Genomic DNA, 57,671 nt, shown 5'->3' on the forward strand with positions numbered 1-57,671 from the left:
ATAATAATAGCAGTAACGCTGATTCTACGTGGGGGCGGCAAGCCTTTGGCTACATGCCTCTGACGCTTTTGGGTTTGTTCAAAATCAGTCACTACAGCACGTTTTTAACGTGCCAAGGCCTAAGCCCTGTATAAGTAAAGAGTGATTACCCTGTTTTCTTTTACTACATAAAGCAATCCATTGATATACCGCTTTTCCACACCATCTATAGCATAGAGAAGGATACTGTTCTTTAAGTCCTCCAAAATAAAGCTGTAAATGAAATCAACAGGCGCCTCTGTCACTCGCTCACGAAAACGCTCAATGCAATGTTTTGTAATGGTCACCGTGCATCTCCTCCAGATATAAAAGATTTTTGATTCTCAGAAATTCCGACGGAGTCGGGTGCGGGACTCTTTTACGAGTCCCAGTCAAACATGCAGTCCGTGCAGATATCATTCGCTACAATCCCGCCGCAGATCTGGCACCGGTAAGAAGTACTGTATAAAGGATCTACAGCATAACCGATCCCGGACATGCCAACAGCCATGTGAAAGTCATCCATGGAAATGTGCAGATCCTCGTCTGTCTCCTCGTCTATCCCCACCTCTGCTCCATCGAGCTCTTCTATATCCAAAATCAGATAACCTTTAAAGACAGTGGCCCAGTTCATTTCAAGATTTGCCACTCTCCAGGCTTTTTTATGGGGAAGCACATTAAGGTGCCATACGTATTGAATGTGATTGGAATCTTCGACAAGCACTGTATATCGGTGATACGGACGAATTAGCATAAAATCTCTCCTTATTATTTATAGTTAAAAAGAAGGCGCTAGACGCCCCGGTGCGACCAGGGATCGCCCGAACATAAAAATAAGACCACTCCGCATATGCAGAGTGGTCTTATTTTTACTGAGCCATCATGAATCCAATATGGAGACAGCAGTATGAATTTCTACAAAAAACTCCTGATGTTCATACCGCAGAAACACTTCTGAGCATACTTTCGAAAGCGCGAGGTACGAGACGTTGTAAGTACCTCAAGTGGCATACTGCAAACGTGGTAGCATTAAAAAGAAGGATTAACACTTTTAATTCTGACCTCACAGATAAAAATTTCAGTTATTCGGAAAAACTTTATTTCCTTTTAATCTACTAATAAACTATAATTTACCTAATATAGAGGACGATGACAACGGAGGCTGCACATGGAGCATAGATCCGCCAGTACAGAAACGCTCCGGAAACGGATTGAAGCACAGCGCCAGATCATGATCCGGGCAGGCCAGCTGCACGGACTAACGGCCCACATCACAATCATGCACAGTGAAACGCTGGATCAGCTGATCATTGAATACCAGTACGCAAAGAGAATGAATTCTGCCGGCAGCGCTGCAGGATGATCGGATCGCAAAACCGGCTCTCCGTCACCCTGCACGCGCCGCTCCGGTACTAAACCGCCCGATAACAACGGACTGCACGGCTGCCGCCTGCATTCCGTAAGTTCCTGGCCGGTTTGCGCTATGCGCCGCACCGGACGGGCCGGAAAACCTTAAGATCAAAATGGGAAAGGCTCAGCCGTTCTGCCGAACCGCTGAGCCTTTTATTTGTATTTACATGCACAAGCGCAGAAGCCCTTCTGGGGGTAGCGTCAGGAAAATGAGAATTTACAACGTTAAGCAATTTGATACAAGTCTTATGAGACATTGTAAATCCTAATTTAGAGGTATTTTGGATATGTCTCAATAGTCTTTACTCTATTGAGATTGTGAAGGTTTCTACTTAAACTAACGAAGCAGTTTAGTTACTATTGCTGTATAATCAATATTTAGATACGCTATTTAAATCGGAAGGGGAGGAAACTTATGGAAAAGTATATTTGTAATGAGTGTGGAGGAGAATTCTCCAAAAATCAACTCGATTCAGAATTACTGATAGATGGTGAGTCTTTTTGTAAAGACTGTGCTAGCAGCTTAATGGAAGCTGGAAGAGACTCTGTAGATCCAAATCATAATTTTGATTCGTACGAAGACTGGGATGAAAATGGACGTTAACTAACATAATAGAAGTATTAAGAGTAGACCCCAATATAGTTGGTTAAGACTTTTTATTATTTCTTTGCTTACTATATGGGTGCTTTAGTTCAACAGTCGATTCCTTGAAATCGGCTTTTTTTATGGGTAAAAGTTTCCTTATCGTTGTAAATCTGCATTTTCCTGACGCTACCCCTTCTGGAAGAACAGTCAGTTGCCATCCGATGTATCGCACTAAACATTTCCTTTGTACCCCAGTAAGACATTACCGCAGCGACTCCTTCCATTGCCCGACTTCATCATGCATTCCGGCTAAAACTCCACAACCAACCACTCAAATATCAGCAAATTGGCAGTCCGATCACTTATAGTCTTTTAATACAATGTGCAAAATTCAAATATATTTTTAATGCCTCCAATGATCATAACTATTGACACTGCAACCTTGTTTTAATAATACCACAGTTGTATAATAGTCCTTATAACATATGGGTAGTATTAAAAAGAGGAAGTGAAAAGAAGATATGTACACGGTAGATGAAGCCTTTGAAATTCTAGCTGAGAAGAAAATCACGAGCAGCAAGGAAATCGTCCGCAGATGGCTGCGCAATGGAACGCTTGAAGGGATCAAGCCTAGTTCGCGAAAAGAAGGCTGGCGCATCCCTGAAGAAGCGCTCGAGGTCTTTATTGAAGAGCGGCTTGCCTCTTTTGCTACTACGGTAGTAAGTGAAGAAGAAAAAGAACGGCTGCGGGAAGAAGGCCGTACGCAAATGTGGTACAAAATTGCGGCCAGTGGGATTCGTGAAGGTTATATAGAAGTGACCAAAGGGAAATTTAATCGCTGCATTGAACACCGGCGCTTCGAAAAAGAATTTGCAGATTATGCGTGGAGCCGGATCCAGGGGTATTACCCTTACAATAAAACAAAACCGCGCCTTTACTATTTAGGCGATGCAGCCGAGTTTCATGGGGACCGCGTATTGTTCGATGAAAACTTTGAAGACCTGGAGGAAAAAATTTTGTTTGCAGTCATTGAGCACATTCGGCTTGAAAAAAGAAAAGCCAACAACAATTAATACTGCTGCAATTTCAATAAAATCAAGAACCTTTCTTCGAATAAACGTTTATTCGAAGAAAGGTTCTTTTAAAAAAAGACCCTTCTAACCGTGCTGCTTTCAAAAAGGCAAGGTCCGGGTCGTATTTTTTGAGAAAACCGCTCAAAAAATCTCCACCCTTTCCTCCTTGCCTTTCTGAATTTTTGGCGGGACTGGTAATCCGCCAGGCCGAGCATACCCAAAACGGGGAGCTGCAGGCTGCCCTGTCTTCTCTATTGTACCGCCAAAAACCGCTATTTTTCCGCAGAACGTCTCCTTTCTAACTCCCATTAATGACGCTAAAAAGCCGGCCTCACACTCCAAAACAAGGGTTTTAAACCCATAAAAGAAAAAAAGTTTAAAATATTGTAAATATTTCAATTAAATTGTGAATTTAGGTCGAATTATGCGGTAATATAGATTTGAATTAAAGCGATCTATTCCTATCGCATGATTCTAAAGACCTTTATTAGGATGTCATTACAAAGAATCATCATCCGCACAATTATTCTGCTTTCAGTCGGATGCGTCATATCTTTGATTACGGGGGGACTATGGAGAATTTACTGCGATCGGCCGGCCAGAGGCAGAACCACGTGCTTTTTCATCACGAAAAAGCGGATGGGTGGATCACACTGGCGAAGAAAGAGAAATCGGGTGCCTGGCGCCAGTACCATTACGAACCGGACCAGCTAGCGGAAGAACTGCCGAAATGGACCGGAGAGGATGTGTATTTCAGCCAGAACACGTTTTACAAGCCGCAGCGCCGCATTGAGAACATCCGGCAGCTGCGTGCGCTGTACGTGGACGCCGACTGTTACACGCTTGGGTATGATCCTGAGTGGGTGGCTGGCAAAACAGACCTCGAAATCTTTCAAGGCGTGCTCCCCGAGCCGAATATCATCATTTATTCGGGCAGAGGGCTGGTGTACGTCTGGCTGATCGAGCCGGTTCCTTATAAGGCTCTTCCACTCTGGCAGGCGGTGCAGAATTACTTTTGTGAAAAGCTGAAATACATAGGCGCGGACTCAAAAGCAACTGATGCGACACGAATTTTCCGCATTGATGAAACGGTGAACTCGAAGAACGGAAAAACGGTGCGGACCGACTGCCGGCACCAGCACCGTTATATACTACGCGAGTTGCAAGAAGAATATTTGCCGGACTTGACCCCCAAGAAGGAGAAGAAACGCGGACGGAAGCCAAAAATTATTCATATACATAACCTGCGGACCCTGCATTATGCCCGGCTGATGGACATTGTAAAACTCATTAAGCTGCGGAACGGAGAAGTGGAAGGACACCGGGAGACGCTGTGCTTCCTGTACAGGTACTGGAGCTGCTGCCTGACGGATGATGCGGCCGATTCCATCAAACAGATGCTGGAGTTCAACGGTGACTTTGCAGTGCCGCTCCAGAAGCGCGAGGTGGTGCGAGCGACAAAAAGCGCAGAAAAGGCCTGGCTTGCAAAGGGGTGCCCAAAGGCAAACGAGGAAGCAGTGAAAAAAGGCTACCCGGCCGCCGGCTATAATTTAAAAAATACCACGATTATTAAGCTGCTCGATATTACAACTCAAGAGCAGGAGCACATGAGTACTCTTATTGACAGCGGAGAGAAACGCAGGAGAAGAGGTGAGAGAGATAAAAGACGCTACCAGAGAAGAAAGGAAGGAAAGCCTTGCCGGAATGAGTACATCAAAGAAGAGAAAAAGAAAACGGCGGATATTATACTGCTGCTGAAGACGACAATGGAGCGGCACCCGCATATGTCCAACCGGAAAATGGCGGCACAGCTAGGGATCAGCGAGTCCTATGTGCGAAAATTAAAGGCTGTTTTGACGCCAAAACAGGTGCGCACTGGTTGTTCACCCTTATATTAAGGGCGATAGCCTGCTTGCCCGATCTGTGGATAACTTGATCACTTGATTGAGAGCTGGTAGACATGGTTAGGAGCTCGGGTTGAATTAAAGGTTTAGTATTTGAATTTAACACATAAAACAAATAATAATAGATGCCGCTTATTCTAAGGTTTTAAGAGGGCTAAGTCCCGCAGCGGGCAGCGGTGGCAAGCGGGAGCGCGCAAATGAGAAACAGAAACTGGCTCTAGCTTTTCATCTGTCACCTCCCTGCCTTTGCCTTTCGCATGATTCGTCCTATAAAGGACTATTTTGCCCCTCCGCGCGACCAGCGCAATACGAGCATGACCAGTGTGTCAAGGGATGATCTGCGCCCTTGACACGCTGGTCCGCCGTCTTGCCTTCAAGCCGGAAAGGTTCGGGTGTCCTAACGGCTTGAAGGCTAGACGGCTTGCGCTGTATTACAATCGCGGTGCGGAAGGCAAAATAAGATTTGGAGCTGTGCGCAGCAAGCGACACGATTTCCGGCACAGCCGGAAATTCTCCATCAAAGCGGATCGCAGCGGCTAGTTCCGGAGTTCGAGCCGGAATCCGTGATGCAGGCCGGCAACGAAGGAAACAGCCGCGGTACTGCAGTGTGGGGTTCACGGATGAGAATGTGTGTTATTAACAATACTGGACTGGTGCGATGCAGATGCTGAGCTGTGCTTGCAGAACGGGCTTCTGCGCTTGAACCCTCAAATATGAATAAGAAGGCGCAGCGGTTCGTCAGAACGGCTGCGCGTTTCCTTTAAAACACAAAGCTGAGCGGCTGGTCCGGGAGCACGTGCCGGAATCTGCGATGCAGGCCGAATGCGGACGGTACAGCCGCGGAGTATACAATTTGTGTACGGTTCGTTTGCTGGGTTATTAATGTAAGGCTGGTGCGAATGTCAAACAGCTGATGAACAAGGGTTAGAAAGGTTTTGCATCAGCGCGAGACTTGCGGCTTGAAATAAAAAGAAACAGCGGTTCAAGTGAACGGCTGTTTCTTTCATTGATTAATTTCATTTCTTTAGGAATACAAAAAAAGCAACTACCCTAAAAACATACGGGCGGTTGCTTTGCCTTTAAACAGCGGTTATACGAATTCGAGATTTTCCACATCAGCTATGGTACATGGATTAGCTGTTTTGTATACAATCTTTTTCCCCTTTAAATCACTCTCTTTTTCTTCGATTTCAAAGGCGACACGATTCTCATCAATTTGATCTTTTCCATAACTCAGCACTTTGTATACTTCTAAAATTTCACCTTTGTAAACAGCCATCAACTCATCTTGGTTATATAAGCGGTCTTGGCTTATTCTCCATGCTCTTCTCACGCGATCCCTTAATCCTTCCTTAGAGTTAGGTACTACATTTACTTTGATAATAATCATCTTATCCCCTTCTTTCTTTGTTTATTCTTTTATTATTCTTATAATATTCTTTTATCATTCTTTTTTCAAGAATAAATTTACAATTCCGAATTAAAATTGGAAAATCCTTTCTATATTCTTGCATTTTTTCTAAGTGCATCAAATTATTATTCATAAGAAAAAGAGGCGTCCCTGTTCAACCGAACAGGGACGCCTCTCTCAATATAGTTCTTCAATATGATACAAACTTGTTTATGATTTTTTCAGATTCATATGCATTTTAACTAGCTTAATAATTTTTTCTTCGGGCATATTAACAGCTAATGATGTTGTTGTTATGGCTTGATTTAGCGACTTACCTGCTTGAATAAGCTCAAGTATCTTTTTAACAACCTCAAGTACAAATGTAATTTTATCAATTTTAGTCATGTTTCCTCTTCCTTTCTTTTGTTATGATTATTTGTACTTAGTATAATGCGTAGCTAACTTTTTTTAGGTAGACAAAAAGTACACATTTTGAGGTGAATGAATTGGTTGATAAAAGAACAGCAATACTGGCTTCCATTCTCAATACTGCAGGAATCACTTCTTACGGAACTCTCAAGTACGAATCATTTATGAAAATCATATTGAATTCTAAAGAAAAAAAGGTGAAAGACATTCTAAGAGAGTACGAAAATGAATTTATTGATCGAAAAGCAAGCCACTTACTTCATGATTTTATTCAGGAAAAAAAGCTGAAAAATGTTGAGGTAATAGAAAGATCTAATGTTACGAAAGATTATTTCTATGCAATATATTCCGGCAAACGGATGCCTGGAAGAGATAAGACACTCCAGTTGGCTTTCGGAATGAGCCTATCTTTAAAAGAAACAAACCTTTTCTTGAAAACAGCCGGTCATAATGAACTTTATGCACGAAACAAGCGTGACTTGATCATTATGGTCTGCCTTAAGGACTGCAAAACTCTTTCTGAAACAGACTATATTTTATATGAGATAGGCTTTGATCCTTTAACACCGGAATAAACTATTTTTCCTCTTCGTCTCGAAGCTTTTTCTCATATGATAAATTCACTACTTAACGATTATTTGTGATATTATTTACTCGTAAAAATGTAAGAAAGTTGGATGTAAATGAATTTAAATCCTTACTATGAGAAGTTTTCCAGTAATCGTTGTAATGAGTGCGGGGACCCTGCAGAAGGTATTCTTTGTGAAGACTGTAAAAGAGATTCGCAGCAACCTGAAGATGTGGATCTCTTTGATGATAGAGGACTTGATGAGTACTGACTCCCTAAAAAGAGAAAAGCTTAAACTTATTTACCACAACTGCTATTCTAAATGAGCCAAATCTGTCAAAATTAAACCTTTCTTCGTTGGAAGAAAGGTTTATTCGAAGAAATATTCTTTTCATCTTTCAAAGCTCCAACCGCATCACCACATCATCCATCTGCTCCTGCGTAATTCCGATATACCGCAGCGTCTCCGCCTGGCTGGAATGGTTCAGCAGCTTCTGGATCATGGCGAGATCGGTGCCCTGCTGGTAGGCGAAGTAGCCGAATGTTTTGCGGAGCGAGTGGGTGCCGATGCGATCAGTGATGCCGATCAGACGGGCCGCCGTGTTTAAGATATCATACGCGTGCTGGCGGCTGATGGGGCCGCCTTTCTGGCTTAGGAAAAGCGGTTCGTCCGGTGCCGGCTGATGGCGTTCTTTTTCTATGTATTGCCGGATGAGCAGACGGGACTTGCTGTTGAGGGCAACGTGGCGCACCTTGCTGGTTTTCTTTTCCTTCAGCTCGATCCGTTCGGCCGGCTCATTTTTTGATGTCCAGACGTCCTGTATGCGGAGTCCCAGCAGATCGCTAATGCGAAGACCTGTGTTGATGCCGAGGACGAACAGGAGCTCATTTCGAAGCGCTGAGGCACGCAGCACTTTTTTCATCGCTTCAATCTTCTGCTTTTCTTTAATCGGCTGGACAATTTCCACTGATTCTCCCCCTTTCAAGGGGATCATTGTGTCAGATTTCCGCCCCTTTTCCGTATTGATAAAAGGAGCTGTCCAGCCCTCGAACAGCCCCGCTTTCTGCTCTTCTTGAAAATCTGACATAACAGGCTTTTGTCCGGTTTTTCCTTATCCCTCTTCCTTCACATAAATCGTCCATCCATATGCTTTTCGCAGCATCTCCGCCTGATTGTCCGCTTCCGCTTGTCCCGTAAACGTGCCGGTGTGAAGGCGGAACAGCCGATTGTCTGCCGCTTGCGCTTTTCTTTCTTTCGCCCCGGCCGCCCGTGCCAGCCCTTCTCCGTACGCCGCTGCCATGCTGTTTAAAAAGGCGTCGGACTTCAGCAGGCGTGCGTCTTCTTTATTTGAAATGAACAGCGTTTCCGTCAAAACCGCCGGCATGGCCGTTTCCCGCAGCACCGCGAAATTTTCGTCCTTCATGCCCCTGTCCAGCACCTCATGCCTGTCCGTTACTTTGACAGCCGCTCCATGCACAAGGATTTGCAGCATCGCCGTTTTGCCTGCCGCACCGTTAAATTTGAACGTTTCAAACCCGCGCGCAGCCGGATTCGCCGCACTGTTAATGTGGAACGAGCAGAACAGGTCCGCTCCCGCCTCATTCGCCAAATCGGCCCGCTCCGACGGGGACAGGTACACGTCCTTTGTCCGTGTATAGATCACGTCGCAGTCATAGCGGCTCGTTAAGTAGGCGCCTGCTTTTACGGCCAGGTGAAGCGTCAGGTCTTTCTCCTGCAGCCCGTGCGCCACCGCTCCTGGATCTTTCCCGCCGTGCCCGGCATCAAGCATCATTTTCACCATTTGAATTCCTCCTTTTTTCATCAAAAAAGAGCACACCCCGGTGCGCTCTACTTAAACGACATGGCCAGGTCGTTAATGGACTGCGTCAGCTGATCCACTTTGGTCTCAATCCGGTTCAGCAGGTAAAAGGTTACGATGATCGGAAATCCGACGTCGCTGATCATACTCATCCAATCCATGCGCGCTCCCTCCTTTCGATTCATAAAAAAGGGAGGCTTCATGCCCCCCCCCCTTTTCTGGTTACAGGACGATATCCTGTGTATTACGCTCAACAATGCGTGCATCAATCACGCCTGTTAAGTAGCCTTTTGTGGAAAAAAACACATCAGCTGCAATGATCTGTTCCATTGCGGCCTTTACCTGAACCGGATCAACCGGCTCTTTCGGATTGCGAATCATCAGTTTCGTTTCGCCGCCCGTCGCTGTGAAATTCAACTCAAGCACCTTTGCCATCTGAACTCCTCCTTTCAAACCGTATTTTTATTGATTAGTTAATGTCGTTTACTGCGGTTGTCTGCACTTCAACCATATCGATTTCCGCGTACAAGCTGGCAAGTGCCGCTGCGGCTGCGTAAATCGAATCCGCATCTGCATTCAAGTCCACGTTTGCATACGTGTAATTCTTGAAAATCTGCTTTCCGTCCGTGTTGATGCCGCCGTCAAGCTTCATCACCAGGCTTTTTTTCTGTAAATATTCCTGCATCTTTACCCCTCCTTTCTTCTACAAGGCTCACTTTACCGGCTGCAGGGGCTTCGATCAAAAGGGGTTTTAGCTTAAAAAACAGCATTTAGCCGCGGTCTTTCATTTATTTGAAGGGAATGTGTAGGAAACAGACGAGCAGAAAATTCGGAGATGGTTTTTTGTTCATGAAAAAAGACCTCATCCTTGTTTCGAGAAGGAGTGAAGTCTTTTTCAATCAGATATTCATTAGGGGAACACAAAGGATGATTTATCGTACGAATCTTTTTCACAGTGTTTTACGTATTTGTTAGTATAAGGAACGGAAAAATACATATCACATCTGTGATCGCTGCTTAAAATCCAATAAAAAATGAAGAGGTGTTGTGATGTCGGCCGTACTATTTATGTTCATTCATCTTGTAATCGGCTTGTGGTTACTATTTAAGTTCAGAGAATTGCCCAAGCCTCTTTTTACGTTTATAAGCGTTTTTTCTGTCCTGAGCTTCATTTACTGGTCAACGGTCGCGATACGGACGTTTCTTGCGTAAGTTTTATATAATAGTTTCAACGTACTGTTGATTAATATAGGAGTGCCTTTTTATTTGGAGCAGTCCTTTTTGATGTATTCAAAAAAATGATAAAAGGGCTTGAACCTTACGCAACGTAATGATTTATATTGAAGTTACCGGTAATAAAGCTAGCATAACAAAAGGAGCTGGTTATGAAAAAGCAATGGAAAGTAGGCGAGCTTGCAAAGTTAACAGGATTAACCGTAAGAACATTGCGCTATTATGATCAGATTGGTTTATTTTCTCCTTCTGATCACTCTAATTCTGGTCACCGGCTTTATAACAAGTCGGATATTTTAAAGCTTCAGAACATCCAGTCACTAAAGCAAATTGGCTTGTCATTGGAAGATGTGCAGTCTGTTGTAGATGACAGTAACAGTGAAAGCACATCCCATATCCTGGCCATCCAGATGGCTCGTTTAAAGGAAGACATACGAATTCAGCAAAAACTGTTAAAGGAACTGGAGAATGTGTTAGCGTTGTCGCGAAATAAGCAGCCTTTACAGGTGGAGAATTTAACTAAATTATTGGGAGCGATGAAAATGAATCAGGAAAAATATTTTACGAAAGAGCAACTAGACCAAATGAAAAGTAATTATGAAAAAGCGGATGCAGAAACATTGAGAAGAAGTGAAAAAGAATTCACCTTGATCCTAGAAAAGCTTCGTGGTCATATGCGGAATAGGACCTCTGCGACAGATAAAGAAGTGCAGGAGTTAGCCCGGAAATGGAGTGAAATCGCTAATTCTTTTACTGCGCATGACCCTGAACTGCAAAAAGCAGCCGAAAAGTTTCATGCTGAAAACCCAGGAAATGATTTGCAAAATGGTATGGATGCGGAAATTTATCATTACATCATGAGCGCTTTAAAAGGTAATTGATGAATTTTAATTATACTCTCCCAAAAAAGACGATAATCCTTGAGTTTATTCCTTGGTCAACAGTTTTGGTTGACTGTTCACTCTTCATGAAATAACTTGGGTGTACAGATGATCAGATATACCTGATCATCTGTGCACCCGTGCTTACTTATCGTCTTTTGAAAAATCGCTCATAAAGTGAAACTGCTTCTGCTGCCGCTCCGTCAGCGTATTCTCTACATAATAATCCACCAGTTCGTCGAGGATCGCATACGCTTTCGATTCGTCCATAAACTTGCCCAGGATGTTGATTTTTGTGTGCAGGAGAGCCGGCACTTTGATCGTTTTGGTGGCGTCGTTTTTTCCGACGACCGAGGCACGCTTCTTCACTTCTTGCGGCAGTTCTGATGGAACAGTCATCCGGCCCGATGATTTTGGCTTTGGTACAGCTGCCGGTTTTGTCTTCTCCGGAGCCAGAGCATTCTCCTTTTGATACTTGAACGGGTCTTTATCGTTGAATTTGACCGGCTGGGCGCGCAGACTGTCTTTTCGTTTCACATTCAGCAGCTGCCCTTTTACATTTTTCTCAGTCACTGGCCGGCTCACCGCCTTCAAAGTGCTCTATTTTCTCGAGCATTTCCGCGACAACATCCTGAAACAGCTGGTGGGCCTTTTTGTCATGGTGGTCTTTATATGTGATACCGGTAATATCCCACGCTTTCAGCCGCTCCAGATGCTTCACGTAATTTTCAAAGACATTGTCATCTCCGAACAATTCTTTTGCCCGCTCGACCGTCGCATGGTCCACGCGGCCGCCCGGACGGAGCAGAACCGGCAGTACTCCTGCCACTTGAATATACGCGTCGTATTCATCGATCATGAACTGCAGATAAGAAATGTACGTTTCCGCTCCTTCAAGCGACAGCTCCTGCGCCTGCAGAATAATCAGAACGTAATCCGCTGCCATCATCGCATTATCCGAGTAGTCACTGATCGTCGGCGGCACGTCGATAAAGATATAGTCGTACTTGTCTTTGAGCGGCTCCAGCAGTTTATTCAAGTAAGACACCTGATCGAGGTCTTCCTTGAATCGGCCGTACAGAAATTTCGGCAGGTTTTTAAATGAGACAGCTGCCGGGATTAAGTCCAGGTTGTCGTTAACGCTCATAACAATGTCAGACAGATCCCCTTTTTCAAACCCTTCAAATATAGAAGAAGGGATTTCAGTTATACCGGACGAACGGGCGATCAGCGTTGTCGCATTCGCCTGCGGGTCCATATCGATCAGAAGCACCTTTTTGTTCATCTCGTGCGACAGTTCCCAGGATGCCATGACGGCCACCTTTGTTTTTCCGACGCCGCCTTTAAAATTTCCTACTACGATTGTTTTTGCTGACACATTGATTCCCTCCTCGATCTATTCTCGCACAAGTGTACCTCGCACATTTCTACTTTTGTATATATTAACACAGGTGTACCTTTGCGAGAAGCACTTATGCAAAATGAGAACTTATGTACTTTATCGTTGGTTCGAAATTTGTAACATAATTGTAATATTCGGCACTTCTTCCTCGCATAAGTAGAAATTTCTACTTTTCTACTTATGCGAGAATGACGTCCAATCTCGCATAAGTAGAAATTTCCACCTGTGCTGACCATCAAAACGGCTGGAACCCCTGCTGCATCAATGTTTTGAAAATAAAAAAACGTATGCTTCCTCGCATAAGTAGAAATTTCTACTTTTCCACCTTTGCGAGAATGACGTCCAACCTCACAAAAGTAGAAATTTCCACCTGTGCGAGATTAAATGACGAAAAAGCCGGAACGAGCGGGATTTACAAGAAAGAAGCGGTGCTGTATGGTAAATGGAAATAGAAGAAAAACCCTTACAATTACACAATCTACTAAATTTGGACAAAATAAAAAGGCAAAAGCGCGTTAAGGGGTGTTGGAGCACCCGCTTAACCGTCTATCGTGATACAGCCACGATAAACACCTGCTTTCACCTTAAAGAATCGTTCTGTTTTCATTATACGAAAAACGGAGCCGTTCTTCAACGGTGCGGCATCTCTTTCCGACTGGGCCGGAGAAGGGCGTGTTTATCGTACAACGATAAACACGCCTTTTTTCTATGGAGGAGAGAAACGAATGGGCAAACACATCAAGCTTTCAACAAAACAATTCCAGTTCCTATACAGCTACCCGGCGTACGCCGAAAACCGCAAACAGCAGCAGGAACAGAAACTCCCCCTGCTGGCCAGAGCATCCGCCGCTTACGGTGACGCCTTCTACAACTTAAAAGAAAGCACTCGCAAGGCCGTGGAGATGATCTGCTGGTTCGCAGCGGAAAAAGGCTACTGCTTCGCAAAAGAAGACTATCTGTGCGACCGGTTTGGCATTTCGCCGCGCACTGTCCGTGATATTTTCAAAGTATTGCGCAAAGCCGGTGTAATCTTCACCGTCTACCGCCATTCCACCAGACAGAACGGTCTCGGTGCGCCGGTCCACTTTTTTGCCGATCATCCGCTCTATGAAAAATGGAAAACCAGCTTCTCACTCCCTGACTGCCATGCCGGCTGCCAGGCTGAAAAGGCTGAAATCCCTTGTGAGAGTAAGAACGAACAGCCCAAAAAAGTTTCTACCAAGTATTTATCTTTATCTAAAAAGCTTTTAAAGATCTTACGTAAGAAAACCTGTCTGGATGAATCATTTACACCGAAGAATGTTCCAGAAGACTTTATAAAAGCGGTAAAACCCTTTTTCGGTGAAGCAAAAGAGATCCATACGCTCTGGCAGAAAGCCGAAATCGCCAGCCGGCCGTTTACATTGCTGCGTGATTTAAAGGACTATACAGACCTTGTCACTGATGCCTTTAAACAGTCTGTCTATGCGCTCAAGCACCGGAAGATTAAAAAAGACTTTCATGCGTATTTTTACGGAACGCTCATGAATATGTTCACCTATCAGAAGCGGCGGGAGACCTTTGCGACTCATCCGGTCATCTACAATTGGGTGGATGATGAAGACCTGCCTTATTGACAGAGAGGGATAGATCTGCAGAGAGAAAGAGGTAGAACCAGTCTGGATAAATTTGACCTGTTTTTCAAAGTGGTGATCGGGGCTTATGCTGAATAACACATATGCGCTATTCAGCATAAGCAATAGCCTTCAAGATGTGGCTCAGATGCTTGCGGTGCTGGTGAAACCGTTAGGAAGCTAAAAGCTGAGCTTTGGAGGGGTAATGTAAATAAAATCTTTAGCTAGACGCAGAAAGCCGTAATCAACTAAGTGGTCAAACAAAAAAAGCCCCCACATTTGAGGGCTTTTCTATGTGTGCCAGGCATGGCAACTATCTAGGTGGTGAAAGTCCACTGTGTGGTACACATCGACCAACCACTAAGGAAGCGCAAAATGCTTATCGTTAGGTAAGGGCTGGAGGAAGCGTGGAATAAAATCTTGGCTCGACGAACAGAAACCTGATACGAAAGCTCTTCAAAGGGATAAGGCTCCATAACAAGTCAAAGTCCAAAAGGTGTGCGTAACTTTGTTGGGTAAATCAGGCGAGTAAAAGAGGAAAGATAGTTGTCTTACCCTGGGAGGTCTTGCGAATGCAAAAAATGTAGTCGAAAAAGGTTAATCGCAAGAAGTCAGCAAAAGCCATAGTAGTGAAGAAATTCACGAAGGGCTGAACAATTTAAAGTGTTTCAAAGCCGCGAGTGCGTAAGTGATGAACTCCGAATGTGTTGCGGGTGAAAGTATGAGCGTATCCCAGAGGACAACCCAAAATGGAGCTATCGCTTACTACGCGAGAGGAAGGGATAAGGGAGAAACGAGTGTGAACCTTTTAGAGCAGATTCTAAGTAACCAGAACATGGAATGAGGCCTACTTGCGTGTTTACAGAAATAAAGGGGCAAGTGGGGTCGACGGAATAACGGTCGATGAACTAAAGAATATTCAAGACAAAATCCCAGTGACACGCGTAGTCTGTTCAAAAACGCCCATGAACCCTTGTTACTACTGGGTTCACGGGCATTTCATTTGCCTATTTACTGTCGGGATCGGGTTAAAAACGCCACTAAAAAAACATCATAGTTGTCAGTGACACATTATAGTTCAGAGTGGATAGATAAGAAACCAACTGGGAATTAGTGAATAGTTTTTTTGAAAAAACGTTTCTTAAAATAAACAAAGTGGCGGATTTTTTCTTTCAATTTTTCAAAAAAATAAGGGAAACTTTCTTCAAAAAATGTTTTTATTTTGTTCGTTTGTTTTATAATTATAAGATAAAGGGAGGTAATATATATGGAACTTAATGTTAATTCGAATCCTGGATTCTTCACTAGATTAAACGCAATGAAACATAAACTTCGGGATTCTGAGAAGAAAATTGCGGATTTTATTCAAAGCAATAGAGAAGAAATTATTCATCTATCTATCACAGAGGTAGCTGAAAGAAGTGGAACAAGTGAATCATCAGTAGTTCGTTTATGTAAACGGCTAGGCTATAAGGGATTTCAAGACTTGAAAATTTATTTAGCTAAAGAAGTAATTCAACCGGAAGAGCAAACCTATGAAAATATTGAAGAAGGGGATGATATGAGCACTATCAAAAAGAAAGTATTCCAATCAAATATACAAGCTTTATACGATTCATTAGAAGTTTGTGATGAAATGTCTTTAAAACAAGCTGTAGACATTATAAAAGAAGCAAAATTAATCGAATTTTATGGAACAGGAGGATCTGGAACAGTTGCTTTAGATGCTCAACATAAATTCTTAAAGATTGGTATTAAAGCATCAGCGTACACAGATTCAACATTGCAAGCCATGTCTGCGAGTGTTCTTACAAAACAAGCTGTAGTTATTGGTATATCACATACTGGATCCAGCACGGATATACTAAACTCAATGAGAATAGCGAAGGCTTCAGGGGCTATGTTAGTTTGTATTACTAATTCTTCAAAATCTCCATTGACCAAGATCTCTGATATTGTTTTGCAGACAGCATCGAGTGAAACTTTATTTCATACGGACGCTATTTCTTCAAGAATTGCTCAATTAACAGTGATTGATATTTTGGTAGCAGCTATTGCTAATGAAAAGTACCATTATTACTATGAAAATCTTCAAAAGACTAGAAAAGCTACTATCGATAAGAAGCTGTAAAAAGTTTTTCGTGAAAAAAAATTGCTAATTTTTAATTTTTTTCTTGAAGGAAATTACCACCGTGTGTTATTCTTATTTTAAGAAAAGAACAAATAATCAAAAAACAATAACGAGAAAGTAGGTGAAAGCGGTAACAAATTCATTCTTTTTAGAAAGCGCTAACATTAACAAATATGAATTAATATGGTACTGAAACTAGGAGGAATTCTATGAAAAAGTTACTTAGCTTTCTTACTCTTATCGTTCTAGCAATGAGTTTGGCTGCGTGCGGAAGCTCCAATGAAGAAGGTTCAGGAGAAGGGGCAGAAGCTCCAGATAAGGTTCAGTTGAAGCTCTCAACTCCAGATCCAGATAACGCTTCTGTAACAGTCGCAGCTAAAGAGTTAGCAAAAGTTATTAGTGAAAAAACTAACGGAGAAGTTGAGGTGTCAGTTCATCCGAATGGGACACTGTATGGTGGAGATCCAGGAGCAGGTATTAAGCAATTAGGAGCGGGCGGCCTGGATATGTTAATGTTATCCACTTCTCTGTATGCTAACTATGATCAAAGATTTAATGCAATTAGCGTTCCTTATCTTTTTGACGACAAAGAGCAATTTACATCTTTTTTAAACGATGATTTAGGACAAAGTCTTCTTGAATCAACAAGCGAATTGGGCATTAAAGGACTTGGTTACTGGGCCCGTGATTTTCGTCAAATTACAAACTCTGTAAGACCTATTACTGAACCTAAAGATCTTGAAGGTGTTAAGCTCCGTGTTCCAAATAATCCTTTATGGATAGAGTTTTTCCAAGGTGCCGGAACTGTTACTACTCCTATGGATTTCAGTGAAGTATACAACGCTTTGCAGATGAAAACGATAGATGGCCAAGAAAATCCTATCGGTGTAATTGTAGCCTCGAAAATGTATGAAGTACAAGATTATTTGACTGTTTCAAATCATATGGCTGACGGTTGGCTTGTTGGAATGAATGAAGAAAAACTTAACGGTTTAAGCGAAGAACATCAAACAGCTATTCAAGAAGCTGTAGAGGAAATGCAAGGCTGGTTAGCAGATTATGATGCTGAAGAATCAGAGAAAGCAATTCAACTGATGGAAGATGAAGGCATGAAAGTAAATGAGCTTACGAGTGAACAACAACAAAAATTTGTAGAAGTTTCAAAACAAGCATATCCAACGTTCAAACAACTAATTCAAGATGATGAGTATTTTGCTGATGTTCTAGAATTTGTCGGTAAAAGCGAATAGTAACATAACTTAATTAATGATGAGAGGGATAGATTATGTCTGAAGAAAAAAAACCAAATATATTTTTCTCTATCCTCAATAAAATAACAGATGTAGCAGCAGCCACATTGGCTGCTGCGATCTGCCTAGTAGTTGTTCTACAAATAATTGGACGAGAAATTGGAACACCAGCTCCTTGGACGGAAGAAGTTACTCGCTTTCTATTTTTGTGGTTAGTATTTTTAGGAATAGGGATTGGCTTTCGACAAGCTGAATCAGCTAGAGTAACAATTTTGCTTAAATACGCTCCTGTCACTGTAAAAAAGATAGGGGTAGTCATATATGCAGTAGCTTCTATAGCTTTTTTTGCATATATGATGATATACGGAATTGAAATGATTAGCCAACAGATTTCTATGGGAGAAACAAGTGCTGTCTTATTGTTACCAATGTGGATCATAGGAATGTGTCTTCCATTATCGGCATTGATTGGGATCATTAATGTTGTACAATCCTTGCTTTATCACCGTGAGCTCATAGAAAAGGGGTGAAAACATGTCGCTATTCTTACTCGGGTTATTCTTTGTTTTACTGTTTCTTGGAATACCTATAGCATCTGCACTGGGTATTGCCGTTGTAACATCGGTTATTTTGTTTATTGATGTTCCTCTAAGTGTGATCACACAATCAATGTTTAGTTCTATGAACAGCTTTATTATGGTAGCGGTTCCTTTGTTTATCTTAGCAGGGATTATTATGGATGAAGGTGGAGTAGCAGATAAAATTTTCGGGTTTGCCCAAAGTATGGTTGGCTGGATGATCGGCGGATTGGGTCACGTTAATGTAATCGCCAGTTTAATCTTTGCTGGTATGGCCGGTTCATCAGTAGCAGACGTAGCAAGCACAGGAAGAATGCAGATTAATGCAATGACGAAAAACGGCTACCCCTTGCATTACGCAGCTGCTTTAACATTAATCACTTCCATGCTGGCATCCATCATTCCCCCAAGTATTCTCATGATTATTGCTGCTTCTACCGCAGGGGTATCAATCGGAGCAGCATTAATAGGAGGTTTAATTCCGGGATTAGTTATTGCAACTATTTTTATGATTCTTAACCGCCACTATTCTAAGAAAAATGGTTACGGATTACAGCAGAAATTTAATTTCAAAGAATTTTTAAGTGAAACTATAAAGGCGTTTCCTGCATTATTAGCACCGGTAATTTTATTAGTTGGGATTATAAGTGGCTTCTTTACTCCAACAGAAGCAGCAGCGGTTTGTGTTGTATATACGTTATTTGTTGCGATCTTTGTTTATAAAAAACTTTCTATTAAGCGCTTACCTGATATCTTATTTAGGACTGTTAACACTACTGGTACCATCTTATTCATTGCAGTAACTGCGAAAGCAGCAAGTTGGGTGTTTGAATATGATGGTCTTCCTTCTAGAATGGCAGCATTGATTAGCGGTATTAGTGATAATTCTTTAGTGATTATGCTTGTGCTGTTCTTTTTCTTATTAATAGTAGGAATGTTCATGGATGCAACAGCAGCAATTTTTATACTGGTACCAATTCTTATGCCGGCTGTTTTAGCTGTGGGTATAGACCCAGTGTTCTTTGTAGTCTTTCTAGTCGTGGCACTCTCGTTCGGATTGGTTACTCCCCCTATTGGAGTGTGTTTATACGCAACCAGCAATATAACAGGACTTAGTTTGGAGAGTCTTAGCAAAGCTGCAATGCCTTGGTTCGGAATTTCAATTGCTACTTTACTGCTGTTTATTTTTATCCCTGGAATAATTACTTGGCCACTAGCATGGTTTGATCTATAGTTTGAAAGTTTTTTTCATAAAATTAAATTTTTTTATGGAGGAAATAACCACCGTGATGTATTATAAAATTAAACGCCAGAGGAGTGGGTGGGTTATATGAAAGCAGCAGTTTTTTACGGTCCTAATAACATCAAGCTGGAGGAAATTGAAACGCCGACGATCAACGAGGATGAAATTCTGTTGAAAGTTAACACTAGTGCGGTTTGTGGAACCGATGTACGAATCTTTGAAGGAAAGAAAACAAAAGGTATCCGTACTCCTTCCGTGATTGGGCATGAACTTGTGGGAACAATTGAAAAAATTGGACATGAAATTAAAGATTTTAAAACAGGAGATCGCGTAGGCGTTATGCCTGTCATTCCTTGCAGAAAGTGTCATTACTGTATGAATGATATGGAAAATGTTTGTCAAAATCGAACTGCTATCGGATATGAATTTGATGGAGGGTTTGCTGAATACGTTCGAATTCCTAAAGCAGCTATCGAGTCAGGAAATCTAGTGAAAATCCCAGATCATGTTTCCTTTGAAGAAGCGGTTGTAACTGAACCTCTAGCCTGCTGCCTAAATGGGCAAAGAAAAGCCAGTGTAAAACTGGGTGATGTAGTTGTTATTGTGGGAGGTGGTCCAATTGGTTTAATGCATGTGCAATTATCGAAAATAGCCGGAGCTAGAAAGGTAATCTTAAGTGAACCGATTGATCATAGAAGAGAGAGAGCTATTGAAGCCGGAGCTACTATGACTGTAGATCCAGTTAATGAAGATTTACAAGAAATTGTACTGCAAGAAACGGATGGACTTGGAGCAGATGTCGTTATTTTGGCCATTGGCGTTCCAAATATAGTAAATTCTTCGGCAAAATTGTTGAAGAAAGGTGGCACACTGAATTTATTTGCCGGTTTCACAAATGGAGTTACTTCTGAGATCGATCCTAATATTATTCACTACAATGAAATTAACGTTAATGGAACCTCTGCTTTAACTCGATCTGATTATCACACATCTTTAAAGTTAATTGCATCCGGTCAGATCAATACAAGAGTTTTAACAACTATTGGATATTCGTTGGAGAATATTGAGCAAGCTATTGATGATGTTCGAACTGGAAAAGGAATGAAATCTGTTATTACTTTATAAAATCATAAGAGGAGTGTATATTCATGACAATACTAGGAAAAGAGATTCGTCTTAATCGTTTAATTAATCAATCATCTGGAAAACTTTTAGCAGTGGCGGTAGATCAAGCAGTAGCACGAGGGATTTTTGAAGAATTGATGCCGATCGGGCGGAAAATTGATGAAATTATTGCTGGTGAGCCAGATGCTATTACAATGCATAAGGGAATTGCAACTAGTTGTTTCGAGCAGCATGCAGGTAAAGCTGGACTTATTTTGAAATTATCTTCATTCTCTCCATGGCAGCCTAATTATGACGCATGGGTAACTGAAGTAGAGGAAGCGCTTCCTATCGGTGCAGATGCAGTTTCTATGGGTTGTATTGTAGGAGGCGATGACCAGCCAGAACAATTGCGTAATCTAGGTATTGTAGCTGGTAAAGCAGCACAGTATGGTTTGCCAATGATTGCACACATCTACCCTCGCGGCAACCAAATTCCAGATGATGAAAAAAACGACTGGAAACATGTAGCATATGCCGTTCGTGCTGGTGCAGAACTAGGAGTAGATATTGTGAAAACAAAATACACTGGAGATCCAGAAACTTTCCATAAAGTAGTTTCCTCAACTCCAGCGAAAGTTGTGGTAGCGGGTGGAGACAATGGAAATGATATTAAAGATTATTTCCAAATGGTGCATGATGTATTAGATGCAGGTGGAACTGGTATTACTTTTGGTAGAATTGTATGGAACAATCCTAATCCGACAGCAGTAGTAAAATCATTTAAGCACATTATTCATGATCAAGGGACGGTAAAAGAAGCCATTGAATTGTATGAAGAATTATCAAATGTAACAATAAAAAATTAATTTAAATAGGTGATCCTATGTCTCATGTTATTGGAATCGATGTTGGTACAAGTGGTATCAAAGTAGCTTCAATGGATAGAACCGGGATATGTGTAGATAGGGAGTACAAATCGTACTCCCTTCTTTTTCCTAAAAAAGGATATGTGGAAATTGACCCTAATCATATTTGGGAGATAATTAATTCTTTATTAGAAATTGTATGGAATAAAGTTTCTGGAAAAGGCGAAGTAGATGCTGTATCTCTTTCTTGTTTTTGTAATTCATCCATCTTCATGGATGAGCACGGCCGAGCATTAACAAATGGAATCATGTATCTCGATCAGCGAAGTAAAGAAGAAGCTTCTTCAATAAAAGAAAAAATTGGTGAAGAAAAAATCTTTCATATTACCGGTAATCGTGTGGAACCTGGTATGCATACGGTTACTACAAAGCTTTGGACAAAAAAACATCATCCTCAAATATATAGCAGTTCATATAAATGGGGATCGCTGTCTACATTCATTTTGCACAAATTAACAGGGAAGTTTGTAATGGATTGGACACATGCTTCGTTTACAGGACTTTTTGATATTCATAGTTATCAATGGTCTAAGAGAATTTGTGATGAATTAGAACTGGATGAGAAGAAATTACCAGAGATTCACGACCCTAAATCCATAATTGGAGATTTAACATTACCGAATTTGTTCTCTGCAAAGCATGTTCCGGTTATTGCTGGAGCAGCAGATACAGCTTGTTCAGCTTACTCTCTTGGTATAGAAAAAAATGAATTATTTGAATCTATCGGAACTTCTAATGTTTTAACTGTATGTACTGAAGATGCATCTTTATTGGATAAAAGGTTTCTGAATCGTTGCCACGTAGAGCGTGGCCAGTGGTTGTCACATGGCGCAATGTCTTTTCCTGGCGCAGCTATAGACTGGTTTTATAAAAACTTCCTTGCAGGCGAAGGACACGATAAAAGTGTACTTAACACATTAGCTGAAGAATCAATTCCCGGTTCTAATGGCGTATTTTTTCTTCCCTACATGCATGGTGAACGATCGCCAATATGGGATACTGAGGCCAGAGGAAGCTTCGTAGGCATGAGTCTTACCACGACGAAGCCCGATTTATATAGAGCTGTTCTGGAAGGTTGCTCATTTGGACTCAAACAAATCTTTGAAATTATAAACCAGCAATATAATGTGAATCCTTCTAGTATTCCTTCAATTGGAGGAGGATCAAAAAACAAAAGTTGGTGTTCAATAAAATCTACAGTTTTTAACAAGGAATTTGAAATCAAAAGTTTGTCAGAAACCGCTGTACTGGGAGCTTGTTTACTTGCTGGAAAAGCTGTTGGATATTTTGAAAACTTCAGGGTCCCATCAGAGGTTCTTGATAACCAGACAATTGAAAAAATTTTTCCAAATAAAGAACATCTATCAGTATATGAGGAACTTTACAGTATTCATTCCAACCTCTACCCATCGTTAAAAGATTTTTTTCAGCAAAGCGCTCGTTCTAATAATTTGTTAGAAGAAAGGGTGAGGTGTTAATTTGAAAATTTACGTTACCCGCAAAATACCAGATGAATTGCTGATTCCACTTCAAGATAAAGGCTTTGAAGTTACAATGTGGAATGAAGAAGAAATAGTGGTACCGAGGGAAGAACTTCTGAAAAATGTATCTGAAGCTGATGGATTACTGTGCATGTTAACAGACACTATAGACAAAGAAATATTAGAAGCGGGAAAGAATTTAAAAGTCATTGGAAACATAGCAGTAGGATTTAATAATATTGATGTAGAAGAGGCTCGGAAAAGAGGAATTATCGTTACAAACACGCCAGATGTATTAACGGAAGCTACAGCTGATACTACTTTCCTATTACTGCTTTCTGCCGCGAGAAATTACACTGAAAGCACCCAGATATTAAGGCAAGGGAACTGGGGGCCTTGGTCACTTTTACAAATGACAGGACAAGATTTAAATAAGTCTACATTGGGCATTATTGGATTAGGGCGGATCGGTGAAGCTGTGGTACGCCGGGCGCAAGGATTTGGAATGAACATTCTTTACTACAATCGATCTAGGAAAGAACACATTGAAAAAGAACTCAATATTAATTATGATAGCTTTGAGAATGTATTGAAAAAGTCAGACTTTGTTTGTCTGTTAGTACCCTACTCACCGCAACTGCATCACATGATAGGTTCTAGAGAATTGAAAATGATGAAGGAAACAGCTGTTCTAATTAATACTGCACGTGGTGGATTAGTAGACGAAGAAGCTCTTTATAATGCTTTGAAAAACAAAGAAATTTATGCAGCAGGACTTGATGTTTTTGAAAGAGAACCTGTCTCTAAAGACCATCCTTTATTAAACCTCAGTAATTTTGAAGCGTTACCTCATATTGGGAGTGCAACAGTAAATACTCGAATGACTATGGGGAAATTAGCAGTGAAAAATGTGTTGAATGTGTTGGTAGGAGAGAAACCGGCCACACCTGTGTGGAAGGATTGAACGGTTAGTTAGTTGAAAAGAAGGGAAGGGTTTTTATCAATAAAATGAACATTAGTGACAAAGTTAAAATTTTTACTTTAAATTCTAATAAAAGCTTAGCAAAAGAAATAGTAGATGTTTTAGGATGTGAACTTGGTAAAAGTTCTGTTTCAAAATTTAGCGATGGTGAAATACAAATTAATATTGAAGAAAGTGTTAGAGGGTGTGAAGTTTACTTAGTGCAATCTACTTCTCAGCCTGGAAATGAGCACATATTAGAGCTGCTAATAATGATAGATGCTTTGAAAAGAGCGTCAGCAAAGAGTATCAATGTGGTAATACCGTATTATGGATATGCAAGACAGGATAGAAAAGCGCGTTCGCGCGAGCCAATAACCTCCAAATTAATTGCTAATCTTTTGGAAACAGCAGGCGCTAATCGAGTTCTAACAGTGGATCTTCACGCTGCGCAAATTCAAGGTTTTTTCGATATGCCTGTTGATCAATTATTAGGTGTGCCGGTATTATCTACTTATTTTGAAGAAAAAGGCTTAGAAGATATTGTGGTAGTAGCTCCAGATAGTGGAGGGGTGGTACGGGCAAGAAAAATGGCCAGTAGATTGAATGTACCGATTGCCTTCATAGATAAACGGCGTCCAAGACCTAATGTTGCAGAAATTATGAATTTAATAGGTGATGTAAAAGGGAAAACAGCGATAATTATTGATGATTTAATCGACACTTCAGGTACAGTGGCGTTAGCTGCGCAAGCTTTAACCGACCATGGAGCGAAAGAAGTGTATGCATGTTGTACACACCCTGTATTATCTGGACCAGCCATTGAACGTATTCAAAATTCTCCGATTAAGGAATTAGTTGTTACCAACACAATCGAACTTCCAGAAGAGAAAAAAATTGACAAAGTGACCGTTTTATCACTTGCTCCGTTGATTGCAGACGCTATTAACCGTATTCATAATGAAATTACTGTTAGTACTCTCTTTGAGTGAGGTAACACTAAATTTTTCCTGCGACATTCATGATAAAGAGAGTTAGTATAACTTAATTGATTCTATCTCCTCCTTAAAAGCGGCTTTTATTAAAGCGGCTTTTTTGTGTGTGCCAGGCATGGCAACTATCTAGGTGGTGAAAGTCCACTGTGGGGGTACACATCGACCAACCAGGAAGCGCAAGGTGCTTATCGTGATAACTGTGTCGGTCCACTGCTTACAAGCAATCAAAAAAGGCCCGCATGGATTTTGCGCGGCCCCTTCTTAATGAGGAACTGAATTCAGTACGCAATCGCTTTCCGATGAGGCTCATGAATCTCCCGGTAATACAGCTCAATACACTTCGCATTCTTCAGCTGGTCCAGGCAGAACTTCTGCGAATGGAGAACCGGCAGCGTGCGGCTGTGGTCCGCCAGGTGGATATAGGTCTTGTTCTGAGCGGTCTGCTTCATAAAGCCGATCTCACGTGAAAACACCCACCCTGTACGGCTCTGTTTGCCGACAGGCTCCCTTGTGTTGTAAGGAACGAGCACAAGCCCGTAGGAGAGAGCAACCGGCACGAGGTTGCGCTTGCCGATCAGCCCGCCGTAGCGGCTGCGGTTCACCGCCACACTCGTACCAAAAAAATCAACGAGGCGCTTTAGAAAAAGCTCCGGACGCACATCGACCGTTTCCGTTTCACCGTTTCTGAAAAATAGCAGCACCGCATCTCCTTTTCCGTGTACATTCTGTGGCACAAAGGCCTGGCCTTCTTGAATAAATCGCTCGATCAGCCGTTCATTCTTCTGCATTCCATCCGCTCCCTCGTATCGGTTTTTTAGCTGAAAACCGTCTCTATAGTTAAAAACTAGCGTACTTTTTAAAAAAGGAACAGAAAGCACCGGCGGCGAAATATAGGAAGAAGCGTTATCTTTTTTATGGAAAGGTGAAAAACAAGCGGATATGTCTGTTTTTTAAGCCGAAAGCCGCTGTTTCTCAAGCAAATCAGCTAGATTATAATTCAATCATCTTCCTTATTTTACACTTTTTTCAGAATTTCCGCAGTACTTTCTGGCTGGATTCATGTATAATAGAAACAAACGAAGAAAAGAAGAAAACAACGTTGGAAGAAAGGAAGATAGAAAAATGGCTGCTACGATCACGTTCGGCATTCAAAAAGGCGGCTGTGGAAAGTCCACAACGGCCGGCATTTTCTCGTATCTGCTTCACCAGGACGGCTTCCGTGTACTGACGATTGATATGGATTCACAGGGCAATCTGACGGAGCTTCTGTCTGAAAAACCGTCGAACGAATTCATCGGCGCATCCGTTCTCGAAGCGATGCAGCAGAACGACGTGCGGGCACACCTGCATCCGGTCACCGAAAAGTGGGATCTGCTTCCGGCAAACAACTTCCTGGCCACATTCCCGCGCTGGATCTACACAGGCAAAACGTACAACGGAGACAATGTGCCGTTCAGCGGAAACCCGAGTCTTATTCTGGACGAGCTGTTAAACCAGGTTCGTGATGACTATGACTACATTATTATCGACACACCACCGTCTTTGAGCGAGCAGACGACCAATGCACTTTGTGCGAGCGAGCATGTAGTAGTCATGTTCGAATGCTCAAACTGGTGTTATTCCGCGATTCCGAACTTTATGAGCTCCATCGATGCAGCCAATGACTTCGGCAGCCGCGGCACAAAAATGACCGGCATCCTGCGCACGATGAACGATGTACGCCGTAGCGACGCAAAAGCCTTCAATGAACTGATTGCGGAAGACTATCCGGATGATGTGTTTAAAACGATCATTACACGCAAAGCACCGATCGGCCGACTGTCCTTATACGGCTTCTCGGAAAACAGTGAATTAAAATCAGGCATTGACCAGTACCAGAACTTTTACAAGGAGATGATTCACCGTGTCCAAAATGGATGATATTAAAAACCTAAAACGCAAGCAGTCTGCCGTTACACCGGCGCAGGCACTCACTGAAACATATACGAAGGAAGAAAACAACGTTTCTTCGAATGAAGGAACGAACCAGTCTTCAAAGGTAGAACGTAAGCGGGTTTCATTCGATATCCGGACCGATCTGCACAAAGAGCTCAAGATGCAGTCCCTTGTGCAGGAGAAAAACATTTACATCATGATCGAAGAAGCGCTGGAAGCGTATTTGAAAAATAACCGCTAATCTAATTCTTAGAATGAACTTTGGAGCATAACCAATATAGATAATAATATAAGAAAAAGAAGCTCGTAGAGTATGAGCTTCTTTTTTTGAAGTTAGGGTTACATTCTAAAACATGAATGGCATTAATAACATCTAAGTTCATATACAGCAGCAGAGGGGTCCCCATGAGTCGAATGGATTGTTAGTCTCAATCGGTCTGTTTGAATGTTTTCTTTCAGCTGATGCTTGCGCTGACGCTGGTAATTGCCCTGTACTTTAAACAGTTCTTTCCACTCTCCATCGATCATCGCTTCTACGCTATAATCTTTTGCGCATTGTGAATCACGGTAAAATGATTCGTAGGCATGGTATTCCCTTAAAATGTTTCCTGGGAAAGTTAATTCGACTTGTGAAATATTGACTGCTACATCCCAGGATAATTCAATCCATGGAACTTCTAAAGAATTTTCATCTGATCTCCACAAGTTTGTATGACGATAAGGTCGTGTATATCCACTGATGATATTTTCGGGAGAATAACAGTTTTGTGCTGGTGAAACTGAGTAGCTCATGGAAATTCCATGATCGTATCTTCTCATCCGATCGCCAATATCAAATCCGCATACTTGACCGGGTTCGATTTTCCCTGCTCTATGCCATTCAACATCATCATTTTTCAAAAGGTCCAACCTTATATATCCGTTATTTGGGAGGCCATTTGATTGATTTAAGTTAACCTCCCATTGAACCCATTGACTCTCGCCAGGGGCTATCTCCAAAGTCGTTTCCGCTAATTCTTTGGATCCCTCATACGAATAGTCCCAAATATCGTCTACCTTCAAGATTTTTGATACAACATGCTGGACTTCATTAGAATTGTTAGTTAAATAAACTCCTACTTTATCAATTGGTTTAGTACCTACAGCGATCCATTGACCTCTTCGTTCAGTCAATTTATCACTTTTTGCTGTCTGATGTTGTGTTTTCCAGAACATCAGCCCTTTATGAACACCAATTGTATTGGGGCCTACACCTGTACAACTTGCTTCGCTGCTTCCTTTTATTTTTGCTTTAAGAGCCAAATCTTTTGGATCATTATTTTTTGTATTTAATAAGAAGCATCCATCCCGCAGTAATTGCTGTTTTATTATATCTATCTGCTGATCGGCTACCTCAGGCAGTGTTAATCCTTGATTTATAGCAATCGCAGCCGCTGTACCGACACCTTGTCCCATAATTGCAGTCGTGCCCATGACCCTAACGGTCCCCAAAGCTGCGTGTGTGGCACTTACATTGCGTCCGGCCATCATTAGATTGTCAACGTCCTTTGAGATCATCATATTTAATGGAATAGCGTATGGTCCGCATAGCGTTTTTCTTTGAAAGTCACTCACTACTTTATAGCCTTCCATCGCCGCGGGTTCACTTGAAGGGGCAAGTAATCCCCCAGGTGTATGAAGATCTACATTCCATCCTCCGAACGCTACTTCATCTTTAAAATCTTTCTTAGTAAGAGGATCATGCTCTGTCATCAGATATCGACCCATAATGCGGCGGCTTTCACGTTTACCAGGCACTTGACCGATCCATTCTAAAGCGTAGTTTTTAGCAATCTCCTTAAGTTCAGGATCTTTGTTTTTAATCCAATCCCAGACACCTAAAGTATGACGTGTCAATTCATGACGAATATCTTCGTTTTCGTGAATAGTGTCCCAAGGGATGCCGATCTCAATCCACCAGTATCCACCGCGATATCTGTCATTTTCTTTAAAACCCGTTGTTTCAAGAGGGCGTCCATGTTTATAGAAAAAACTGGCATCCTCATAGTGATTGATCCAATCTGGAGCTTCGTATGGAACAGGTTTACCCATATCAATTGCTTTGAAATGAAGAGAGCTGCCCATAACATTCATGCTCGCTTCTTTTGGAGCATGGGGCTCCTTGAATTCGTCGTAAGATTCTTCGCCTATCCGCCATTCACACCCGGCCTGATCAGCCACAATTCCATCTCCAGTACAATCAATGAATACTTTTCCTTGTAACGTAAGCTCTACTTCCGCGTTTAGGATGTGGCAGACAATACTATCTACTGTACGTTCATTAAGCTTATTAACTTTTTGTACGGTTGTATTAAGAAAGACTTCTAAATTAGGTGTGCTCATGGCCATATCGTACATAGTCATATCCCAAACACTATTAGTCCACCCATTTTCGTTTATCTCCTCGTGGTTTCTTGCCCGTTCTTCAATCAATAATTCAGAAATGATGCCGGTTTCTCGTGCATACGAATGAAATGCTGCTGAACCATGAGTGGTAACTCTTACTTCAGAGGAACTGTTACCTCCAAAAACAGGACGGTCTTGAACAATTGCTGTTTTGGATCCATTACGCGCAGCCGCAACTGCTGCACAAAATCCCGCTAATCCGCCGCCGCAAACAACTACATCAAATTTTTCAGTTCTCACTTTCAATGGATACACCTCTTCTATTTATTTTAGTTAGACATTAACCTTTTACGGCTCCATCAGTTAAACCTTTGACAAAATATTTTTGTAGCATGAAGAACAACATAATAATTGGAATAACAGCTATGACTGAAGCGCTAATTACTAATCCCCATGGTACAAGAGACGAGGTTGTCTGGAATGATGCGATTCCCACAGGAAGCGTTTTCATGTTTTCGTCTGTTAACATAAGGGATGGCCACATAAAGTCCCCCCACACCCACATGAATTTTAAAACAGCAATTGTACATAGAGTAGGCAAGGCATTCGGGATAATAATTCTAAACAAAGAACCGACTCTACTGCATCCATCCATAAAAGCTGCTTCTTCAAGTTCATGAGGTATTGCTAGGAACGCCTGTCTTAACAAAAAGACACCAAACGGACTTACTAAGTCAGGGAGTATAACAGCTGTATAAGTATTTTGTAATCCCAAAGGAGCCATCATTAGGTAAAGGGGAACTACTAAAACTTGTACAGGAATAATCAGAGTCGCAATCACAAAGAAAAACAATGTGTTTTTTCCTTTGAATTGGAGACGTGCTAGAGCATAAGCGATTAAGGGACAAAAAATTAGATTTCCTATCACTGCGATGATAGCGATGGTAAAGCTATTTAAAAACCACCTGGAAATCGGGTATTTTTCGAATACTTCTTTAAAGTTTTCTAAATAGAACCAACTTTCTGGGAACATATGAAACCCAGAGACAATTTGACTCAATGGTTCAAAAGAACTTTTAAACATGACGTAGAAGGGAAAAAAAGCAAAGAGTGTAATCGGTACTAATATCAAATATGAGATAAACGTCGATGAACTTCTGGTCTTCTCCACTCTACTTCTCCTCCCTTCCCATAACGTAATATTGAACAAATACTAGTATTATCACAATGATAAAGAGAATGCCGGATGCGGCAGTGGCCAGACCATAAGATGTGAAAATCTTTTGATACATATATACAACTAAAGTCATCGTTGCGTTGCCTGGTCCACCTTTGGTCATAACCCATATTTGATCAAAAGCTTTAAATGAGTTAATAATTAACAATACGACAACAAAGAATGTAGTCGGGCGTAACAAAGGAAGCGTTAAATGTATAAACTTTTGCCATGTATTTGCTCCGTCAATTTCCATTCCTTCGTACAATTCTTTTGGAATTTGCTGCAGACCAGTCACATAGATAATGGCGTACAGACCAAAGCTTTGCCATATGCTTACTAGAATAATGGCCGGCATTGCTAGACTAGAGTCGTATAGCCATTGTTGGCTTTGTATTCCGAAAGTATCCAGTAAAGCATTGATAAAACCATGCGGTGAATACAGCAAAGTCCAAATTATTCCAGTAATTGCCATAGGAATTACTAGTGGTGTAAGAATCATTGTTCTTATCACTCGAACACCTCTTAGTGGTTTTTGAACAATTAAAGCTGTACCCAGTGCTAAGGCTAAGCTGCCGAAAAGGTAAAAGAAAGAGAAATAAAGTGTGTTCCATAGAGTTGTCTTAAAGACACTGTCTTCAGTAATGAGGAAAGAATAATTGTCAAACCCCACAAATGTCTTGTCCCCAAGCAAGTTCCAATTAAAAAAACTTATTAAAATGGCATATGCCATCGGGAAGACAAAAAAGGTTCCTAAAAAGATAATCCCTGGCAATGAAAGTGCCCATCCGAGTAGGTTATGATTTTTTTTTGTTAGCAAAACCTATCCCCCTTCCTATCAGAATCCAATGAGGGAGACATGGTGTATTAAGTATCCATGTCTCGCTTTTTTTTTAATAATTAATTGCTTGATCCACCTGGGTATCAATATTTTCTAAAGCGTCCTCTATTGATATTTCTCCTGTAATAGCTGGTACAAGGTGAGAAGGTTGAGCAGACCACCTTTCTGTATATCCGTTCCGTGATTGGATAAGTAAATCAGAAGCTCCGGCATCAATATTGTTTTCCATCTGCTGATTTAGCGCTTCCCATACTTCTGGATCTTTGCTTGTAATCTCATCAATTTTGGTCTGAATAGCAGGATCAACATTTTCGAGATCAAATGGTGAAATATAATGTGCGCTTTCCATGAAAATGGAAGTTCGTTCTGGCGATGCCAGCCATCTTACAAATTCACCAGCAGCCTCAACGTTTTCAGAACGAGAATTTACAGCAACGGTGTGTGCTGCAAAGTACCCCGCTGCTGATTCGGGACCTTTGGGCATAGGTGCCATCCCCCACTTATCCTTCATATCGGCATCGTCGTACCAGTTCTGCTGGTCAGCCGTAGGTTGAGTGAAATAAAACATGGCAATCTCACCATTGGAGAAACCGTTTACAGCGCTGAGGCCGGGTATCGAAATCTTTTCATCGTAGAACCTTTTCATAAACGACAAAGCTTCTTGACCTTCAGGAGAGTTCAACGATGATTCTCCATCTTTAATATATTGGCCTCCTGCAGCAGCCAGCATAGATCCCCATGAAAGGTTTAGTGCATTAAGGTGTTCATCCATCCCATTAATTTGGAGACCCATAATATCAGATTCTCCATCTGCCAAGGTGGAATCAGAAATAGCTTTTGCAGTCGTATATAGCTCTTCCCAAGTGGCAGGCGGATTATCAAACCCTTGCTCAGCTAAGATATCTTTACGGTAAAATAGCATATTCATTTCATAACCCAGTGGGAATGCCAAAATTTGGTTGTTATCTTTGTAGGATTCAATTAATGGATTAAATGCATTGATTGAATCCTCTTCAAATCCTAATTCTTCGGCTGATGCTAGAGCGTCTGCTTCGATATATGCTTCATCCAACGCCCCCAGATAAAAGACATCTGGGCCTGTACCGGAAGTAACCGCCGTTTTGATCTGTTCACGACCGTCAGACCAGCCTAACATTGTGAGATCAACTTCTATTGAGTCCTGAGAGGAATTGAACTCAGACACCAACATTTCTAAACTTTCAGGTTCAATAAAAGGAAGCAGTGAAACTTTTAAAACTGTCTTTGACGTTTCATTTCCTGTTTCTGTATTGCTACCACAGCCTGCTGTTAAAATAAGCACAAAAACCAAAGCTAACCGTAATAAGATTGTTTTGGATGAATGGGCAGATTTCATTGGACCCTCCTGTATTAAGAGTTTATTTGTTTATTCCCGCTCGATTTTCTTATGATTAACTGCGTATCTAATTCAACTTCTTTCTTTTCGAAATTTTCAGAAGAAAGCATATGCATTAACATTTCGGCTGATTGAGTACCAATTTTCTTTCTTGGCAGTTTAACTGTCGTTAGATTAATCCAGTGCAAGCTGGAGATCTCTAAATCCTCAAATCCAATAACTGATACCTCTTCTGGTACACGATAATTGTTTTTAGCCAGCCATTCTAAAGCGCCTATTGCTAATAGATCGTTGGCAGCAAAAACTGCAGTAATCTTAGGCTTTTTTTCCATAAGCCGCTGAATGCCAGTGCCTCCGTGCTTAATACCGGTTCCAGAGATGACGACATTATCGACAGAATGTTCAAGACTGTGATCTCGTAAACAGTCTGAAAATCCGTTTAGTCGCTCCTCTTCTTCATTTACATCTTTTGACATTCCGATAAATCCGATATTCTGGTGACCAATGTTGATCAAATATTCCACCGCTTTATAAGCGGCCATGTAGTGATCTACATCGATAGTAGAGATATTTAAATGTTTTTCATTTTCATCTAACTTTCTTAGCAGAACCACTGGGACTTCTAACCTTTCTACTAAAGACATTAATTCTGCATCCAACTTTCCAGGTTTCATAATTAATCCATCGATTTTTCTCTCAAGCAAGTTAGACAGAAATTGTTTTTCTTTATCAAGATCTAAAAAAGTATTTCCATAAATGATTTGGTATCCTACTTTTGAAAATACATCTTCTACTCCCAAAGCAACTTCTGAGAAGAACGGATCTGTAATGTCCGATAGCATAAGACCTATCATATTGGATTTTTTTTGTATCAGACTTCTTGCATTTGCGTTTGGAGAGTAATTTAACCTTTTCATGGCTTCAAGAACTTTCTCCCTAGTCTCCTTTTTAATATCAGGTTTGTCGTTTAATGCTCTTGAAACTGTGGAAACAGACAATCCAAGTTCATGTGCTACATCCTTTATAGTTCGCAATGTTTATCCCCTTCCCGAAAACGTTACCGGTAACGTTACCGAAATTAATAAAAACTAGAAAACAATTGTCTGTAATAGCAATTGCCCCTAATTAGAGTATAAACGAAAACCAGACTGTTGAATAATCACATCCTTTTTTCAGAAGAAATTTTAACGGTAACGTTTCCGGTAACGTTACCGAAATCTTTTACAAAACAAATATATAAGAATTATCTGAAAAATGCAAGCGCTTTTTTATTGAGTGATAACTTAACGAATGGTGTCGTGTTGTCTACATTATCTTCAAAGATCATTTAAGAATATCGGCAGGAGGTATAAAATAATCTATAATTCAAACAAGAGCAGCCTGTGAATGCTCTTGTTTGAATTAATTCCATATCGCCTTGTTAAAAGATGTTACGTCTCCTAAATCTATCAAATCTCCTCTAGTAAATGTCCAAGAATCTTTTGCGTGATGGAATAACAAAAACACATACTTATGATATTTTTTATAAAATTCAGTTAAATTAATGCGCTTTTTTTGAATAATTCGTTCATAGTCTGCATGGGAGACAATATTACGCATCTCTCTAAAATCTCTTGAAAAATATTTAGGACAGTTCTCTTGGTAGTGGGGTTTATTATTTTCACTTTCATCTGCATAACCCTCTTCAATTGATGTTCTTTTCAATTTGAGTATTTTTTCAACTTCTTGAGTGATTAAAGATTCAGCTGCTTTACTATTGACATCTTTAGTATTTCTTCTTTGTCGCTTTATACACCCTATAAAATATTCGTAAAGATGCTGCACAAACATCGCATAGGAATTGTATCTGACTAAATTTAATGTCAACGATTGATTGCCCACTTGTTCGTTTGAACGTGGTGCAGTACTGGAAAATAAATTAAACGACATATCACATCTCTGAAGTTCATGAGATATCACACTAACCAATGCCCTATCTGTTTCGTCACCAATTCTAAATGATCCCATCGAGTCCTCCAATGTCTTTTTATATTATCTTAAGACATTTAAGAAAAAAGAGAAAGTCGTTTGAAATAGATGTTAATTTTGATTAATGAGATTTATGATACTATAACTGATCATGCTGCCTGACTTTTATCAACCGAAAGAAGCGAAAACTTAAGCAAGTTATATTTTCGGATTTTTAATACAAATAATCTTAAAGAAGAAAACAACGTTTCTTCCAACGAATAAACAAAAGAAGAAACCATCTGATCTAATCAGATGGTTTACATCGCCTCCTTTATCACCCGAATCGTCCGGGCTTTCCCTTTCTCCCAAGTCACATACCCCGACTTCCGCAGCCGGTCCAGGTGGCCTTTCACGGTCGAAGCGGACTTCAATTCCACGGCAGCCCGGATCTCCTGCAGAGAAGGGGGATAGTTCCGCTCCGTTGAAAATTCATGTATATAAGCCAGCATTTTCCGCTGGCGGTCAGAAAGTGTGTTACGCATACTGTGCACCCTTTCGCTGTTTGATTTTAGCGGCGGACAAAATATTGCCGCGCTTAAACGTTCGTTTCTGTTTTCTCGTAAAGCAGTACGCATGGATATAGTGCGCGTCCATACGAATGACAGAAATGGTCCGGCGGCTGATGACGTTTCGCTCTGACACATACATAATCTCAATTGGCATCTGCTGTTCCAGTGAAGCCTTCAGTAAAAAATCCACTCCGAACCACTCCCTTTCTCTATCTTCATTATACAGAACGAACGTTTTGTTATCAACTGAAAAACAAACATACTTTCGGTTTATATTCCCATCGCAATCAAAAATTACATTTGCCAAATGGAATATTTGTTCTTATACTGGATATAATACATCGAAGGAACATACATTCTCATTGAAAGAAGTGAACGTGGTGAGAAAACAATACGAAGACCGCGGTATGCTCAAATGGCGGGGCCTGATCCTGTCCGAGCACGCGGAAATGATGAAGAATGAAAAAAGCCGGATTGTAAGAAGAGACATTTATTTTGACGACCAGCAGTACGAAGAAATGAACCGGATCGCGACCATCTCGATCCACTTGAAAAAAGAAGTCGTTTTTGAACTGAACACTTTCGGCGATGAGGATCTGCTAAAGGTGAGCGGGGTGGTGTGTGAATGCGGCAGCCTTCCCGGGCAAAAGCCGTACATCAAGCTGAGCGGCTTCAGCTCCCGTTTCTGGGCAGAAGAAATTGTCTCGATGCAACTGGCTGAAGGGGACGGATATGAAGACGCCGATTGAAGACGACCAGCTGCCGCGCCGCAGCGTGCTCTGTGTGGATGTGAAGTCCTTCTTCGCCAGCGTGGAAGCGGTGCGCCGGCGGCTTCACCCGCTCCACGCGTATATCATTGTCATCGCCAACCGCGAGCGGTCCGGCTCGGTGGTGCTCGCCGCCTCACCCCGTGTGAAAAAGGAATTCGGCATCAAAACCGGCTCCCGCAACTTTGAAATCCCGAAAGATCCCCGGCTGATGATCGTCGAGCCGTCGATGTCGCTCTACCTGCAGGTGAACGGCATGATCATGTCAATCTTCCGCCGCTTCGTCGCGGACGAAGACCTGCACATCTACTCGATCGATGAAGCCTTCCTTGACGTGACCGCTTCCCAGCGGCTGTTCGGGGACAAGCGCACGATCGCCCAAAAGATCCAGCGGGCGATCTGGCAGGAACTGCGCCTCGTCGTCACGATTGGCATTGGCGACAATCCGCTGCTTGCCAAGCTGGCGCTGGACAACGAAGGAAAGGACGCCCCGGACGGCATCGCCTGCTGGACGTACGAAGATGTTCCCACAAAGGTGTGGAACATCCACCCGATCACCGACATGTGGGGCATCTCCGGCGGCTACGCCCGCTCACTTTCCAACATCGGCATCGAATCTGTGCGGGACCTCGCGCACGCAGACAAGTGGAAGCTGAAAAAGAAATACGGCATCGTCGGACTCCAGCTCTATTACCACGCCTGGGGCATCGACTACAGCGTCCTGTCTGAAAAGGTCGGCGTCCGCGAAAAAACGTATTCCAAGGGGCAGATTCTTATGCGTGACTACTACCATGAGCACGAAATCATCATCGTCATCAAGGAAATGACCGAAGACGTGGCCAGCCGCCTGCGCCGGCACGGCGTCACCGCGTCCGGCATCGCCCTTGGCATCTCGTACACACGCGACATCGAAGACCGCGGTTTTCACCACCAGGTCCTGCTTCCGCGCAGCACCAATTCCACCGCCGAGCTGTCCGCTCACTTCGTCCGTCTGTTCCGGAAGCACTGGATGGAGCAGCCGGTGCGCCAAATTCATGTCGTCTGCAGCAAGCTCCAGCCGGCCGGACACGAGCAGATCGACCTGTTCACCCCGCCCGAACTCGACGAGCGGCGGCACATTATCGACGAAACGATCGACGAAATCCGCGACCGCTTCGGCAAAGACGCCATCTTCCGCGCCTACAGCCTCATGAAAGGCGGCACCTACCTGCAGCGGGCAGGGCATGTTGGCGGGCATAAAGGAAATTCATTTTAATGCGCTGATTTTGAATATTTATTCATATAGTGTAATGAAGAGGAATTTAAAGAAGGTAATAATATAAAAAGAGAGTTGCAAGACTTTAAATGAAAATAAGCTGTTAAGTCTTTAGTATCAACGATTAATGAAAGCCCTTTCCGGAAAAAGAGTTGTTAAAATATTTGTCAGATTACTTGACAAACAAAAGGACGAAAAACGATTCCTTATATATATTAATGAATGTGAATAAACATTACATTTGTGAAGGAGTCGGTTCGTATGAAATGGAAAAAAATAATGGGTGTTTCTGCTTTATCTCTTTCTTTATTGATTCCGGGAGTGGGAGGAGCTTATGCAAATACCCCTGTACAAGTAGCTTCGACAGTTAAAAGTGCTGAAACGGACCTGCCTAACGTGAAAATTCTGGCCACAGGCGGAACGATCGCTGGCTCTTCTGCCAGCAACACCGACACAACAGATTATAACGCCGGACAACTGGGCGTGGAAACGTTAATCAAAGCTGTTCCGGAGATGACAAAAGTGGCTGACGTGAGCGGCGAACAGGTTGTCAACGTCGGCAGCCCAGAAATCAACAATGAAATCCTGCTCAAGCTAGGGAAGCGGATTAACACTCTTCTTGCTTCAAAAGATGTGGACGGCATTGTTGTGACGCATGGTACAGACACATTAGAAGAGACAGCATACTTTTTGAATCTCGTTGTGAGAAGCACAAAGCCTGTTGTCGTAGTGGGAGCGATGCGCCCGGCAACAGCCATTAGTGCAGACGGTCCGATGAATCTTTATAACGCAGTAAAGCTCGCAGCCAACCCTGCAGCAAAGAAAAAAGGCGTCATGGTTTCCTTCAACGACCGGATTGGCGCAGCCCGTTACATCACAAAAACACATACAACGGCGGTTGATACATTCAAGTCAGTAGAGCAGGGATATCTGGGTGCTTTTGCCGGTGAAACTCCTTATTTCAGCAGCGTAAGCAATAAAAAGCATACGTCCCAGACAGTATTTGATATTTCCAAAATAGAAAAACTGCCGCAGGTCGATATTTTGTACTCGCATCAGAACGACGGAGGATATCTGTACGATGCAGCCGTTGATGCAGGAGCAGACGGAATTGTCGTTGCAGGATCAGGAAACGGTTCAATGTCGAAAGCGTCCATGGAAGGGGCAAAAGCCGCGGTAAGTGAAGGTACAGCGGTCGTCCGTTCCACAAGAGTAGGAAGCGGAGTGGTGACGCATAAAGCATCAGACGACACAGATGGACTTGTCTCAGCTGACTCGCTGAATCCACAGAAAGCTCGCATTCTTTTGATGCTGTCCTTAACAAAAACAAAGGATCCGAAGAAAATTCAACACTATTTCAACAATTATTAAGAACCCGATTTACAGCGAAAGAGTCTGAAATTTTATATCATTTTTATCGGAACGAAGCGGCTGGCTGCTTCGTTTCTTTAAGGTTTAAATAGTTCATTCAAAAAAGGGTCCTGCCTGCAGACGGCGAGACCCTTTTTTTATGCCACGCTTTAACGTGTTCCAATCCAGCTGAAAAACCGCTTCTTTTTCAATTCCGCTTTCCGAGCTTGATGCGACGCTTTGAGAGATTCAAGCAGCAGATGATCTCGCCTGTTCAGCGACTCTTTAATGTAGTGCTGCTGTTCATCCAGCTTCGTCACAAGTGCCTGGTTAAACTGCTCCTGCAAATCCAGCCTCTCCAAAATAACAGCCAGGTCTCCACGTATGTCTTCTGTCGCTCCCTGCATAGGCTCAGGTCTGATCTTTTCTTCGCCTATGGCCAGATAATATTCAATCTGCTTCAGTGAATAGCCCTGCTCTCTGTTCAGTCGGCGGATCAGTATCAGCCGCTCCAGTGCCGGCTGGTCAAAATAATTGTAGCCGTTTTTTCCTTGCTTCACTGGAATGAGGGTTTTTAATTACCGCAGCCAATTGCGCACGACACCCGGGCTTTCCTCAATATACCCGGTAGCTTCCTTCACCGTTAAATGGACATCGTTCAGCTCATCCGTTTGATTCATACGTTCCTCATCCTTTTAAGCTAAGTGTCGGCAGATGTACCGTCACAAATTGCTCCTACCAGGGTCTGCATCCGCTGCCAGCTAGGTTTCCACTTATTTGTTAAGTTAGGCCCATCCGCTCTTCCTTTGACAACATTTGTCGATTTTTTTGATGAGGCGTGGCGAGAGAGAATTGGATGTCTATGAAGTCAAAGAGAGAGTATGTTGTTATTTAGTGAATCATGGATTTATAATGATAATCAAAGGATTTTGTAATCGTTTACCGAATATTTAATAATTTAAAATTGATCAGAATTATTATGCAGTCCCCCAGTATTAATATTAAGTTAATACCAAGTTATACGTCTGTTGGCCCTGCCCTACATATTATATGGTATATTATAATTAAATAATACAATTGGCTGATTTAAAAATTAAAGAAGGGGTGGGCAAAGATGAAACTAAATAATACAAGTGAAAAACCATTGTACTTTCAATTAAAGCAAGTGTTAAAAGAAGACATATTGAGGGGGAAGTACAAACCGGGAGAAAAACTGCCGCCAGAATCTGAAATATGTAATGTATATGGCGTAAGCCGTATTACTTCAAGAAGAGCGATTACAGATTTAGTGCAAGAGGGCGTTCTTTATACTATGCAGGGCAAAGGGACCTTTGTTAAGGAACTAAAAGAGAAGAGAGAACTTATTTCAGTCGGCGGTTTTTCAGAAATGACTAATGCTTCCGGAAAACAACCGAGTTCTCAAATTTTATCTAGCCAAATTATTCAAGCGACAGAAGAAATGAGCAGAAAATTTCATGTTAAATTTGGAGACGCCATATTAAAATTGCATCGCCTTTTATATATTGAGGAAGCATTGCCATTTATTATTGAAACGTCCTACTTTCCGCTTGATCATTTCCCTCAACTTGAAAAGCACATAGGAGCACCATCGACATATCAAATCTTAAAGGAGAAATATAAAGTTGAATTTTCGCGTTCTGAAAAAACACTAGAGGTGGTATCTGCATCAGAATACGAAGCAGATTTATTTAAGTGTGATCTTGGTTTTCCATTATTCTCGATTGAAAAGCTAACTTATGATTCTCAAGATCGTCCTATTCACTATTCCCAATCCTTATACATGACAAACAGGGTTGTGTTCAATATTGATGTGGATCAAAAAAAGTAATTTCTATAGATATATAGTGGGAATTTGTATGGATATAACAGGGATTACTAGAAGTAAAGCAGAAGAGAGCAAGACATTCTTCTGCTTTTTTTAAATAGAACAAATATTTTAAAAAATTAGTCGGAAAAATTAGATTTTTTAAAATTTTTATTGACTTAACTACAATCGAATAGTATATAATATATTATAACAATACATGATATGTTGTTGAGTTCCGGTGGAAGACTCTAAAAAAATAGGGAAGGTTCCCAAAAAGAAAGCGCTTAAAATAAATTGATAAAAAGTAAGGGAATAAAAAATAATGGGATTTTATTGAAGGGGGTCCGTGAAAATGAAGTTAATAGCTATCGGTGATAATGTGGTTGATTTTTACGAAAACTTAGGTATTTTATATCCTGGGGGAAATGCTGTAAATGTAGCAGTGGCAAGTAAAAGAGCAGGTGCCGTTTCAAGCGCCTACTTAGGTATAATTGGGAATGATGCCAAGGCAGCGCACGTGACAAAAAGTTTATTATCAGAAGCCATCGATATAAGCCGGCTTAGAAAAGTGTATGGAGAAAACGGAGAGGCTGTAATCACTCTTACTAAAGAGGGAGATAGAGTTTTTATGGGAACGAATAAAGGTATTCGTGTTCAGTCACTGTTGCGTCTTGCTCTCGGCGAACAAGATCTAGATTATATTAATCAATATGACGTAGTTCATATGAGTGTAAACAGTGAAACAGATCACGAATTGCCAAAACTTTCTCACAAAGAAATCTCATTTGATTTTTCAACATCAAACCGTTGGGATGAAAAGTATTTAAAAAAGATCTGTCCCAATGTAGATTTTGCTTTTTTCTCTGGAAGTGATATGACGATGAAGCAGATTAAAGAGTTGATGAAGAACGTGCATGAACTTGGTGTGAAAATAGTGGGGGTTACAAGAGGCGAAAAACCGGCTATGTTTTCAGAATTTGGAAAGGTTTATGAGCAAGATCCACTAGAAGCAAAAGTGATTGATACTATGGGAGCGGGTGACTCGTTTATTGGGACATTCTTAACTGCTTACTGTAGTGATAAAAATATTAAAATAGCTCTTAATAAAGCGGCAAAAGCCGCTGCAACAACTTGTGAATGCAATGGAGCCTTTGGATATGGAATTGAGAAAAAAACCTTAGTGTAACTCAAATATCAAACTGTAATTATGAACAAAAAAGAATCCGGTGTAAGATTATCTTACGTATTTGTGGATCTTTCTATTTATTAGATGTTATATAATATAATATAACAATAAATAATAACAAGGAGGTGGAAACTAATAGAATTGTACCATGCAGTAGCACTGAATTCTTAACAGGAAATTACAAAATCTTTTGAATCTAAAAAAACTTGGAAGTGAGTGATAGGAGCATGAAAAAAAAGAAACTATTCTCAGGGGTTCTTACGTTATTGTTGGTAATGGTATTGTCGTTTCTTGCTGGATGCAGCGAATCTGCTACTACAGCAGGAGAAAAAGAGGAGAATGAAAAGAAAATAAATGAGAATCTTCCTGCTTTACCTGCAGAAGTAGAAGAAAGAGAAAAACTTGTAGTGGGTGTGAAAGTAGATTATCCTCCTCTCGGCTATCTGGATGAATCAGGAGAAAATGCGGGTTATGAAATTGACGTAGTTAAAAAAATAGCTGAATATGCTTTTGGATCTGATGAAGCCGTCGAGTTTGTTCCTGTTAATGCGACAAACCGTATTCCATATTTAACTTCGAAAAAGATTGATTTTATTGCCGCCACATTGGGAACTACAGAGGAACGAAAAAAAGAGATTGATTTTACAACACCATTTTTTGAAGGCGGAGCCATTACAGTAGTTCCAAAAGAAAGTGACATTAAAGGTCCTGCCGACTTAGCAGGAAAAGATGTCATTGTTATTAAAGGTTCTACAGCTTCCCTTTACCTTGATGAGAAAGTACCAACAGCAAATCAAATTAAAATTGAAAGTATTGCCGATGCATTCCGTGCTTTTAAAGATGGAAGAGCAGATGCGATGTTGCACGATGTAGTATTAATGTCAGAATTGCTTAAAAATGCTGAAGAGTACACGATGGTTGGTGAACAGATCGCTGTTGATTCTCCAATGGCAATTGGTGTTCGCAAGCAGGAACCGGAAATGTTGGAATTTTTAAACGCAGCGTTGGAAGAGATGAAGAATGAAGATTATTTTAAAACAGTCATTGAAAAGTATATGGAACCAACGGGTGACCTTGATCCACTGGAAATGGTGCCGCGTCCATAACAACAAATAAGGAGGAACAAAAATGGTGAATACACAGCCGAAATTGAGCATTCGTAATTTGCACAAACACTTTGGGGATCTTCGGATCCTCAACGGTGTCAACTTTGACGTTTTTCCTAAGGAGGTAATTGTGGTGATTGGACCCAGTGGGTCTGGAAAAAGTACGCTCCTTCGCTGTATTAATGGCTTAGAAACTATTAATGATGGTGAAGTTTACTTAGATAATAATCAAAAAATTGATTACACGCCATCTTCTTTACAAAAAGTGAGACAAAAGATCGGAATGGTATTTCAGAGTTATAATTTATTTCCCCATATGACTGTAATGGAGAACTTGCTACTCGCTCCATTGAAAGTGCAAAAAAGATCAAAAAATGAGGTATTACCCCGGGCAACTGCATTACTCGAACAGGTGGGTATGCTTGAAAAAGCAGAAAGTTATCCTGCCCAGTTGTCCGGTGGCCAACAACAGAGGATTGCAATTGCCAGATCTCTCGTAATGAATCCTGAGGTTATTTTGTTTGATGAGGTAACTTCTGCTTTAGATCCCGAAAGAGTTAGAGATGTTCTAGACGTTATGAAAGATCTCGCTGCACAGGGAACAACAATGATGATTGTCACCCACGAAATGGGTTTTGCAAAAGAAGTCAGTGACCGGGTTATTTTTATGGATCAAGGTCTTATTGTAGAACAAGGGTCGCCAGAAGAAATCTTTAACAATCCAAAAGAAGAACGGACGAAACAATTTTTGAAAAATGCAATGTAAGACTCTTGAAAGGAGAGCTCTGTATGGGACTCGATTTTTCTTACATGATTGAAATACTTCCATTACTATTAGATGGTTTGAAATTGACCATTTGGATCAGTGCCGCGGCTATATTTTTTTCATTGCTAATAGGCATTACAGGAGCTATCGTGCGAACACTGAAGGTACCTGTGTTGTCGCAACTAGTGACAGTATTCGTGGAGGTAATTAGGAACACTCCACTTCTGGTTCACGTTTTCTTTTTATATTTTGGCTTGCCCACGATCGGTATTACATTACCAGCTGTTACAGTCGGTATTTTAACATTGTCTATTTGGGGGGGAGCTTATGCTGTTGAAAATTTCCGCAGCGGGACAGACGCCGTTTCCAAATCGCTTATTGAATCTGGACAGTCCCTAGGATTAAGTGTTGGGCAAATTGTCCGTTATATCATTGTACCATTGGGGTTTAGAATAAGTTTCCCAGCTTTTTCAAATACAGCTATTTCGTTAATTAAAAATTCTGCTTATATGACTAGTATAGGGGTAGCGGAGATGACGTTCGTAGCAATGGATCGAATGGCTTATGACTTTAAAACATATGAAATATTAATTTCTGTAGCTGTGATCTACCTTGCTGTCATTTGGATCGCGTCGTTTATCTTTAGCCGAATTGAAAGAAAACTAGATTTTAATAAAAAATTAAAAGGAAGGGGTTATAGCCGTGGCAGGTTATCAAATATTATTAGACGGACTGGTGAGAACACTGCTTCTTAGTGTGAGCTGCATAATAATTTCTTTATGTATAGGAGTTCTTATTGGTATTATGCAAACATCTAAACAATCCGTAATAAGAAGTGTTGCTAAAGGATATTCTGAATTGTTTCGGGGCTTGCCAATTGTTATCACTCTTTTCCTTGTTTTTTTTATTCTTCCTGAAGCTGGAATCGAGGTGAACAGCTACATTTCCGCAATGATCGGTCTAAGCTTATGGAGCAGTGCGAATATTTCGGTCGCTGTGCGAGGGGCTATCCAATCTATATCACCTACACAAGTTGAAGCAAGCATGGCTTTAGGATTGAGTGGTCTGCAGACAATGCGTTACGTCATCTTGCCACAAGCTTTTCGCCGTATGCTCCCTTCTGTTATAGGATTGCTTTCGAACCTCATTCAAACAACTTCCTTATCCATTTTAATTGGCAATCTGGATTTGTTAAAGTCAGCGCAAATCTTAATTGAACGGGTTGAGATCATGGAAGGGGGGGCAATCGCTTTTCAAGTATATTCTCTAGTGTTAATTGTTTATTTTATTATTTGCTATCCATTGTCTCTTTTGTCTAGAAAAATGGAAAAAAAACTTGCGTAAAAGAAACTTTACTCTCATGAAAAGTAGAATTTGTTTTTTAGATAGCCTTTATCTTAGTAATCTAAATTGGGAAAGGGAGAGAAACTATTTTGGCGAATTCAGCAATGAGAGTTGAACAAGATTTTTTAGGTGTTAAACAGCTGCCTGCGGATGCTTACTATGGCATTCAAACAGCAAGAGCATCAGAGAACTTTCCGATCACGGGAAATAAAATTGCCCCGGAGCTTATAAGAGCTTTTGCAATTGTAAAAAAAGCTGCTGCTCTTGCAAACAGAGAAAGGAACCAGTTGGACATAAAAATAGCCAGTGCAATCGTTCAAGCGGCTGAAGAATTGAAAAACGGCCAATGGCACGAACAAATTATTGTAGATCCGGTCCAAGGCGGAGCAGGTACTTCAATTAATATGAATATAAACGAAGTATTGGCCAATAGAGCAATCGAACTAATGGGTGGTCAGAAAGGGTCATACTCATTAGTAAGTCCAAATTCTCATGTGAATATGTCTCAATCCACAAATGACAGTTTTCCGACAGCAATTCGTATAGCCGTTATAACTTTATTGGAAGAATTGATTTATATAATGAAAAAAATGACTGATACCTTTCAAGCTAAAGCTAAAGAATTTGATAGCATCTTGAAGATGGGAAGGACACACCTTCAAGATGCAGTCCCTATCCGTCTCGGTCAAGAATTTGAAGCGTATCGACGAGTTCTTATGAGGGATATTGAAAGAATTTCTCAAACAAAAAAACATTTGTATGAAATAAATATAGGTGCAACAGCTGTGGGCACTGGCTTAAATGCAGATCCTATCTATGCTGAAAGGGCTTTACAATACCTTGCATCATTAACTGGATATCCGTTGAAATCAGCAGATCACTTGGTCGATGCTACACAAAACACAGATATGTATACGGAAGTCTCATCAGCCTTAAAAATATGCATGATAAATATGTCTAAAATATCTAATGATTTAAGACTTATGTCTTCTGGCCCGTTTACCGGGTTAGGAGAAATCCGTTTGCCGCACAGACAGCCTGGTTCTTCTATTATGCCGGGAAAAGTGAATCCGGTAATGTGTGAAGTATTAAATCAGGTAGCTTTTCAAGTTATAGGAAATGATCATACAGTTAGTCTTGCCTCAGAGGCTGGTCAATTTGAATTAAACGTAATGGAACCTGTACTCATCTTCAACCTGATTCAGTCTATTACAATGATGAAAAATACATTTGAAGTATTTAGAAGTCACTGTCTCGAAGGTATAGAAGCTAATGAAGAGGTGTGTTCACAATATGTTGAGAGGAGCCTGGGCACTGCTGCTGCTCTTAACCCATATATTGGTTATGAGATGTCCTCTATTATTGCTTATGAAGCTCAAAGCAAAGGAATTTCCATGCGGGATCTCTGTTTGCAGAAAAAAGTATTGAAAAAAGAGCAATTGGAGAGCATTCTGGATCCTTATAGAATGACAGAACCAGGTATAGCAGGAGAGAAGCTAACAATTTAAAACTGTGCGAAAAAATCAGATATATCTTTTACGCTTTAACTTATCATATTTAATCATAATTATTTATATGTAATAAAAAGTTATGCAAATGAATATAAAAACATATACCAAGTGTTGACATCTTGGCTTACTTGTTATATATTTATATATATTAAAACATTACAATTGGGAGGATGAAAGTTATGGCTATTGCCAGTGTTTGTTCTACAGCTCAAACTCAAATCGATGAAATTTTAGAGGAGTTCAAAGGAAGAACGATAAAAAATGTTTTTTATGTAGCGTGTGGAGGATCCTCTGCTCTAATGTATCCGAGCAAGTACTTCGTCGATCGTGAATCGAGCAATGTAACAGCTGAAGTTTACAACTCAAACGAATTTATTTATCGCGATCCTCAAACTCTTGGAGAAAATTCTTTAGTAATTCTTTGCTCACACAAAGGAAAAACTCCTGAAACAACAGAAGCTGCAAAATTTGCTAAAAAAAAGGGAGCTTTAGTAGTTTCACTAATGTATGTCGAAACAGCCCCTCTTGCTGATGAATCTGATTATATTGTAAACTACAGTTGGGCTCCTCCAGGTGAACTTGACCCTCATCCTGAATTTATGAACTATGCTGTACTTTATCGCTTAACAGCAGGTCTTCTTTACATAAAAGAAGGAAACGATAAATATGAAAAATTCGTAAATAGTTTAGAGAGCATGGATGCTGTGCTGCGCAAGGTAAAAATACAATACACTGAAAAAGCGAAAGCTTATGCACAAGAGTATAAAGACGAGCCAACGATTTATACAATGGCCAGTGGTTCAAATTATGGAATCGCATATTCATTTGCTATTTGTATCTTGATGGAGATGCAGTGGATTAACTCTCATGCTATTCATGCAGGCGAATTCTTCCATGGGCCATTTGAAATACTGGATGAAAATTGTCCATTTATTTTACTAATGGGTCTTGATGAGACTAGGCCAATGGAGGAACGCGCATTAAAATTCTTGCAAGAGCATGGCAAAAAGCTACTGATCTTAGATGCGAAAGATATTGATCTTACTGGCTTTGATGAAGAAGTGAAGAAATATCTGGTCCCTCTTGTCCTAAATTTTGTACTGCGAGTTTATGCGGTGGAATTAGCAGAGGCTCGTAATCATCCGTTAGAAGTACGCAGATATATGTTTAAAGTTCCTTACTAATCTGATTATTCAGAAAACAGAAAAACCACCTGATTGAATTTTCAAGCAGGTGGTTTTTTATTTCAAAAAATGCTGGTTATTCATTCTTCACTAGATAATTTCAAGAAGTATTTTTGCTTCAATTCCAGTTATTGTCCATAATTCGAAATACTTATTTGGTTATGCTGTTAGCCATATAAGAAATCTACCAGCTCAGCCTTCCAGTCAAATGGAAGGCAGCTTTAGAGCTGCTGATGCTAGAAAGGAAAAAAGCATATCGGGCGAAAAATACGCCGCTTTCTTGTCTTGTCAAAAAGCCATTTCAGTAGGAAATATGCGATCAATGCAGCATACAGCTAGTTGAAAACGAAATTTGGTGTCGTCCTAAACAGCACTGGCACATCATCGACGAAATCCGCAACTGCTTCGGCAAAGACGCCATCTTTCTCGCCTACAGCCTCATGAAAGGCGGTACCTACCTGCAGCGTGTCGGGCATAAAGGAAACTCAGGATAATGAACTAATCTTGGGGTAAGGGGGCGTATCTGGGGAGGAGGGGAAGGAAAGTCAGCACGGGTTTCGCTGACTTTCCTTCCGCCCGGAGCCAGCCGGCAACCGCAGGGCGCCAGAGAAGGCTGATTCTATCCAAACAAAAATCAGCTTAGAATTCGATCGGCAACTTGCAAAATGAAAACAACCTGTGTGATAAAATAAAGTATCTATACATCACATTAAAGGATGTCTTAACATGAAGCGGGATACGATAGATCTAATCGGTCACCAGTACGGGCGTTTAACGGTCTTAAAAGAAGTAGAGCGCAATAAATATGCGCGCCGTTTCCTCTGCCGCTGTGAGTGCGGAAAGGAAACGGTAGCGTATATGTCCAACTTGAGGACAGGGCATAAAAAATCGTGCGGCTGCCTTCGTGATGAGCGTGTAAGTCAAGCGAACCAGCGGGATCTGACTGGCCGCCGCTTCGGATCTCTGAAGGTAATCAAGCGCAGCGAAAAAAAATCAAAAAGCGGCAAAGCCAACTGGACCTGTCATTGCGACTGCGGAAATACAGCTGATGTCTTATCAGACCGTCTTCTTAATGGCACGACCTCATCATGCGGCTGCCGGCGTGCTGCGCGTGGACGAGAGCTTGCCGCCGACACAAACACCAGATACCGAGTGGACGGGGTCATGACAACAAAGCTGAAACAAAAAATGCGCTCTGATAACAGGACAGGTGTCAAAGGTGTCGTAGCCAATGTAAACAAAAAAGGCAAAGTAAAATATGTGGCATCGATCACAGTAAAAGGGCAGTACTACTACCTAGGCAGATTCAACTCGCTTGAAGACGCTGTTGCCGCCAGAAAAAAAGGGGAAGAACTGTACCATGATCCTTATTTAAACGGATCAGATGACAAAATAAAATAGGCCCGGCATATACAATTAAGTATGTGCCAGGCCTATTTTTCTTGATCTTTTTTCTCGGCCAACTTGTTTATGTAACGGTAAAGAGTAGCCTGACTTATTCCCGTCGCTTTCACGATCTCGCTTATGGAAGACTCTTTTGCCTCATACATTTTTAAAGCTGTTTTAAGGTCTTTTTCAGACACTTTAGGACGACCGCCTTTTCTGCCCCTTGCTCTTGCGCTTGAAATCCCTGCTCTTGTCCTCTCGCTGATAATACCACGTTCCATTTCGCCGATTGTCGCCATCCTCCGAAAAAAGAAGCGGTCCGTTGACGTATCGATGTTATCCTGGATAGAAACCAATTCAACGCCTTTTTCTTCAAACAATTCAGCAAGCTCAATCAAATGTTTTATACTGCGGCTAATCCGGTCAAGTTTATAGACAACAACCCGATCACCTTTGCCCAGCATATTCAGCATTTTGTTCAGCTCGGGCCGCTCTCTCTTGCTGCTGGTGATTTTCTCTTCAAAAATTTCGATACAGCCTGCTTTTTCCAGTGCGTCAATCTGCATCTGTAGGTTTTGTTTATCTGTTGAACTCCTTGCATAACCAACAATCTTTATTTGATCCTCACAGATACTGATGTAGTTTTCGTCATGCTGCACAACCTCCAAACCAAAGGCATGTAAATCGAGGGTAGTGAAAGTATCCATGAGATAATTAGCAGTATCATGACCATCGTAAAAAAACCGCATAAACCGATTAGGATGAGAAAGTTTTACATAAACAGCAAGATAGGATTCATTATCAGATTTACGCACTTTAACATAATCTATATCACTAGGTGCACAGCGTTCGACATAATCAATAAAGTGATCTGATGTAATACGTCTTAACAATTGATAATCTACAACACCTTGAGCTGATTCATAAAGATAATCCATACCATCTACCTCCTTTGGGTTTGATTCACCTGTTTATCTTCGACCGTTGCAGATCTTTTGATAAACTGTATAAGCCTATAAATATGTTATCAAAAACGTATATGGTTGTAAATATTGATAATTTGTTTTTGATAATATTTTTGATAAAAATAAAAAAAACGGGTTCTCAGCCCGTTTACGGTAATCTTCTCTATTTTCTTTTCACAAACGGTCGCACCTGCAGACGGCGACACCTTCTTTTTATGGAACGTTTTAACGTGTTCCAATCCAGCTGAAAAACCGCTTCTTTTTCACTTCCGCTTTCCGAGCTTCCTGCGACGCCTTAAGCGATTCAAGCAGCAGCTGATCCCGCCTGTTCAGAGACTCCTTAATATAGTGCTGCTGTTCATCCAGCTTCGTGACCAGTGCCTGGTTAAACTGCTCTTGCAAATCCAATCTCTCCATAATAACAGCCAGGTCTCCACGTATGTTTTCTGCCGCTCCATGCACAGGCTCGGGTGTGATCTTTTCTTCGCCTGTGGCCAGGTAATATTCAATCTGCTTCAATGAATAGCCCTGCTCTCTATTCAGCCGGCGTATCAGCATCAGCCGTTCCAGCGCCGGCTGGTCAAAATAATTGTAGCCGTTTTTCCCCTGCTTCACAGGAATGTGGGTTTTCAATTCCCGCAGCCAATTGCGCACGACACCCGGACTTTCCTCGATATACCCGGCAGCTTCCTTCACCGTTAAATGGACCTCATTCAAGTCTTCCGTTTGATTCATACGTTCCTCATCCTTTCAAGGTAAGATTCCGCATACGTTTCTTCATACATAGATCCCACAAAGGTCTGCGTCCGCTGTCAGCCAGGTTTCCACTTATGTGTTAAGTTCGTCGGACCATCGGTTTATCCTTTGACTACATTTGTCGTTTCATTTTCTTACATTTTTAGACAAATGAAAAAACCACGCCGTATAGACGTGGTTTGAAATATTTATACGGATCAAAATAAACGAGTTTCTTCATTATTATATTAGTCGTTCAGGTATCGATATAAAGTTGACGAACCAATCCCTGTTGCATTTTTAATCTCCTTAAAACTGTAGTCCTTACTCTTGTACATCTTAATAGCCATTTCAACCTTCTCCTGATCTACACGCGGCCGGCCGCCCAAGCGTCCCCTTGCCCGGGCAGCATCAAGGCCTGCTTTTGTCCGCTCGACGATCAACTCCCGTTCCATTTCTGCAAGGCCGGCCATGATGGTGAAAAAAAGGCGACCGGCGGGTGTGGACGTATCAACGCCGAGCGTGATGATTTTCAAATTAATGCCCCGCTCCTCCAGCTCCTCGATCAGCTCCAGGAGTTTTTTTGTCGTGCGGCCGAGCCGGTCCAGTTTCCAGACAACCAGTGTGTCTCCTTTGCGCAGATAATCCCAGCATTCATTAAACACTTTCCGGTCCCGGACGCTGGACGCTTTTTCAGTGAAAATCCGCTCACAATTTTCTTTCTGCAGCGCATCCACCTGCAAATCCAGATTCTGGTCTTTTGTGGAAACCCGTGCGTATCCAATATTACCCATTATCCGCCACCTGCCTGTTTTTCTTTTTATTTTACACCAAAACTCAATTAAAATGATAATTTTGGTTAATAGATTTTAAATATGAGTTTTGGTTAAATTGGTGTGCAAAAAAAGACCGAAAAACGGTCATTTTTTGTTTTGCTTAATATTTAGCCAAAAACACTCGTTTTTGGCTATTCAACTAAAACATTAATCATGATTTTGAAAAAATTACTTATACTTGAAAATTTCTAATTATTCACTTAAATGTTGTATAATTGAATTCCGAGAGAGGATATTTTAAATATCGTCCTCTAATTACCTTTTTTGCCTCTAATACCGTATAGGAGTTCATATCATACGCAATTCTCAGTGTAGTAAATGAAGGTATTGTACTGAGAAAAACATATACTTGTTATGGAGGTAATATTGTTGAGGGATATTTATAAGTGGAAGAAAGTCTTTGCATGGTTGGTAGCATCTATCATCCTTTTGAATTTGCATACTTTATTGGATATCTTTTATAGAATAGGGATCATTCCTGGAGAAACCCTTCTTTTTATAAATCGTTTCTTTATATCCAGTAATGAAGAGTTTGAATTATTTTCAGGAATATTGCTAGGAGTCACTGGAGGCGTTATCTCCCTTATTGGGTTAATTGCTATTTTTGTTTCTTTAAACAGCCAACATAAAATCCAGAAATGTCGTGAAATTTACTGGGAATGCATTGATATCATGCAGGAAAAAAAACCTGTTTTGGAAATGAGCGATATTCTTAATAAAAAGTTCCGAAAGTATGCAAATATATACGAATCAGCCAAAGATTTCGATAAGAGCATAGTGTTTGGATCCAAGACGGGTATAATTATTGTTTTAATAGTATGGGCGTGTTTAATAGGAATAAGAACAGATTTAGCTCCTGAAAATAAAATTATGCTTAATATTTTTCTGATACCTATATTTGTAGTTATTTTAATATTCCACAGAATACTCGGAAGTTTGAATGACTTATCTATTATTGGAAAATTAAATAGCACACCAAATTTGTTAACCATAAATAGGGATGACGATTTTAGGAATATATTACTAGCTGCAAATGTTGTTTTTGATTTTTATTCCACTAGCACTAAAAGTAGTATAGAAATAGCAGACAATTACTATCAGGGTCTTCAATCATATGATAGTGGAAAACTAGTAGCAAAGCTCAATATTCCTTTAAATAGATTTCGTATTTATCTAAAACGCGTGTTTATACATGACGAAGAATCGGATGAAACCACTGATAATTATCAGATTCAAGAAAATTGTTTTGCTGAAATTGATATAAATGAAAAAGAACACAGTGAAAAGATTGACTCTTGGCTGGATCAATCTGCAGTATTAAATATGGAAATTATAGAGTTTAAGCAATGGGATTCATTGCTGAATGAATACGATAATTTATTAATACCTTATGCGAACAGCAGAGGAATTACCGTTGAGCATTTTAAAGAAAAAGTCAATCAGGGTAGTATAGAGCAGCATATTGTGTTTGATTATGACTCAAAAGTCGTTTTTATTCCTAAAAATATAAGGCGCGTGCATTTAGATTTTGAAGTTCGTCCAATACCAATTGAAGAACACGAAAAGTTAGATAAAGAACCCTCTGAATCTGAGCAAAATAAACTGGTACAGGTTGATCGTAAAAATACTATTTTAATAAAAACTGTGGTTGATTTGCAACATTCTGAAGTGAAATGTATCTGCGCTCAAGACCTGTTTTGGTAAAGTGAAAATCAGGAATGTAGCCCTGAGCTTTAAATTAGTCATCTAATCCAATTACAACTTCCTTGCCATTACTTAATTATTTATCTAGGATACTCTAGTCATAAAATAGAAAAACCATCAAGTGTACACACAACTGATGGTTTTTCTGTAGTGCAAAATTTTGGACTTCTTTATCACAGCCTGATAATTCATTTTTTTCTGTGAAGAAATCTTATTCAAAGTAATTCAAATTAGGATTTGAGAGTGTCTTCACCAGCAAGGAACGGTCAAGAAAATGGTTGGCTCGTTCGCAGGATGTTTCAGATGCCATCATGCATGAATGGCAGGCAGCTCCGCTCAGGTTGCCCATTGTGCCAGGTGTGTGTTCCGAGCAAAATGGATCATTTGAGCACAGTCGTGCCTGATCGAGAGCCTTCTGTAAAATTTCATTGAATTTTTCCGTTTTTCCCAGTTCTACCAGACCACCGAGACTGCCCTCTGAGTCAGGTGTGGCAGTGTAAATCAGGATACCGGCCATTCTTTGAGTCGGATCATCACTTTCCCGTGAATACAATCGTTCTCTCAGGGAGGAGGAAGAATAACCGGAACTCAAACAGAGCTCCCTGATCAGAGCGTGGGATAGTGTATGCAATAACATATAGCGCATACCCGGAAATGGTGCTCTTCTCTCCTCCTCTATATTACGATCATCGCAGTACTTCTCGTAGTTGTGCACAATTCCACGTCCGTACTGGACTGCTTTTTCATGTTCCCACTTCGTCAGCTCTTCTTCGTTTAACGCAATAAAGATCCCTTCGCCATGTGTTTCGACACCAGGGCGCCAGTCGAGCTTTTTTTTGCTCAACGGTGCTTCCTGGCTAATAGTTTCACTCTCGTCAGCATCTCCCGACAAAAGGGAGGTCGTATCCGGCAGAGGGCTTATGCGGGTAAAGGACTTCAATGCTCGGACTTCTTTTAACCTTTTCACCATAATAAGGTGAGAAAGCCTGGATTGAAATAGATCAGGAACATCCTGCCGGTCAGTTTGAAAATCCTTTTCTTCATTGCCGGCGCTGCCATTGATGATCGCATTCCACTCGGGACGCAGCAGATCCTGACTTTCACCGGTAACAATTTTATTTTGTTGCTGAATAGCAAACCATACTTCCTGAAGGTCAAATTCTTCAAATTCATCAAGATACCCATCTTCTACGGCTGATTGAAGTTTTTCAAATGAGTCAGTTTTACTCAAGCGCTTCATTGACCGGGCAACTACCTCATGAACCAGGTTTGAATAAGGAGGTATCGCCAGTGCGCTTTCAATCACGGAAAAATAAAGGTTGGAAGCCCCGCGCATAATGACCCGTGGTGTCTGATCACAGGATTCGCCACTGTTTTTACCAAGCCATGGACGAGAACCGAAGCACTTGCCGATCGCACTTTTTTCATCCGAACGGTTCTGAAAGGCATCGTTTAAGGAACGAGAGGCCCCGCATTTTTTACAGGAAACTTTGATGTCCGATACGGCCCCCGACTGAGCCGTGTCTTCGAGATAGAGTTCACCTTTGCAGTCCGGATGACTTTTATGCACGTAGAAATTCCATGGGAACTCATTTAGATGTCCGTTCTCACAGGCAGATACAAAACGAACGGGAAAAGCCTTTACTTTATCACAGGGCTCCTTGCCCTTTAGCTTATTATTAAAACAATATATTCCGTCCTTTTCCACCGAAAACTGGCTGTAAGGTGCCAGCTTTCGACAGTTTGGACAAACGTGAAACAATGGGAATCGAAAGGACGGTACAGTTGGAATTTGATTATAAAATCCTGTGTTTTCTCCTGATGAAGGCAGAGACAGAATTTTCTCTAGTCCGAGTTTTCGAACCAATCGCGGGTCCGTAATGTTTTTACAATATCTTGTTTCCCATTCATCGAGTCCGGCCATAATCACCGAGAAATCAGGTAACTCGATGACCGCTCCGGGACCAAAAGTGGAAATGTACTGACTGGGTCTGATTTCGCCAATTTTTTTTGACATTCAATTAGTCCTCCTGACGCAAATATATTCCGAGACCCGGTTCCACGTCTCGCATAGAATTGGGCACTCCAAATGCACCGCTGCTCTGATTCCCGAGACTGTAAATAAGGTTTCTTTTTCGTTTGTCACCGCTGTAGACAAGCGATCCAATATTCGTTTCATTTTCCCACCTTGTCAGGTGTTTTTCTATCTCCTGTCTGATCTCTTCACGAATTGCTTCTTTTTGACTGTCATTATCAAGAATAGCGTCGACGCGATCCATTAGCTGGTCGGTAATCCGCTCGATCTCAAGGTGATCCAGCTCAAAGTTCCCTGCTTCCTGCCGTTCGGCCATGTTTTCAACGCTCAGGCGAATCATCGAGATGATGGATGCGGCCAGTGCACGATCCCTTGCTCTTGACGCAAGCGGTGTAACACTGATCGCTTCCACATATCGGTACAGTGCCGAATGATACGAACGGAACTGCTCGTAATGAGAAGTATCACGCGGTCTTACCCAGTTATATAAGGTAATGACGAGACCAGGATATTTTCGTCCCACACGGCTCGTCGACTGAATGTATTCAGCGGTCGTTTTTGGCTGTCCAGTTACAACCATCAGACCAAGTCGATCGACATCGACGCCAACGGAGATCATGTTACTGGCCAGCACGACGTCAACAGGCGCTGTTTCTTTATTCCCATGGAATGGCTGGTTTAATGCATCCAGTATTTTAGGGATATCTCTGGAATCAATCCGACTGGTCAGCTCAGGAACATCGTTTCCATAGACTCTTTGTTTGAATGGATATTTTTGACCCTGCTTTCTTTTTTCAAGAACGGTCATTCTGGCACGTATATCGTCCTCAACCAGTCGCACAGTTCCACCGAGCTCTCTCAAACTGTTAAAGTAACCGACCAGCGTTTTATAAGGATCCAGCTGCTCATCTGTATACTCATCCATCGCTTCTGTTGAAGCGAGGAGAGCAGCATAAATTCTGACCAGAGCTGTTTTCATACTTTTCCCGGGTGCATATATGCCGGCATATACCCGGCCTGGATCCTGTTCCACGGGCTGCTCCACAGCAAAGAACGAATCGCCGGCGGATAAGCCAGAGCCAGGGAAAATCGCGACATCCCGTGCGAATAATCCCTGAATTTGCTGCTTTGCCTGCCGAATCGTTGCTGTGGATGCGACAATTTTAGGACCAATGGATTTTCCATTAATCTCTCGGGAACACAGCGTGTCTATGGCCGATTCGTATAGTCCAACCATCGTTCCGAGTGGTCCTGAAATCAAATGAAGCTCATCCTGAATGATCAGTTCAGGAGGTAACAGTTCTTTCTTATCGACGTACTCTGCTCTGCCACCTGTCACTCTGTTCATACAGTCCATTGTTCTGGCATCCGCACCGTGCGCAAGAAACCCCCAGTCTTTAATCTCTCCCTGCACCTTTCCAAATAACCCCTGTACTTCACCAACCCAGGGCATTCTGGCGAATTTGTCCACGGTACCAATTAAAAGATCTGGCAGCAGCCTGTATATCTCCTCATCCGTTACGACAACTGGAATGCCCTGACCCTGTGGCTTTCTGCCAAATTCACATTCTTTCCTCGTACAAAAGATTTTTACTCTGCGCTGGCGCTTATCGGCAAAGTAAGAATGTGTAAAGCATTTCTCGTCTTTGATAAGAGAAGAACCGCACCACGGGCATGTCAGAACCTGTACCGGCGTCCCGGTTTGCAGAGAAGAACTGTCTTTTCTTTTATATGATTCTTTTGTTTCCTTTATTGCTTCAGCGGCTTCATCAAAAGTATTCGGGGTGCTTTTCGTCCCCACCCAGAGGCCGATCCGAAACGGTATCCGTCCATAAAGGTCAGGCTGCCTGCTTCGCAGCACTTCGCAGGCACAAATAAGGGCCGTGGCTCGTTGAAACTGCTGAATGGTCAACAATCTCAATGTATACCGCATCAAAACTGTCACACCGGCATCTCCCCGAAGTCCGTCCTGCTCCCGTTTTAATTTTTTAAGCGCCATGGTAAAAGCAGCAAGACCGAGGTAGGCTTCTGTTTTTCCGCCACCTGTTGGAAACCAGAGCAAGTCAGCAATGTTCCGTTCGTCATCGGTAACATCGTTAATGCCGGCGATCCCCTGCAATATAAAAGCAATCTGGAATGGGCGCCACTGTGCCTTTATGCTGTCCGGCCCACTGGAAAAATCTTTTTCTTTCTTTTTTGCCCAGATCGTCTGTTCAATTTGAAGCGACATCGCCTGATTGGCGAAGGAAAATGCCTGAAAAACAGTCTGGTCCCGTCTGATTGTATTCAGACCTTTTTGGATTCTCTCAAGAGCGTATTCGCAGTTGGAAATGTGGCGTTCGGCCGTTTTCTTGAGATCTGCATCAAGAGTTTTTATTTTTTCTCGTTCTTCATCAATCCATTTTCCATATTCGTTGCACAAAGGTGAAAGAAGGTCATA

At 41.4% G+C, this 57,671-nt stretch carries 57 protein-coding genes (1 of these 57 running past the window's edge); 31 read left to right on the plus strand and 26 right to left on the minus strand.

All coding sequences use genetic code 11. The features are described 5' to 3' along the window. Window positions 1-119: 119 nt before the first annotated feature. A complete protein-coding gene (locus tag BW952_RS17100) occupies window positions 120-326 on the minus strand; it encodes a hypothetical protein (protein WP_045850784.1) in 207 nt (68 codons plus the stop codon). A gap of 71 nt (window positions 327-397) precedes the next feature. Then, entirely contained in the window at window positions 398-772 is a 375-nt protein-coding gene (locus BW952_RS17105) for a hypothetical protein (RefSeq protein ID WP_045850783.1), read from the minus strand. A 414-nt stretch (window positions 773-1,186) separates the two neighbouring features. Between BW952_RS17105 and BW952_RS17110 the strand changes: the two genes are divergently transcribed. The 4 genes from BW952_RS17110 (at window position 1,187) to BW952_RS17125 (ending at window position 4,985) form a co-directional block, all read left to right on the plus strand. Continuing rightward, complete coding sequence (locus tag BW952_RS17110; RefSeq protein ID WP_045850782.1) at window positions 1,187-1,381, plus strand: aspartyl-phosphate phosphatase Spo0E family protein; 195 nt, start codon at window positions 1,187-1,189, stop codon at window positions 1,379-1,381. Between the two features lie 462 nt (window positions 1,382-1,843). Further along, window positions 1,844-2,032 carry a hypothetical protein gene (locus tag BW952_RS17115; RefSeq protein ID WP_045850781.1) on the plus strand — a complete coding sequence of 63 codons (189 nt, stop codon included), beginning with the start codon at window positions 1,844-1,846 and terminating at the stop codon, window positions 2,030-2,032. A 503-nt stretch (window positions 2,033-2,535) separates the two neighbouring features. Beyond that, window positions 2,536-3,087, plus strand: coding sequence for a helix-turn-helix domain-containing protein (locus tag BW952_RS17120; RefSeq protein ID WP_045850780.1), 552 nt, complete (start codon window positions 2,536-2,538; stop codon window positions 3,085-3,087). Between the two features lie 572 nt (window positions 3,088-3,659). Beyond that, window positions 3,660-4,985, plus strand: coding sequence for a hypothetical protein (locus BW952_RS17125; protein ID WP_045850779.1), 1,326 nt, complete (start codon window positions 3,660-3,662; stop codon window positions 4,983-4,985). A 1,096-nt stretch (window positions 4,986-6,081) separates the two neighbouring features. On the opposite strand, the gene BW952_RS17130 is transcribed toward BW952_RS17125, so the two are convergent. Both BW952_RS17130 and BW952_RS19545 read right to left on the minus strand, forming a co-directional pair. Further along, window positions 6,082-6,381: a hypothetical protein gene (locus BW952_RS17130; RefSeq protein ID WP_045850778.1), complete on the minus strand. Its 300-nt coding sequence runs from the start codon at window positions 6,379-6,381 to the stop codon at window positions 6,082-6,084. A gap of 231 nt (window positions 6,382-6,612) precedes the next feature. Continuing rightward, window positions 6,613-6,789, minus strand: coding sequence for a hypothetical protein (locus BW952_RS19545; protein ID WP_156149420.1), 177 nt, complete (start codon window positions 6,787-6,789; stop codon window positions 6,613-6,615). Between the two features lie 101 nt (window positions 6,790-6,890). Here BW952_RS19545 and BW952_RS17135 point away from each other — a divergent pair, with 101 nt between their 5' ends. Continuing rightward, complete coding sequence (locus BW952_RS17135) at window positions 6,891-7,388, plus strand: hypothetical protein (RefSeq protein WP_052698439.1); 498 nt, start codon at window positions 6,891-6,893, stop codon at window positions 7,386-7,388. A gap of 391 nt (window positions 7,389-7,779) precedes the next feature. On the opposite strand, the gene BW952_RS17145 is transcribed toward BW952_RS17135, so the two are convergent. From BW952_RS17145 to BW952_RS17165, 5 genes are all read right to left on the minus strand, one after another. Then, the gene (locus BW952_RS17145) at window positions 7,780-8,349 is read right to left on the minus strand and encodes a site-specific integrase (protein WP_094032004.1); all 570 of its coding nucleotides are present in this window, start codon (window positions 8,347-8,349) and stop codon (window positions 7,780-7,782) included. A gap of 144 nt (window positions 8,350-8,493) precedes the next feature. Beyond that, window positions 8,494-9,183, minus strand: a complete 690-nt coding sequence (locus BW952_RS17150) for an N-acetylmuramoyl-L-alanine amidase family protein (protein ID WP_045850777.1) — start codon at window positions 9,181-9,183, stop codon at window positions 8,494-8,496. A 47-nt stretch (window positions 9,184-9,230) separates the two neighbouring features. Then, entirely contained in the window at window positions 9,231-9,362 is a 132-nt protein-coding gene (locus BW952_RS17155) for a YvrJ family protein (protein WP_076496360.1), read from the minus strand. 61 nt (window positions 9,363-9,423) lie between these two features. Further along, the gene (locus BW952_RS17160) at window positions 9,424-9,636 is read right to left on the minus strand and encodes a DUF2922 domain-containing protein (RefSeq protein WP_045850776.1); all 213 of its coding nucleotides are present in this window, start codon (window positions 9,634-9,636) and stop codon (window positions 9,424-9,426) included. Window positions 9,637-9,670: 34 nt separating this feature from the next. Next, window positions 9,671-9,886, minus strand: a complete 216-nt coding sequence (locus tag BW952_RS17165; RefSeq protein WP_045850775.1) for a DUF1659 domain-containing protein — start codon at window positions 9,884-9,886, stop codon at window positions 9,671-9,673. Window positions 9,887-10,586: 700 nt separating this feature from the next. Here BW952_RS17165 and BW952_RS17170 point away from each other — a divergent pair. Continuing rightward, the gene (locus BW952_RS17170; protein ID WP_082084598.1) at window positions 10,587-11,315 is read left to right on the plus strand and encodes a MerR family transcriptional regulator; all 729 of its coding nucleotides are present in this window, start codon (window positions 10,587-10,589) and stop codon (window positions 11,313-11,315) included. A gap of 144 nt (window positions 11,316-11,459) precedes the next feature. Here the strand turns inward: BW952_RS17170 and BW952_RS17175 are convergent, their stop codons facing one another. Both BW952_RS17175 and BW952_RS17180 read right to left on the minus strand, forming a co-directional pair. Beyond that, entirely contained in the window at window positions 11,460-11,888 is a 429-nt protein-coding gene (locus tag BW952_RS17175; RefSeq protein WP_045850774.1) for a hypothetical protein, read from the minus strand. Further along, on the minus strand, window positions 11,881-12,699 hold the full coding sequence (locus BW952_RS17180) for a ParA family protein (protein ID WP_045850773.1): 819 nt from the start codon (window positions 12,697-12,699) through the stop codon (window positions 11,881-11,883). Before BW952_RS17180 ends, BW952_RS17175 begins: the two co-directional genes overlap by 8 nt. Window positions 12,700-13,442: 743 nt before the next feature. Between BW952_RS17180 and BW952_RS17185 the strand changes: the two genes are divergently transcribed. The 10 genes from BW952_RS17185 (at window position 13,443) to BW952_RS17230 (ending at window position 24,999) form a co-directional block, all read left to right on the plus strand. Then, window positions 13,443-14,333 (plus strand): helix-turn-helix domain-containing protein, encoded by an 891-nt coding sequence (locus tag BW952_RS17185; protein WP_052698438.1) that lies wholly within the window; start codon window positions 13,443-13,445, stop codon window positions 14,331-14,333. Window positions 14,334-15,597: 1,264 nt separating this feature from the next. Beyond that, window positions 15,598-16,461, plus strand: a complete 864-nt coding sequence (locus BW952_RS17190; RefSeq protein ID WP_052698437.1) for a MurR/RpiR family transcriptional regulator — start codon at window positions 15,598-15,600, stop codon at window positions 16,459-16,461. A gap of 209 nt (window positions 16,462-16,670) precedes the next feature. Next, the gene (locus tag BW952_RS17195) at window positions 16,671-17,711 is read left to right on the plus strand and encodes a DctP family TRAP transporter solute-binding subunit (protein WP_045850772.1); all 1,041 of its coding nucleotides are present in this window, start codon (window positions 16,671-16,673) and stop codon (window positions 17,709-17,711) included. A gap of 35 nt (window positions 17,712-17,746) precedes the next feature. Then, entirely contained in the window at window positions 17,747-18,241 is a 495-nt protein-coding gene (locus BW952_RS17200) for a TRAP transporter small permease (RefSeq protein ID WP_045850771.1), read from the plus strand. A gap of 4 nt (window positions 18,242-18,245) precedes the next feature. Next, window positions 18,246-19,523 (plus strand): TRAP transporter large permease, encoded by a 1,278-nt coding sequence (locus BW952_RS17205; protein WP_045850770.1) that lies wholly within the window; start codon window positions 18,246-18,248, stop codon window positions 19,521-19,523. 96 nt (window positions 19,524-19,619) lie between these two features. Continuing rightward, window positions 19,620-20,657: a zinc-dependent dehydrogenase gene (locus BW952_RS17210; protein WP_045850769.1), complete on the plus strand. Its 1,038-nt coding sequence runs from the start codon at window positions 19,620-19,622 to the stop codon at window positions 20,655-20,657. 23 nt (window positions 20,658-20,680) lie between these two features. Next, on the plus strand, window positions 20,681-21,505 hold the full coding sequence (locus tag BW952_RS17215; protein ID WP_045850768.1) for a class I fructose-bisphosphate aldolase: 825 nt from the start codon (window positions 20,681-20,683) through the stop codon (window positions 21,503-21,505). Between the two features lie 17 nt (window positions 21,506-21,522). Next, a complete protein-coding gene (locus tag BW952_RS17220; RefSeq protein ID WP_045850767.1) occupies window positions 21,523-23,043 on the plus strand; it encodes a xylulokinase in 1,521 nt (506 codons plus the stop codon). A gap of 1 nt (window position 23,044) precedes the next feature. Next, window positions 23,045-24,010, plus strand: coding sequence for a 2-hydroxyacid dehydrogenase (locus BW952_RS17225; protein WP_045850766.1), 966 nt, complete (start codon window positions 23,045-23,047; stop codon window positions 24,008-24,010). Window positions 24,011-24,054: 44 nt separating this feature from the next. Further along, a complete protein-coding gene (locus BW952_RS17230) occupies window positions 24,055-24,999 on the plus strand; it encodes a ribose-phosphate diphosphokinase (RefSeq protein ID WP_094032003.1) in 945 nt (314 codons plus the stop codon). 281 nt (window positions 25,000-25,280) lie between these two features. Here the strand turns inward: BW952_RS17230 and BW952_RS17235 are convergent, their stop codons facing one another. Next, window positions 25,281-25,790 (minus strand): hypothetical protein, encoded by a 510-nt coding sequence (locus tag BW952_RS17235; RefSeq protein WP_045850764.1) that lies wholly within the window; start codon window positions 25,788-25,790, stop codon window positions 25,281-25,283. 334 nt (window positions 25,791-26,124) lie between these two features. On the opposite strand from BW952_RS17235, the gene BW952_RS17240 reads away from it, so the two are divergent. Further along, on the plus strand, window positions 26,125-26,922 hold the full coding sequence (locus BW952_RS17240; RefSeq protein WP_045850763.1) for a ParA family protein: 798 nt from the start codon (window positions 26,125-26,127) through the stop codon (window positions 26,920-26,922). Beyond that, window positions 26,906-27,178 carry a hypothetical protein gene (locus BW952_RS17245; protein WP_045850762.1) on the plus strand — a complete coding sequence of 91 codons (273 nt, stop codon included), beginning with the start codon at window positions 26,906-26,908 and terminating at the stop codon, window positions 27,176-27,178. Before BW952_RS17240 ends, BW952_RS17245 begins: the two co-directional genes overlap by 17 nt. A gap of 122 nt (window positions 27,179-27,300) precedes the next feature. Here BW952_RS17245 and BW952_RS17250 read toward each other — a convergent pair whose 3' ends face one another. The 8 genes from BW952_RS17250 to BW952_RS17285 all read right to left on the minus strand — a co-directional run bounded on the left by BW952_RS17250 (window position 27,301) and on the right by BW952_RS17285 (window position 35,463). Beyond that, complete coding sequence (locus BW952_RS17250; RefSeq protein ID WP_231581382.1) at window positions 27,301-29,622, minus strand: FAD-dependent oxidoreductase; 2,322 nt, start codon at window positions 29,620-29,622, stop codon at window positions 27,301-27,303. A 40-nt stretch (window positions 29,623-29,662) separates the two neighbouring features. Then, complete coding sequence (locus tag BW952_RS17255) at window positions 29,663-30,493, minus strand: carbohydrate ABC transporter permease (RefSeq protein ID WP_045850760.1); 831 nt, start codon at window positions 30,491-30,493, stop codon at window positions 29,663-29,665. Between the two features lies 1 nt (window position 30,494). Further along, entirely contained in the window at window positions 30,495-31,358 is an 864-nt protein-coding gene (locus BW952_RS17260) for a carbohydrate ABC transporter permease (RefSeq protein WP_045850759.1), read from the minus strand. A 73-nt stretch (window positions 31,359-31,431) separates the two neighbouring features. Beyond that, on the minus strand, window positions 31,432-32,754 hold the full coding sequence (locus BW952_RS17265; RefSeq protein WP_045850758.1) for an ABC transporter substrate-binding protein: 1,323 nt from the start codon (window positions 32,752-32,754) through the stop codon (window positions 31,432-31,434). A gap of 14 nt (window positions 32,755-32,768) precedes the next feature. Further along, window positions 32,769-33,788: a LacI family DNA-binding transcriptional regulator gene (locus BW952_RS17270; RefSeq protein ID WP_045850757.1), complete on the minus strand. Its 1,020-nt coding sequence runs from the start codon at window positions 33,786-33,788 to the stop codon at window positions 32,769-32,771. 367 nt (window positions 33,789-34,155) lie between these two features. Further along, the gene (locus BW952_RS17275; protein WP_045850756.1) at window positions 34,156-34,761 is read right to left on the minus strand and encodes a hypothetical protein; all 606 of its coding nucleotides are present in this window, start codon (window positions 34,759-34,761) and stop codon (window positions 34,156-34,158) included. 260 nt (window positions 34,762-35,021) lie between these two features. Then, on the minus strand, window positions 35,022-35,246 hold the full coding sequence (locus tag BW952_RS17280) for a LexA family protein (protein ID WP_045850755.1): 225 nt from the start codon (window positions 35,244-35,246) through the stop codon (window positions 35,022-35,024). Continuing rightward, window positions 35,239-35,463 carry a hypothetical protein gene (locus tag BW952_RS17285; protein ID WP_045850754.1) on the minus strand — a complete coding sequence of 75 codons (225 nt, stop codon included), beginning with the start codon at window positions 35,461-35,463 and terminating at the stop codon, window positions 35,239-35,241. The genes BW952_RS17280 and BW952_RS17285 overlap by 8 nt, the downstream gene beginning before the upstream one ends. A 190-nt stretch (window positions 35,464-35,653) precedes the next feature. Here BW952_RS17285 and BW952_RS17290 point away from each other — a divergent pair, with 190 nt between their 5' ends. The 3 genes from BW952_RS17290 to BW952_RS17300 all read left to right on the plus strand — a co-directional run bounded on the left by BW952_RS17290 (window position 35,654) and on the right by BW952_RS17300 (window position 38,666). Beyond that, window positions 35,654-36,022: a YolD-like family protein gene (locus BW952_RS17290; protein ID WP_139325458.1), complete on the plus strand. Its 369-nt coding sequence runs from the start codon at window positions 35,654-35,656 to the stop codon at window positions 36,020-36,022. Beyond that, window positions 36,006-37,295: a Y-family DNA polymerase gene (locus tag BW952_RS17295; protein WP_045850752.1), complete on the plus strand. Its 1,290-nt coding sequence runs from the start codon at window positions 36,006-36,008 to the stop codon at window positions 37,293-37,295. Before BW952_RS17290 ends, BW952_RS17295 begins: the two co-directional genes overlap by 17 nt. Window positions 37,296-37,556: 261 nt before the next feature. Continuing rightward, window positions 37,557-38,666, plus strand: a complete 1,110-nt coding sequence (locus tag BW952_RS17300; protein WP_045850751.1) for a type II asparaginase — start codon at window positions 37,557-37,559, stop codon at window positions 38,664-38,666. A 149-nt stretch (window positions 38,667-38,815) separates the two neighbouring features. Here the strand turns inward: BW952_RS17300 and BW952_RS17305 are convergent, their stop codons facing one another. Then, window positions 38,816-39,205, minus strand: a complete 390-nt coding sequence (locus BW952_RS17305; protein ID WP_045850750.1) for a MerR family transcriptional regulator — start codon at window positions 39,203-39,205, stop codon at window positions 38,816-38,818. A gap of 554 nt (window positions 39,206-39,759) precedes the next feature. Between BW952_RS17305 and BW952_RS17310 the strand changes: the two genes are divergently transcribed. The 9 genes from BW952_RS17310 (at window position 39,760) to BW952_RS17350 (ending at window position 48,971) form a co-directional block, all read left to right on the plus strand. After that, complete coding sequence (locus tag BW952_RS17310; RefSeq protein WP_045850749.1) at window positions 39,760-40,494, plus strand: UTRA domain-containing protein; 735 nt, start codon at window positions 39,760-39,762, stop codon at window positions 40,492-40,494. A 331-nt stretch (window positions 40,495-40,825) separates the two neighbouring features. After that, a complete protein-coding gene (locus BW952_RS17315; RefSeq protein ID WP_045850748.1) occupies window positions 40,826-41,659 on the plus strand; it encodes a PfkB family carbohydrate kinase in 834 nt (277 codons plus the stop codon). A 227-nt stretch (window positions 41,660-41,886) separates the two neighbouring features. Further along, window positions 41,887-42,765 (plus strand): transporter substrate-binding domain-containing protein, encoded by an 879-nt coding sequence (locus BW952_RS17320; protein WP_082084596.1) that lies wholly within the window; start codon window positions 41,887-41,889, stop codon window positions 42,763-42,765. Window positions 42,766-42,787: 22 nt separating this feature from the next. After that, entirely contained in the window at window positions 42,788-43,531 is a 744-nt protein-coding gene (locus BW952_RS17325) for an amino acid ABC transporter ATP-binding protein (protein WP_045850747.1), read from the plus strand. A gap of 23 nt (window positions 43,532-43,554) precedes the next feature. Continuing rightward, window positions 43,555-44,286 carry an amino acid ABC transporter permease gene (locus BW952_RS17330; RefSeq protein WP_076496363.1) on the plus strand — a complete coding sequence of 244 codons (732 nt, stop codon included), beginning with the start codon at window positions 43,555-43,557 and terminating at the stop codon, window positions 44,284-44,286. After that, a complete protein-coding gene (locus BW952_RS17335) occupies window positions 44,234-44,875 on the plus strand; it encodes an amino acid ABC transporter permease (RefSeq protein ID WP_169714119.1) in 642 nt (213 codons plus the stop codon). The genes BW952_RS17330 and BW952_RS17335 overlap by 53 nt, the downstream gene beginning before the upstream one ends. A gap of 104 nt (window positions 44,876-44,979) precedes the next feature. After that, entirely contained in the window at window positions 44,980-46,383 is a 1,404-nt protein-coding gene (gene aspA, locus BW952_RS17340; protein WP_045850801.1) for an aspartate ammonia-lyase, read from the plus strand. A 188-nt stretch (window positions 46,384-46,571) separates the two neighbouring features. Continuing rightward, entirely contained in the window at window positions 46,572-47,570 is a 999-nt protein-coding gene (locus BW952_RS17345) for an SIS domain-containing protein (RefSeq protein WP_414735800.1), read from the plus strand. A gap of 726 nt (window positions 47,571-48,296) precedes the next feature. Beyond that, complete coding sequence (locus BW952_RS17350; protein WP_052698440.1) at window positions 48,297-48,971, plus strand: hypothetical protein; 675 nt, start codon at window positions 48,297-48,299, stop codon at window positions 48,969-48,971. Window positions 48,972-49,003: 32 nt separating this feature from the next. Here BW952_RS17350 and BW952_RS17355 read toward each other — a convergent pair whose 3' ends face one another. The 3 genes from BW952_RS17355 to BW952_RS17365 all read right to left on the minus strand — a co-directional run bounded on the left by BW952_RS17355 (window position 49,004) and on the right by BW952_RS17365 (window position 51,450). After that, on the minus strand, window positions 49,004-49,573 hold the full coding sequence (locus tag BW952_RS17355; protein ID WP_414735801.1) for a recombinase family protein: 570 nt from the start codon (window positions 49,571-49,573) through the stop codon (window positions 49,004-49,006). A 573-nt stretch (window positions 49,574-50,146) separates the two neighbouring features. After that, a complete protein-coding gene (locus BW952_RS17360) occupies window positions 50,147-50,656 on the minus strand; it encodes a MerR family transcriptional regulator (RefSeq protein WP_045850800.1) in 510 nt (169 codons plus the stop codon). 248 nt (window positions 50,657-50,904) lie between these two features. Then, window positions 50,905-51,450 (minus strand): recombinase family protein, encoded by a 546-nt coding sequence (locus BW952_RS17365; protein ID WP_045850799.1) that lies wholly within the window; start codon window positions 51,448-51,450, stop codon window positions 50,905-50,907. Window positions 51,451-51,861: 411 nt separating this feature from the next. Between BW952_RS17365 and BW952_RS17370 the strand changes: the two genes are divergently transcribed. Further along, a complete protein-coding gene (locus BW952_RS17370) occupies window positions 51,862-53,196 on the plus strand; it encodes a hypothetical protein (protein ID WP_045850798.1) in 1,335 nt (444 codons plus the stop codon). A 211-nt stretch (window positions 53,197-53,407) separates the two neighbouring features. On the opposite strand, the gene drmB is transcribed toward BW952_RS17370, so the two are convergent. Together drmB and drmA are read right to left on the minus strand one after the other, a co-directional pair. After that, window positions 53,408-55,213 (minus strand): DUF1998 domain-containing protein, encoded by a 1,806-nt coding sequence (gene drmB, locus BW952_RS17375; protein WP_045850797.1) that lies wholly within the window; start codon window positions 55,211-55,213, stop codon window positions 53,408-53,410. 4 nt (window positions 55,214-55,217) lie between these two features. Continuing rightward, a protein-coding gene (gene drmA, locus BW952_RS17380; protein WP_231581381.1) for a DISARM system helicase DrmA crosses the window boundary here: on the minus strand, window positions 55,218-57,671 show its 3' portion. It continues 873 nt past the right edge of the window; only the last 2,454 of its 3,327 coding nucleotides appear in the window; the start codon falls outside the window, past its right edge; its stop codon occupies window positions 55,218-55,220.

The organism is Domibacillus enclensis, from assembly GCF_900156125.1.
In the GTDB taxonomy this organism is placed as follows: domain Bacteria; phylum Bacillota; class Bacilli; order Bacillales; family Domibacillaceae; genus Domibacillus; species Domibacillus enclensis.

Coding starts and splice junctions, on each gene's coding strand:
- BW952_RS17130 (WP_045850778.1), bottom strand. CDS start 6,381: ATGATTATTATCAAAGTAAATGTAGTACCTAACTCTAAGGAAGGATTA.
- BW952_RS17125 (WP_045850779.1), top strand. CDS start 3,660: ATGGAGAATTTACTGCGATCGGCCGGCCAGAGGCAGAACCACGTGCTT.
- BW952_RS17315 (WP_045850748.1), top strand. CDS start 40,826: ATGAAGTTAATAGCTATCGGTGATAATGTGGTTGATTTTTACGAAAAC.
- aspA (WP_045850801.1), top strand. CDS start 44,980: ATGAGAGTTGAACAAGATTTTTTAGGTGTTAAACAGCTGCCTGCGGAT.
- BW952_RS17280 (WP_045850755.1), bottom strand. CDS start 35,246: ATGCGTAACACACTTTCTGACCGCCAGCGGAAAATGCTGGCTTATATA.
- BW952_RS17120 (WP_045850780.1), top strand. CDS start 2,536: ATGTACACGGTAGATGAAGCCTTTGAAATTCTAGCTGAGAAGAAAATC.
- BW952_RS17235 (WP_045850764.1), bottom strand. CDS start 25,790: ATGCAGAAGAATGAACGGCTGATCGAGCGATTTATTCAAGAAGGCCAG.
- BW952_RS17330 (WP_076496363.1), top strand. CDS start 43,555: ATGGGACTCGATTTTTCTTACATGATTGAAATACTTCCATTACTATTA.
- BW952_RS17325 (WP_045850747.1), top strand. CDS start 42,788: ATGGTGAATACACAGCCGAAATTGAGCATTCGTAATTTGCACAAACAC.
- BW952_RS17320 (WP_082084596.1), top strand. CDS start 41,887: ATGAAAAAAAAGAAACTATTCTCAGGGGTTCTTACGTTATTGTTGGTA.
- BW952_RS17105 (WP_045850783.1), bottom strand. CDS start 772: ATGCTAATTCGTCCGTATCACCGATATACAGTGCTTGTCGAAGATTCC.
- BW952_RS17185 (WP_052698438.1), top strand. CDS start 13,443: ATGGGCAAACACATCAAGCTTTCAACAAAACAATTCCAGTTCCTATAC.
- BW952_RS17310 (WP_045850749.1), top strand. CDS start 39,760: ATGAAACTAAATAATACAAGTGAAAAACCATTGTACTTTCAATTAAAG.
- BW952_RS17210 (WP_045850769.1), top strand. CDS start 19,620: ATGAAAGCAGCAGTTTTTTACGGTCCTAATAACATCAAGCTGGAGGAA.
- BW952_RS17200 (WP_045850771.1), top strand. CDS start 17,747: ATGTCTGAAGAAAAAAAACCAAATATATTTTTCTCTATCCTCAATAAA.
- BW952_RS17110 (WP_045850782.1), top strand. CDS start 1,187: ATGGAGCATAGATCCGCCAGTACAGAAACGCTCCGGAAACGGATTGAA.
- BW952_RS17170 (WP_082084598.1), top strand. CDS start 10,587: ATGAAAAAGCAATGGAAAGTAGGCGAGCTTGCAAAGTTAACAGGATTA.
- BW952_RS17360 (WP_045850800.1), bottom strand. CDS start 50,656: ATGAATCAAACGGAAGACTTGAATGAGGTCCATTTAACGGTGAAGGAA.
- BW952_RS17300 (WP_045850751.1), top strand. CDS start 37,557: ATGAAATGGAAAAAAATAATGGGTGTTTCTGCTTTATCTCTTTCTTTA.
- BW952_RS17365 (WP_045850799.1), bottom strand. CDS start 51,450: ATGGGTAATATTGGATACGCACGGGTTTCCACAAAAGACCAGAATCTG.
- BW952_RS17215 (WP_045850768.1), top strand. CDS start 20,681: ATGACAATACTAGGAAAAGAGATTCGTCTTAATCGTTTAATTAATCAA.
- BW952_RS17240 (WP_045850763.1), top strand. CDS start 26,125: ATGGCTGCTACGATCACGTTCGGCATTCAAAAAGGCGGCTGTGGAAAG.
- BW952_RS17155 (WP_076496360.1), bottom strand. CDS start 9,362: ATGGATTGGATGAGTATGATCAGCGACGTCGGATTTCCGATCATCGTA.
- BW952_RS17160 (WP_045850776.1), bottom strand. CDS start 9,636: ATGGCAAAGGTGCTTGAGTTGAATTTCACAGCGACGGGCGGCGAAACG.
- BW952_RS17295 (WP_045850752.1), top strand. CDS start 36,006: ATGAAGACGCCGATTGAAGACGACCAGCTGCCGCGCCGCAGCGTGCTC.
- BW952_RS17220 (WP_045850767.1), top strand. CDS start 21,523: ATGTCTCATGTTATTGGAATCGATGTTGGTACAAGTGGTATCAAAGTA.
- BW952_RS17115 (WP_045850781.1), top strand. CDS start 1,844: ATGGAAAAGTATATTTGTAATGAGTGTGGAGGAGAATTCTCCAAAAAT.
- BW952_RS17265 (WP_045850758.1), bottom strand. CDS start 32,754: ATGAAATCTGCCCATTCATCCAAAACAATCTTATTACGGTTAGCTTTG.
- BW952_RS17165 (WP_045850775.1), bottom strand. CDS start 9,886: ATGCAGGAATATTTACAGAAAAAAAGCCTGGTGATGAAGCTTGACGGC.
- BW952_RS17350 (WP_052698440.1), top strand. CDS start 48,297: ATGAAGCGGGATACGATAGATCTAATCGGTCACCAGTACGGGCGTTTA.
- drmB (WP_045850797.1), bottom strand. CDS start 55,213: ATGTCAAAAAAAATTGGCGAAATCAGACCCAGTCAGTACATTTCCACT.
- BW952_RS19545 (WP_156149420.1), bottom strand. CDS start 6,789: ATGACTAAAATTGATAAAATTACATTTGTACTTGAGGTTGTTAAAAAG.
- BW952_RS17150 (WP_045850777.1), bottom strand. CDS start 9,183: ATGGTGAAAATGATGCTTGATGCCGGGCACGGCGGGAAAGATCCAGGA.
- BW952_RS17205 (WP_045850770.1), top strand. CDS start 18,246: ATGTCGCTATTCTTACTCGGGTTATTCTTTGTTTTACTGTTTCTTGGA.
- BW952_RS17195 (WP_045850772.1), top strand. CDS start 16,671: ATGAAAAAGTTACTTAGCTTTCTTACTCTTATCGTTCTAGCAATGAGT.
- BW952_RS17230 (WP_094032003.1), top strand. CDS start 24,055: ATGAACATTAGTGACAAAGTTAAAATTTTTACTTTAAATTCTAATAAA.
- BW952_RS17190 (WP_052698437.1), top strand. CDS start 15,598: ATGGAACTTAATGTTAATTCGAATCCTGGATTCTTCACTAGATTAAAC.
- BW952_RS17275 (WP_045850756.1), bottom strand. CDS start 34,761: ATGGGATCATTTAGAATTGGTGACGAAACAGATAGGGCATTGGTTAGT.